Source organism: Trichocoleus desertorum AS-A10 (assembly GCF_039962155.1).
Lineage (GTDB): Bacteria > Cyanobacteriota > Cyanobacteriia > FACHB-46 > FACHB-46 > Trichocoleus.
In genome coordinates, this window is record NZ_JAMPKN010000010.1 from 115,343 (window position 1) to 173,013 (window position 57,671).

The following is a 57,671-nucleotide window of genomic DNA, read 5'->3' on the forward strand; positions in this document are numbered from 1 at the left end:
ACATATTCTTTAATAACTTGCACAGTAAACTCCCCTCACCTTATTCCCAGATAGTCTATCGTCTCTGGCATAACAGTGTATTTTCCTAGCAAAGTACCCCTCATCCAGGTCTAATACAACACCAAATGCAAGGAATCCAGAGCGTCTGGACTACTTCATGCAACCAACTTGTTTGTGACCCAAAGTCCTGGGTAGAGGCTAGAGTACAGTTCCGGATTACATCTGTTTGAGGAACGGCTGGTATAGTTGCCTTCATCCGACTGGGCTTTCTGTAGTTAGTTCGGCTGGGCTAGAAGCCATAGCCTTAGAGAAAGAAACAAGCTTGTCTGAGTTCCCACTTTCGGGATCTGGTGATTGACTAGATTTTTGCACAAATTGCTCGTACTGCCGGACAATTAATCGTTGAACTGCAATGATGGCTGGGTTTACTTCCACATAGCGACGTTGTGGATTATCCAGGTAACGACGCTGCTCACTCTCCATCATCTCAATATCTTGATTGAGAAATTTCATGAACACGTGCTGCTCCAGCAAGGGTTGTAGCACAGGCTCCAGCGATCGCAAAAACCACTTGGGCAACTTCACACGCAGAAAGAACAAGGCAAAGGAAGCGCTTTCTGTAGGGCCCATCGGCAATCGCATCAGATAGAGGCTAGAAACGCCCTCCAACGAGCTTTGATAGTGCGGATAACGATATTCTACTGAAACGGTTTTGGTCGTCACCTGCTCAGCTTCCTCGGCTAAGCCCAAAAATTTCGCCAGCTTGCCTTTGTAAGACACCCGATAGTCGGCACAGACGCTATTCTCAGTTTCTCGCAAGCTGGTCAAGATGGGGTCGAACCAACCCTGCAAATTTTCATGTAAAAACCCATGAAATACATCCATTGAGTTTTCGTTGCAGATAGAGAAATGAGATTTAAAGTGTCCGGTGACTGGCACCATGAAAAAGTCGGGGTGATCAAACTCTCGAATCTCCGGCGGAGAACAAGTAGCTGCCAGAGCTGGATCACCGGGAAAAATCCAAATGATGTTGTACTTTTCTTGAATGGGGTAGCTGCGGGCTTGAGCACAGGGTAATTTTTGTTCAGGGGGGAAATAAGGAATTTTTACGCAGTCCCCTTGGTCATCAAACTCCCAGCCGTGATAGCGACAAGCCAAATTAGTGCCATGCACTTTACCTTTGTGCAGCGCTACACCTTTATGGGGGCAGGCATCTTCTAGGGCATGGAGCTGGCTTGTGGCATCTCGATAAACCGCGATCGCTTGCTGCCAAATCTTGACGGGCATCACCTCATTCGGCTTCAGCTTATTAGCCCAGCCGACCGCATACCAATAGTCAGGGTTGATGCCAACTTCTCGCACTGCATTCCGCACTGTCTGCCCTTTTAAGGCTGTCGTCAATTCCATTCACTGTGCCCCTCTGCCTGTACTGCCTACCCTCGGAACTTGTTGAGCTTTTGCACCCTTAGTTCATCAATCTTTCGTCCATCCCTAGGTGAGTGACTGAATCTAAAGTAGCTTGCTAACGTTCCCCGATGGATTACGCCTATTTAGAGTTATAGCCGCAAAGATCGAATTATTTGTATCTTAGATTCTGCGGCTCAATAGCGCGATCCCAAGCTTCTGTGGCTTGTATGAGTAGGCTTGCTGGCATCCGTCTTTAAGGCAGGTTCTGCTCTCGTCGCCGCAACTCGCTGAGAAACTCGATCGCCACTCTCTCTAACCAACGTTGAGCGATCGGTTCGATAAATTTGTCTAAGGGATTCAAATCAACCACATACGGCCCTACTTGCACCCCTACTGGCTCTAGATGTTTGCCAGGTAACTCCTTGCACAGTAACGACAGTGGGCGCTTCTGGAGCTGCCGAAAGAACCATAAGACATCGCTGTTTTTCTGGATTTCTTCGCTTCTGTCTTTATCTCCTAGATTTCCTGCGACCGTATCGTTTTTGAAAGAAATCAGAGCCGTCAGGTTAAACAGGCTGCTAGACGCAACGCAGCATTGAGTTTGTTCGCGAGTAGGCAGTACCCCCAACTTGAGCTTGTCTAGCCAACGAGCCACAGCCCGGATGGGAATGGCGCTTTCGGTATCGCTGATGTCAGGGGCTAGTAGCAAGGAAGGCTGACCTTTAATCGAAATCTTCTCTGGTGGCACAATCTCGGCGATCGCGCGCTCAATCCGGGCCGCTTCTTTGGCGTTGACACACTGCTGCACCACTTCTTGCCAGCGATCGCCGCTCAAAAATTCCAATAGCGCCACATACTTGCAACCCAAGCTATGTCCCACCCAAGAATATTTAGAATTTTCTTGATAAATCTTGTGTTGATAGCCGTAGCGTTGGGCCAATGCAGTTAATTCTGTACGTAACGTATTTTGCTCGGCAAATAAACTAGCAGCGATCGACCAATGCCGAAAACTAAACCGAAAAGGCAAAGCCACAATCGTATAGCCTTCCTCAAATAATTTTCTTAAGAAGTAGCGATAGAAAATAGTTGGAAAAGTTCCAAAGAAAGCGCCTCCAATAAACTGAACCACACCTTTTGGCTCAGGATGCAGTGCCACCCAACTAAAAGAAATAGGTTGAAACTTAAACTCAGCTTGCATCCAAACAACCTCTCATTTCAGAAGAAATCAAAACTCAAGCATGAAAATTTGGCCCCTTAATTAAGAGGCTTTTTAAGTAGAAGGCTACTGACTAGAAAGATGATAAAATCGGTTAGTCAGTAGCCAAATTCAAGCGTTACTCTGCTATTGACGAAATTCAGGAACTCTCAGCTGCGATCGCTCTATTTCTAGGATTCTTTGGGCTTGTCTTTAGAGTCTGCATACTCGATCGAGTTAAGAGCTTTTCCACTAGCCAGAGGCAGCGCATAAGCAATTTGATCAAAGTCCAAAGGCTTGCCAGGTTCAAGCGCATTAGGCAAGAAGGTGCCGCGAATTTCTGGGCTGAGTAGCACTTTTACAGGTGCTTTGTTCTTAGAAGGTGTGACATTAACCAGAGCGGCATAACCCCGAATTTCGAGTTGCGGATCAGGATTGCCAAGAATGCCATTAGCGAGATCTGGCAGAAGTTGCACCGAGGCAGTTTGACCCGCAGGCAAATCAAACTCACCGATATACTTTCCTACCTTCTTGTTGCCTGTATCAACACGCTTAACATCCAATTTGATATTGGGGTCAAAAGCGATGTCATAAACCAAAATGGTATTCGCTTCTAGCAGTCTGGGCTTGGGATTAGGATTCGCTTTGGTTGGCAAGCTGATGTAAAACTCAATCTGGAGCTTGAGATCTTCGGTTTCTAAGTTGGTTACTGTTAGGAAATAGCCCTGAACAACTCGACGTGCAACTTCATCTGTGACAGGGTTAGAAGGCTTGCGAGGTGCGATCGCTTTGACTAATAGTTCAAAAGTCGATACTTCCATGATTACTTCTCCTGATGTAGGCTTGATTTTTGTTTGGTCGCTTACATCAGTAACCTACAAACAGGAATTAAGTTTTTCCGCCCAAGTATTTAGAAATGTGCAAAGAATTTCTATCAGCTTCACCTATGAAAGATTCATGTATTAATTATTTTTTCAACATAGGTGAGTAATTAGATTGAATAACACCCAAATGAGTGATTTCTATTCCTTAGAAGTCTCTAATGGTGGGTGCTGAGATAAGTTGATGAGTAGCATCGCATATTTACCTGCTCGTTGAGGTTGCTGATTCAACCCTCAGTTACAATCGCGATCGCAAAGCCAAAGGTTATGCCCAAGCCAACATTTTGAGGTGTCGAGCTTGTTGAGTTGAAGTGCGATCGCCCTCTCAAACTGCAATCACTACGCTGCCAAAACCTGAGCAACCGTTAGCTTCAAAGCGGGAAACGTTGGAGACTGAATGATAGATTCATCGGTAAAGACTGCCTCATCATAACGACCTTCATTCAACTGGCAGATCGTTACCTTTGCCTCTAACGGATCAACAATCCAATATTCAGGAATTTCTAAAACACTATACTCGCTGTACTTAGCCCGATAATCTGCCGACTTGTTAGAGCTTAACTCCCCTTCGACGAGGTCATAACGGGTTCCTGTACCATCGTCATAAGCGAGATAGTCTGCAAAGCTAAACTTTTGGGTAATCGTGGTCATGGCAGTTAACCTACGGTTCCCTTACCTTTTCTGAATGACTACACAGTGGGTTTAGAGAGACTGATGGGCGATACTGGATTCGAACCAGTGACCCCTTCCGTGTGAAGGAAGTGCGCTACCGTTGCGCTAATCGCCCGCGGACTGGGTTGTCGGTCTATGCAAGTTTCTTTTATGCAAGAGGTATGCAAGTTGTATGCCTGTATACCGCACCTTGCTTAACCCATAGAGAGCTATTGTATCAGGTTTTGCCTGAAGAATTGCATAGGAGACTTATTCCTTCTTTAACTCTCAGTGACGAAGCCACAAACCTCTAGCATCATTGCTGGACTAATGACTGAACTGGATCTTAGTGCTTACCGTTACCTCTCAGTTCTCTAACTAGACTCCACACTGATCTAACGAACTTGGATGTTGCTAAGACTAACTCAAGCACATCGCCTGATTTACTAGCCATCACTATTTACTCCTCATTGTTGGCAACCATCGAAAATAATAGTGAAAACCATCTTAATAAGAGTAGTACTTACTCCATAGCAACAATGATAGCTTCTGGGTGTTGGTTTCTTTAAAGATAATGTCTAGAGGAAACTAGGTAAGTATTAAAGTTTTAGAGCCTATTTATGCACCCATCAACATTTTTTCTGGATGTCAATAGTCAAACAGTATAATGATTGCATACTGCTAATATCTATGAGTTTTACTAGAAATATACTTTAAAGATATTCAAAATAGACAAACTCAATTTTTAAGATGAAGGCGTAATTGAAGACTATTATCTATTATAAATGAGCTGAGAGTGTGATTTTAAGCACATCTTAGTCTTCTAGAGTCTTATACTGAAATTGTTTCTTTACCTGAACGCTATGATGATGCACCAATTGTAGATAGCTGAGACGAAGCGCAGCACCAAGACACTATTAAATATCCTATTTTTTCCCATTCTGGTTTCAAGTTGTCACAAACCATATCGCTTATATCTCTATTACTATATGTACTCTCAACTTTCTTTATAATGCGAGTTCCCAATCCTAAAGTGACACAACATTGACATGATGAGGGTTGGGCACAGACTTGTTGCTCTAAGCAGGTTGATGATATTTGCATATTTCCACTACTAAACTCCCTTGCAAAGTTAATCCAATATTTTCTAAATTCCGTATTAGGAGGTTCCTTTAGAATCTTTTCTAGCTTTAAGTCCTTCTTGAAATCCAGGTAAATCCTGGACTCCAAAAATTGCGAGCTTTCTAAGGTATCAAGAAACAAAAGAGCGGTTTTCTTATTAGGATCATGGCTAAAAACTTTCCTATAGATTGACGTTGGAACTAAGTTTTCAACTGCTCGAACACCAATTGCAATAGCATCACATAAAGGTTGATTCTTATCATTAATTTTAAGCACACTTGCCGCAGTATCACCTACACTAGATTTCGGCGTCTCTCTATCACTATCAAGTAGGCAAAGACAAAACCTTTCCTTTGAACCTTGTATAATATTAAAGGCTTTATCAGTATTTCGACCACCACCGCTTCTAGCATCAAACTTAATAGAAACACCACTCCAGTTATTCCACTTCAAGTAAGCATTTACTATCCGATGATAGAGCAAAATATCGTCATGGTCTTCTGCAAGAAGAATCGTTTTATCAAGGATTGAGAAATCAGTGAAATATTTAAATGAAGCTCTAATTACTTTAGATTTTTCTGTCTCTAAAACTTCTAGCGTGTCCTCAAACACAATTTCTACGGATAAATTGATTCTATTTAAATACTCTTTAGTAGTCGGCAAGTCCTCATAAAGCTTCCGATAAACGCTGCGAGCTCTCATTGAAAGCTGCTCACAGTTGACTAAAAATTTAATAACCTCTCTTTGACCAAAAACCATGTGCTTACCCAATCTTCTAGCATCAGCTATGAGATCCAAGGCATCCACAACATTCAAATTTTGATTAATTCCACTAATTAAAGATGGATCAAGTACTAGAAGCATTATGGTCTTTTAGATCATGTCAGGTTCAAAAAAGCCTAGAGGCCAATTATCCAAAAATCCTTCTTCATCATATGAAGCAGTTCTTATACTTACAGGCTCGTTTGATTTTTGCTTATCAAAAAGAACAACGTTAACATTGTCTTTATCAAAATCACCGTTTGCGATGCGATGCCCCATTCTATTAATAAGAGTTTCACTATGAGTTTCAATAATTAGTCGTAGATCAAGACTTGAGCTTTTCGCTGTGTTGATAGCTGCGATAAAAGAGTCCGCTAGAAGTGCCTGAAGCTTTGGATGTAAATGCAGTTCAGGTTGTTCTATTGCAAAAGTAATTGGATATCGTGAGCGGACCCCAGACCTATTGGGTTTTCTTCCTAACCACCATAACTGAGTCAAAATCGGAAGGATTTGAGAGAAACCGAAACCTGTATCAGCTAAATTGATTCCGGAGCTCATACCCCCTTCCTGAATTCTTAGTGAAACATGATCACCAGAAGGACGAACAGATACCGAAAAACCAAAATGCTTTTCAGTCCACGTCGCAAAATCCCTTCTTTCAGCCTCTGTTAAATTTCTAATAAACATGGCAAGGTTTTTGCCTTGAGAATCAACCTCACCAACAGCTAAGTCTTGAGAGCGATAGTAACGCTCTGCTGTAGCTCGAACTGGTCCTATATAGCTTACGTTACGTGAGAAATAAGACAAATAATCATCACAAACCAGCATTATACTTAATAAAAAATTTGCAATTATTAAATCCCTTAGGCACTTAAAGTCATCACTATCTTCACTCCATTCTTCAATTTTCTTCTTCCATGTTTTTCCACCTCTATTTGTACTCTTCATACTAGCCAGCATAGCTTTTGAAGAGCCTAGACCAAAGCCTTTGATTAAAAATCCTAGCTGTTCTTGACTTGTTTTATGGTGTACTAACTTTTGGACTATCTCTTTTAAATCATTTATATGAATTGATTTATTTCTAATATAATAACTGGAGGAATAATAAGAAGCATCTATGGTTTCATCTTCATCACCCAACCTGAATATTTGCGGTAGAAACCCGTTGGCCTGATCTGCTTTTAATCGTATACCTCGATTCAAAATATTGCTTTCATTAACTTTAAACTCAGTAACTTCTCCAGACAAATCAATTTCAATTGAAATCTTATGACCTGCGGCCAATATTTCAATTCCTTTACATATTGTAGTGTTCTTACGTTTCTCCTCTGTTGTCATTTTTAATTCAATTTCTATGTCTACATCTTCTATTAATGTTACTGCTCTATAAAATAAATAACGGTTGTGACTATGGTCATCATTAGGGGAGGATTTTGGAAGTTTGAAGTGATAACCGAAGCATATTTCTCTTGCAGAACTCTTGTTGTTTAACGCTTCATTAAAACCACCGAAATCCACAAGATCTCCATACCATAGTATTGGACCTGTAGTTCTAGTGGCTACACTTTGCTTCATTAAAGGAAAAGAGCGCAGAAAAGTACTTTTACCTGAGCTATTACTTCCTAGGAGGAAGGTAACAGGCTTTACTTTTATAAAACCTGTATTTTGCAGATTCCGTAAATTTTTAATTCTGATAGCTTCCATATTTAATTTGGCTAAGAATTACAAAGATTGATCTAGTCTTGGCTTGCTTGTTTAGCAAGTAAAACATTGAGCCATTTCTGTGGAAAATTATCTGTTTGGGAATTCGAAGTTTGCCAAATTTTTTGAATCTTTAAGTGTGAATATTGGGATAGGATAATTGCTATTAGCTCTTCACTGTAAAAACTAAAAAAACGATTGTTTATAAAATGTTCTCCATCTCCCAATTTAAAGGATAGATACCATATACCTTTTTGATTCAAGGTTTCAGAAAAATGCTGAATTAGTCCATTGATTTTATCACGAGGTATGTGTAAAAGAGATGCACAAGCCCAAATACCATCAAATTGTTTATCGAAGGCTAGCTCTTGAAACCTCATGTGAAGTGTTTTTTGCCCTGTCAACTGAGAACTGAGCTTTACCATAGCCTCAGATGCATCAATCGCAGTAACCTTATACCCTCGACACAAAAACTCTTTTGTATCGCGCCCAGAACCGCAACCAGCGTCTAAGATATGCCCACCTTTAGGAATTAATTCTAAGAACGGTTCATATATATCGCTCATGTCAATGTTAACTGTTTGCTCATAGTAACTGAGCGCATTTTTGTTGTAGTACTCTATCGTTGAGTTACTAGTATCAAAAGGCTGGTGCATACTCAAAATCTGCTTGCCATCGATGAATCAATCTACTTAGTGCTTCGTGGTCACCACTTTTCAAGAATCTAGCTCTATCAGCCTCTGCCTTGCCAGTTTGACTAATTAGTGTTTCTCGTAATGGGTGATGGCTACTGATCAAAAACTCATTTCTAGTATGTAGCCTACTTAAGTAATTTAGGTGTGGTACGCATGAAGATTTACGCAAATTACAACTTTGGCAGGCAAGTACTAAGTTCCAAACCCCATCGACAATACCAATAAATTCAAATTGCTTAAGTGTATGGGGAAAGAAGTGATCTACATGGGCTAAGTTTGGTGATCTCTCATCTACAGAAATGTCAGCGAAGCAGTAAAAGCACTTGCCTTTCTGATAACCGTTTAGCGCATTTCTACATGAAGTAACTGTTGTCCTACGATGTGAGCGGTTTTGCATAAACAGTAAACCGTCTTGCTCATCGTAAGACACCACTATAAGATTACGGGAAATATTAAGCTGCCATGCGGTTTCAACTAAGCGCCATCGAGCCTCTACTTCATGAGGCAGGTTTTGATACTGATAATGTTTAATAAGGCTAAGCAACTCATCAGTTAAAGAGATTCCCTTACGAGACTGACTCCGCTCATCTATATAGAAGCGAGTAGGGATCTCAGCCTTGTTTACGTTGTGAAACGCATCAATTACGTTATTAAAGCCAAGCTTTACCGTTGCATCAAGCATTTGCTGCTTAGACACTGTTCCTGCATTAAACTTTCGGCAAGCTTCTAAAAATTGGCTGGATGAAGAAGTAGTTTGCTTATCTGAAATCTTTAAGTGCTCAGCTAGGTGGTGAGAGTAAGGAATAGCAAGTTCCTCCAACGAAACAAACGTCTTACCTGCCTGAGCAAACTCCAATAGAGATTTAGCTAGAGCAAACTTGTACGATGCAACGTTATTCCCAAAGAGAATAATTGAACGCCAGTAATTTTCTGTCGATGGATAAGTATTCTCAAAGCTAATTCTCTGCATTTGATTTTAGATAGGCCAAATAACAGGATTAGTTTTCCCCTGACAGCTAGCAAACTTTGCCATCGAATCAAAAATGGTAGGGGTTGATTCCTACCATTCTTGATCAATGAGCACTGTGATGGCTTTTGATGATAGGTGATGCATCTTGTGATGGCTGTTTTTCCCCTGTAGCAAAGCTTTCAGCCTCTTGTGATGCTTGTGATGGGCAATTCTCTACTTTAGTACTATATAGCTCTAGCTAGATTTACTTCAGTATGAGATAACCCGTCACACCCGTCACATTCGTCACTAGAAAGGGGTTGAGCTGTCACCCTTCTGTCACAGTGCCATCACTAAACAGTTGCCTTGTAATCGGAGAGAGTTCAGAATCATCAGGCTCTCTTAGTTTTAAGTTCACAAAATGAGCACCGTTTCTATCTCTAGCTTTTTCAACTCCAGCTAACTTGAGCTGATGACGGCATAAATCCTCTAGCAATGAAGAAAATCGATTTCCTGCTACTGGATTTTTTCTCATTGAATGACAGTAGGAAACATAGTTTGAGTACAAGTATTTGGACTTGTCTAGATTCTTGTCTCCTACATAGGTTTTTGTTTCTGGCTTATGGATAACGCGGTGATCTACCCAATCTGCTATTGGATTTGTGTCGCACAGCATCTTAGCTTTCATCGCAGCTAATCTAGGCACTGAGCTTTCAGCATTTACAATCAGCTTGGTTACTTGCTCCTTTGGCATTTCTAGTACCCAGTTCAGTAAACCAGGTAGATAAGGTGCAAATTCACCAGACGGATTACCGTCTGTTAGGCTTAGCAGATCCCTGGGTGTTTCAGGTACATGGGTAAAAGGTACTGAGAGACGACGGCGTTGTAAGCCAGAAGTGTAGTCGTTACTTTGGATTGCTTCATTGGCTGCTATTAGAACCATCGCTTGTGATGCAAAGCCATCACCCTGCTGCTGATTCTTACGCTCATAACGAATAAGGTCTTGACCTGTTAAAGCTTTGAGCTTAGAAACTTGCCCACCATAACGTTCAGAATCAGTTATCAGTACTAAACGTTTACCGTATATCGCTGCCGACTCAAAGCGATTTTGCTCTAGTTGCTTAAGCTCAGTAGTAAAAGTATTTCTCCTTCCTACTAACGCTACTGCTAGCCGCGTATAAGTACTCTTGCCAGTTCCACCAGGTCCAATACACTCCAAGTACCTTTGAAGATCTACTCGACTCAGAATAATTGTGTTTAAGTAGGCACGAAGTAACTCTACTATCGATTGCTCACCATTCATGGCTTCTAATAACCATGCCTGGATAGGCTCACAAGTAGCTATCGGGTCGTATTCGTAGGGTAAACACCACGTGAAAAGATAGGTAGGCGAATGCGGCAAGAGCTGTTTTTTATCAACATCTAAAACTCCATTAAGTAGAGGAATTAGTTCTGTCTGTTCATCCCATGTCCTGATAGCTAGATACGCCTTTAAGAGGTTTAGGATACTGCTTACGTAACTAGACCCATATCTGGTGGCCGTGACTGGTTTGCTATCTAATTCAGCTTGAATCATCCTTTGAATTAATTCGTGAGGTTCAATGCTCCAAACTCCTTTATGGCTAGTGCTATAGCTATACCAAGATTGACTATTAACATTCCAAGCTAGCTGCTTATTGTATTTTTCTCGTAACTCTGTTGCAATCAAGGAAGGTTGTGGTAACACCATTTTCTTTTAGTAATCCCATTCTTTTTTTTCTGATTTACATCATTTTCAGTATGAAACTTTCTTGGCTTTTGATATTACCGAAAGCCATTATTTTGTAGCTAGCTGTTTGTGCTTATACAGCTCCCCTTTTGCAAGAAGATGCCACTATTAAACTTACTTAAATAGCTTGCTTTCCATCGCTTGGTTAAAACTAGCTAAAGTAAATCAGCAAAGACTTCAGTTAAATAAAGCAGTCTACTCTGTAAGAGATCTCTGCTCAGTGCTCTGGTCAAATTTTGTTTTACAAGCAACCCATAGTTACCATGTTGAGCGCTGTATTAACCTTTATTTTCGAAGGTAACTAAAGCGTTTAAGGTAAGCTCAACTGTGTTGCTATCTAAGCAAGTTTGAAACTTCGCAACACTTAATCTTGTCTCAAGCTTTTTGCTAGCGGCTGACTGTAGTCGTGTACTCAATTAGCGATTTCTTGTTGTAGCACTACACGCCAAGATAGGTTGGCAAGCTAGATAGGTGATGTTAGGGGTGGCTAAGGGAATGATTCACAAACCCAAAAGATAAACAAACTAAACACCGTATTCGCCCACACTTATCCCATAGCAAAGTTAACAGTCTAGCTACCGTTACTTGATGCAGAAACTATCTGCCTCTCTTGAAAATTGGCTGTAACTCGCTTTCAGTCCTTGGCCTATTCTTTTGTCCCTGCTCCCTCGACAAAAACCAAGGGAATAGGGTGAAATTTATAAGACTTGGTTGCTAACCGCTCTACACGGTTGTTTGCCATCCTTACTTATCTCTGTAGATCTGACAAGTAAAAATGAGTAAAACGAACACAGCAACCCTACGCCTGTCCGATTGGCTATCTGTAATGCTTTCTCGCGGCTTGTTCAGATCCTATTATGCTTACCGAGTGGCTAGGCTTGTTCTCGGCTTGCTGTATTTATTTAAGACTTACACTGTAATACCGATAACCAGGAATAAGGCTAGACCAAACAATTTCTTAATAATTCTTGATGAGCTTTGCGACTAGTACCTCCCAATGTCTTAAGACTGCGTAACCTAAAACAATTCTGGAATCTCTACCTTATTGATCACGCCTGCGTAATGGTCAAACATTGTCTTAACGTCATGGCCTGTGACTTTTGCCACTGAAACGGGATTCATACCAGCCTCTAAGCAGTGCGAAATAAAAGTGTGTCTGGTCGTGTATGGAGTCCTATATTCAATGTCTAGCCTAGACAGGATTGCTTTCCAACAACGCTGACTAAAGTTGTGGTCGTCGATGGCTAATCCTTTAGGACTTGTAAACACCAGCTCATTAGGCTGAGTATCCACAGCTTTTCTAGCTAGCAGCATAGTTTTCAAGGTATTTTTGCAGGGGATCACCCTAGACTTGTTGGTTTTAGTAGTTTTGCGCTCCCTTTTTGAGCTAGAGCCACGACAACGCCCTAGAGACTCGTATACTGCAATTTCATCTCTAGCAAAATCAACGTCTTGCCATCGAACACCAATCGCTTCAGAAGTCCTACAGCCTGTCAGAAAGAGGAAGTAAACGTAGTCGTGATAGTGGCTGTAATAACGATTAGTCTTAAACTCTGCCAAGATAGCTGCTACCTCGTCCTTACTGAAAGGCTTAGGCATTGGCTTAGCAGGCACTTTGACGTTGATGCCGCTGAAGCACTCCTTAGCGACTGCTTTGAGCGTATTTAGGTAACGCTGAATAGAGCTAGGTGCTATTTTGCGCTCGTTTTCGAGCCAATTGATAAACTGTTGAGCCTCTTTAACGCTCTTGATTGGCTTGCTGTAATGGGTGAGCAAAGCTAGTAAAGCCTTATCTGCATCGTTATATTTAGCTTTTAGGCGTGTTTCAAGGCTTCTTGCTAAGTTAGGAGCACTTGTTAACTCTTCCCTAGCTTGAGGCTTGTACTTGACTAAGGTGGCATCAAAATTTCCACTTAAGCAATCCAGATAAATTTGCCTAGCTAGCTGTTCCGCCGCCTTGACCGCTGCTTTGTCGTAGGAATTGCCTTGCGTAATACTGTACGGCTTGCCTTGATAGCTGAAGCGAATTAGGCAACGTCCGTTGTTATCTCTGACTTTTATTTCCCTCATGCCTCTTGCGCTGCTTTATGCAGGTTTTATGCAAGATGCCGAGGTTTGAAGCTACTTTACTGAAGAATTTAATGACTAAGTGCTATGGCAAAAGCTTTGCGGCGAAGGGATTTCAGCGTTTTAGCGTAATTTTCCTTACAAATCCCCCTTCCGTGTGAAGGAAGTGCGCTACCACTGTGCTAATCGCCCGCGGACTCCTAATTTAGCACAGGCAGGGGGTAGGAACAATAAGAGCGGTAAGAATTAAATGCCTTGCGGGTATTCGTCCCAAAGCGCTGTGGTCTGTCGAAGGCTACGGTGGTCGCCATTGCCAATGATTAAGTGATCTAGCAAAGGAATCGCTAAGAACTGTGCTCCCATCAGCAGTTGGCGAGTCAAAGTAATATCCTCTGTGCTGGGTTCGGTGCTACCCGAAGGATGGTTATGAGCCACAATTACGCGAGTTGCACCTTGGCGAATCACTTCGCGAAAAATATCTCTAGGGTGGGCTAAAGTTTCGGTGGCAGTGCCTATGGTGATTACCTGTGTCCCCAGCAAGCGATGCTTCACATCGAGAAGCAACACTGCAAAGCGTTCTTGGTGCTGCCACATCAATTCGTGGCTGAGGGCAGCGGCAGCAGATTCAGGACTGTCGATCACGGTGCGCTCCGCAGGGCGAGATTGAAAGGCTCGCTTGCCTAACTCGATCGCGGCCAAAATTGTGGTTGCCTTGGCTGGACCAATGCCAGAGATTTTGGTCAGATCCAGCGCATTCACATCGCGCAGCACTTCCAGGGGGTCACGCTGATGCTGGCTGAGTTCTTGCAAAATGTATTGTCCTAAGCCGATCGCTGATAACTTTCCTGGCCCCTGCCCTGTCCCCAGCAAAATGGCTAACAATTCCGCTGTAGATAAACCCTTAGCCCCTTGGATCAGGAGTCGCTCGCGCGGGCGTTCATTCGTGGGTAAATCGGCAACCCTGAGGCAGTAGGTCATAGAAACGTTTGCACCCTCAACCATTATCTTCCCAGTTATCCCGATTCAGGCAGCTCAACTTACATAGGAGGGTGACCGAGGAGAGGTCAAAAATACGCTAAGTGTTAGCTAGTGGCTACTCAGCCCTTGGTGCCTAATTAGCCTGTCTATCAATCTTGAGACTGAAAACACTCTGGTTAGGAACTTCCGCCTAGAGACCGAAGTGCTTTCATGGCAACTAGGTTTGAGTAAAAGAAGCGCGATCGCTACTTCATCGCTATTTAGCTATCTATCGCCATTTTTATCTCTACTTGATTAAACCGACTTAGGAGCCTGTCAGTGACCACTCAATATTCGATGCCACCAGAGGAGTTAAAGTCAGCCAATCTGCACGCTCCCACAGATCTAGATGAACAGATGATCGATAAGGTCTTGGAAGAAGCCAACCGAGCGATCGATCAAGGCAAGGCAGGGGTAGGAGCCTTGATTTTATGGCGGGGTGAAATTCTGGCTTTAGGACACAACACATTTGAAGAGACCGGCGACATGACCGCTCATGGTGAGATGACGGTGCTACGCCAAGCTGCTAGACGCTTAAGCCAAATGAGCGCAGAGGAAAAAGCAGACCTGAGCATCTACGTCACCTTAGAGCCTTGTTTGATGTGCTTGTCAGCTATTTCGTTTGTGGGAATTAAGCGCGTGGTTTATTCTGCCTTAGCGGAGGATGCCAATGAGGAACAGTGGGTAGCACATGGCATCAGCATTGATAAGCTCAACTCTTCGCTGGTCAGGGGTCCCTTAGAGTTGGTGGCTGGAGTCAAGCGAGAAGCTGGCAAAGCTATATTGGCTCGAATGCACAAACGTTCTTAGACTATGTGGCTTCTACCTAAGACATAGCAACATGGACATAAAAAGAGTTTTATAACTTCCGCAATCTGACTCAGGCAACATCTGGTAAATTTGGGCATGCTAGGACAAGAAGCGATCGGGAGCTTTTAGCATGTCTATCGTGCCCAATAGTATTAGCCGCAAGGACCTACTACAGCTGTGGGTTGAGACGCTTTCTGGTTTAACTCCAGAACAGAAAACGATTGTATTGGATGCTTTTACCCAACTCCATCGAGTGGCAGCCTTTGATAGCCAGCTCAATTGATGAAAGTATGTGATGGCTTAATACCCCTGAACTGCAACCAGCATGTGATAGGCAATTAACAGTTGAGTTAGCGCTAAGGGGTTACTTCGTAACATTTCTCCTGTTGTCCCTCCAATCTTGCCCAACTTAGGGTTAACGTCTCGATTGCAGACATGCCGAAAATGAGGCATTTCGTGACACAGAATTTTTTCTAAATCATAGACCTGTGCTTGCGTGGCCTGCGACTTGAAGCACATCGACAGGTCTTCCCATATCGCGATCGAGTTCTAAGCTGATCGCAGGGGTGGGATCAGGATTCCGTTGATTCAAAATCTGGTTTGGTCTTCTGTATAGCCACGCTTGTAGGTGTCGCGGTTAATCTTCCACTGCGATCGCAATGCCTCTAGTGGTACTAGGTAAACTTTGACATTGAAGCAATCGCATAGTGGCGCAGTACCGTACTGCCGGAAGAGGCAGGTTTCTCTCACTTGATAGAGACTGAAAGGGACAAAAATTTGACACCTTAAAAACAACTCTCAAGTAATTTTTTCAAAACGATTGGTAGAAAACTATGGTTGGGGCGAATCAAATCAAGACAGCAGCTCTACTGGGGTTGCTGAGCGGACTGATTGTTTTAGGCGCTTATTATCTGGTCGGTGATGAGCAAGGACTTTATTTAGGCTTAGGCATTGCCGCCTTTACCAGTTTTAGCTCTTGGTACTATTCCGATAAAGCTGCTCTGGCTGCCTATCAAGCACAGCCTTTAGCCCGTGAGGAAGCTCCAGAACTGTTCGACATGGTAGCTTCGCTAAGCGATCGCGCCGAGATCCCCATGCCGAAGTTGTTTCTGGTGCCAACTCAATCACCCAACGCTTTTGCGACAGGCCGTGATCCAGAGCATTCGGCGATCGCGGTGACCCAGGGCATTATTGACTTGCTCTCACGCGAAGAACTCGAAGGCGTCATTGCCCACGAACTGACTCACGTGCGTAACCGAGACACCCTGACTCAAGCCGTAGCAGGGACTCTGGCTGGAGCCATTACCTTTCTGGGTCGCATTCTCACGTTTGGTGCTTTGTACGGCCCTGTGACTCGTGACACTCGCCGGGGTGGCAACCCATTTGCCATTTTGTTCTTGATTATTTTGGCTCCATTGGCCGCAGGTCTAATTCAGTTCGCTATTTCTCGAACTAGAGAATTTGCTGCCGACCAAGGTTCAGCGGAAATTACTGGGAACCCAACGGCTTTAGCTAGCGCCTTAGAAAAGCTAGAAAAGATCGGTTTACAAATTCCCATGAACGGCAATCCTGCCCTATCTCCGCTGCTTATTATTAATCCCCTTTCAGCTCAAGGGTTACAGTCGCTTTTCCGCACTCACCCTCCAACCGAGGAGCGCATCAAGCGCCTGCTAGAACTGGCCCAACAAAAACAGCAAGCTGCTCCAGCCCTGGTTTAGTTCTTTACTCTGCGATAACTTGACCTGCAATCTAGCAAGCTCCTAAAAAAGTTCCCAAGCCCCATAATTAAAGCCACCGTCTTCAGGCAAGCGGTGGCATTGTTTTTTGGTCTTTTGGCACTTTTCCAACTTGATTGAGTGGTTGATTCTATCTCTAGATAGATAGCTGCCTGATGCTGACAAAGATAAATTTTTTATTAAATTCAAAGAAAGACAATTAGAAAAGTGCCTACTAACTAGAGCGATCGCCTAGTGAAACTCTGGATGAGTCAGTGGAGTGAGTGGGAGGAGTCGCTAGGATTGACCTCTGGGGGAAAGATGAATAGCTCTTTGCCCGATGATGAGGCTCTATGATGCAGTGCGATCGCCTCTGCCAAACGACAAAACATGATTGGAATCCATCTGCCGCTATAAAAGTAGACAACAACTTGACTGGCTGTGTACTCTTCCAACGGGAGCGGACTTCGCCAAGGGGAAATCACACTAAAAACCACCTCCAAAGCGATAACGTTTTCATCTTGGACTAAAGAAATAATTTTTGTCGCCTATCCCAGGGACTACGTTGCTGGCTCCTAGAATTCAATTAGCAGTGGTTTACTGGGCATAACTACGGCAGACCACAGCCGCAGTAGGCAGCGTTCATAGAGTCATGACAATCGGGTTGATGGTTTGGGCACGAGGGAGCAACCATGACACAAACAACGACTTGGGACATTGTGGTTGTGGGGAGCGCCAACAGTGACTACTTGATTCGAGGCCCTAAACTCCCCCTACCTGGCGAAACAATTCAAGGCGAAACTTTTCTAGCTGCACCCGGCGGCAAGGGAGCCAATCAAGCTGTAGCGGTGGCACGTTTAGGCGCTCGTGTTGCTTTCGTGGCCCGCATTGGCAAAGATGAGCAGGGCCAGGCGTTGATGGCTAATCTACAAGCTCAGGGCGTTGACACAAGCTATGTGGTGCAAGATGAGCAAGCTGCTACTGGAGTAGCGCTGATTATGGTGGGGCAGGGCGGCGAAAAGCAGATTTTGACCGCGCCTGGAGCGAATCATCAGTTAGCAGTTGCGGATGTAGAAGCAGCCCAAGCCGCGATCGCCTCGACTAAGGTTGTCCTGGCCCAACTAGAAGCTCCTTTAGAGGTGGTGCAGGCAGCGTTTCGCTTAGGTCGGGAAGCAGGGGCACGGACAGTGCTTGATCCCGCTCCTGCGGTACCACTAGCCAACGAGCTGCTGCAAGCAGTTGATTTGATTCGCCCCAACTCCTCAGAGGCAGAAGTGATTACTGGCGTTAAAGTGACAGATCCAGATTCGGCACGTCAAGCGGCTGGTATCTTACTGCAACGAGGTGTGGGAGCCGTGGCAGTGCAAGCAGGCGATGCGGGGAATTTGCTGATTTGGCCCGAGGGAGAATGTTGGTTGCCCACAGTGCCTGTGCAGAGCATTGATGCGACGGGAGCAGGAGATGCTTTTGCAGCAGCGATCGCGGTTGCCCTAGCCGAGAATCAACCTTGGTCCGAGGCAGGGCGCTTTGCCAATGCCGCCGCAGCGATCGCCACGACCGGGTTTGGGGCGCAAACGGCTTTGCCGACTAGGAGCGCCATTATGAACCTGCTGGCAACCACCTAGACCGAATCTCCTTCTGGGGATAGGTGAGCCAAAACGAAAACCTCAACAAATTTGAAGTTAGCCGCATTCCGCTCCCAGGCTGGGAGCCGCCTTACAGCAGGGGCAGGGATTGGCGCGTAATCTTTGCACTGTTTCTCCAAGAACTGATGAGTAAGCTGCTGGAACATACTGAATGGCATAGGCCAATGGTCATTAACAAATTACCTATCTGGCTCATGGGTGGGGCGATCGCCCTGAACTTGATGGGCTGCGAGTCGCTGAATCAAGTACTTCCCAACTTGCCATTGCCCTCTAGTTTTCCGACTCAGTTACCTACAGCTTCCTCTGCGTCTCCGTCCCCCGATTCTCAATCTGCCACGGTTCAGTCGCCTGCGATCGCGGAGATGGAGGCAACAGTACGGCAACGCATTAATGAAATTCGGCAGGAACAGGGGTTAAAACCGCTCCAAAGCAATGACCGTTTGGCTCAGGTCGCTCGCGATTACAGTCGCCTCATGGCCGAGAAAAACTTTTTTAGCCACACTGGACCCGATGGCCGCAATGTTGGGCAACGAGTTCAAGCCGCAGGCATTATTTATTGGATCGTGGGTGAGAACTTATTTAAGAGCGTCAATATTCCCAACCCTGGACCTGTGGCTGTTAAAGGGTGGATGGAAAGCCCGAGCCACCGAGAAAACATCCTCACTGCCCCATATAGCGAGACAGGGGTGGGAGTTTGGCAGCAGGGAGACAGCTACTACTTCACGCAATTGTTTTTGCGTCCACCCAGTCTGCCTGCGCTGTTCGAGTAGGCGGTGAGTAGGCGATCGCCTAGCTATAAGTCAACTGTTCTTCTTCCACAATCGTCAGTTCTTTAGGCTGGCACCATTTCACCTGGACTGCAATGACCTTACTGCCTTCTCCCTCTAGATCTTCCACATACCCAGATTGAGCGTGATTGGCTTCTTCAACATTGCTGAAAGGACCAAAGTAATATGTGCCTTTAGGCTGGGAGGTAACAATCTCGACCCACCAAGCAGAATCTTTCTGAACTTGCTTGCGACTAAGCAGCAAGAAGAGCACCACGCAAAAAACGAAAAACACAAAGAATCCAAACATAATTTAAATAGCTCAATAAAAACTTTTCAACAATCAAACAACTGATTTGTGACCACCCCATTGATTCTGAGACAGCTCAAAATTTGGGTCTGCAATTGATTGGAATAGAAAATCTTGCTTCAGTTAATGAATTCCATGATTCATTTACAACTGTTGTAGACTGGTCTGGGTTAAAGGCATGACTGCAAGCTGAATAGCATTGATGAGCATGTAATTCAGTTTCGGTTCAGGTCCTCAGGCCAGGAGTTGTTTTAGGATAGGCCGGGCTCTTGCTGACATTAATCATTCTTGAGGATGGATTTAACTCCAAACAGTCAACAACGTTACGTATTTCTCAGGACCGAATCTTAGCAGGCTACGATCGCTATTTAGTTCAAGTTCTAAGAGCTGCCTTTGTTGAATTAAGCATCTTTTTGGGTTTAATCTTCAAAATTTTAGATTGATTTTGATCCCATCTCAGTAGCAAGCAAAACAGTGACCTGTAAAATTTGATAGTCCATAGCGCCAGCGATCGCGAACCCCCGCTCATTAGTTATGCCTCTGAGGTGGGATCGGTAGAAAAAGGCCGAGGGTGGGCGATGCCGTAACCTTGAGCGTAGTCTACTCCCAGCGCTTTAATCACCTCAAAGATGCGATCGTTTTCAACAAACTCAGCAATAGTTTGTAAGCCCATGACGTGTCCCACTTGGTTGATGGCTTCTGTCATAGCCATGTCCGTTGGGTCTTCTAGAATATCTTTAATAAAGTTGCCATCAATCTTAAGGTAGTCTACGGGCAAGCTCTTCAGGTAGGCAAATGAAGACATACCAGAACCAAAATCATCAAGCGCAAAGCGGCACCCTAACTGCTTCAGTTCGCGCATCAATTGGATTGCCTTGTTCAAGTTGGCGATCGCTACTGTTTCTGTAATTTCAAAACAGATGACTTGAGGTGGAACCTGATGCAGCGCAAATTGCTCATGAAGAAAATCGATGAATTGATCGTCATTGATACTCGCCCCTGAGAGGTTAATTGCATAAAGGCAGCGATCGGGAGCAGATTGGCAACGCTGCCAAGCGGCACGGTAATGTTGCCCTTGAGCCGCAAACAACGTGCGAATCACCCAGCGATCGATTAAGTGCATCAAGTTATAGCGTTCCGCAGCTGGCAGAAATGCCATTGGCGGCACTACTTTACCGGTCTCATCCCGGAGCCGCAGCAAAACCTCGTAGTGCTCTTCCTGAAGCTGGGCCTGCTGAGTTGCCACAATCGGCTGGTAATAAAGGCAGAAACGGTCTTCCTCTAAAGCCTGAGTAATGCGGACCGCCCACTGCATTTCTCCCTGCTGTTTTGCCAACTCCATATCGTCGGCTTGGTAAAGGTGAACGCGGTTACGACCTCGGCTTTTGGCGGCGTAGCAAGCAGCATCAGCCGCACTAAGAACGCTATTGAGATCGGCTTCTTTCTGGTCGATCATGGTCAAACCGATGCTCACCCCCAAGCTAAAGGTTTGCCCTTGCCAGAGAAACCGGAACTCTTGCAAACTCCAACGCAAGGCATTAGCAATCTTGAGCGCTTGGTCGAGTTGACAGTTATACAGGAGCAGACCAAATTCATCTCCGCCTAACCGCGCTAAGATATCGGTCGATCGCACTTGAGCTTGTAGGGTCGCTGCAATCTGGCGCAGTAACTCATCTCCAGCTCGGTGACCACAAGTATCATTAATGATTTTGAACTGATCCAAATCGAGGTAACACAGGTAATGTTGTTGGCTTTGCGTCGAGACACTGGTAATGGCTTGCTCTAGACACCGCTCAAATTCTCGGCGGTTGGCGAGTCCAGTTAAGGCATCATGGCTGGCCTGCCAAGCTAGACGTTGTTCACTCTCGCGCAAGGCATCCTCAGCCTGCTTACGCTCAGTGATATCTCGCACCACCATACAAAAAGCTTCTCTACCCGCATAGGCAATCAAGTTGGCATTCACCTCTACATGCACCAGACCGCCCCAGCGATCGCAGTACTGTTGCTGGCTAGCGAGATGGGTTTCTCCTTGCAGCAAAGGCTGCATGGCTTGGTCTAGCGCCGCGCGCTCTAGAACAGCAACATCATAAAGGGTGAGTTCTAGGAGTTGCGAAACGCTGTAGCCTAACAGTTGCAAAAAGGACGCATTAGCTTCCAAAAACTGTTTTGTCTGAGCATCAATCAGAAAAATCCCTTCTGACGCTTGAGTCACCACCGCTCGATAGCGAGCCTCCCGTTCTTGGCACTCATGCTGAAACAAAATTAGCTTTTCTAACAACAGTTGAGTAATAGCTCCGAAAACCAGACCAATCACCACCAAGAAGATAACTAAGTAAAACAGAGGCCGATGCCCCTGTTCATAAATGCTGCGAGTTAACTCAACTCGCACGAGTAAGGCAGGCTGGTCATAAATATCGTTCACCAACGCATAGCCCGCCACCTTTTCCTGGTTCAGAGGGCGCACTAGCGACGGGTTCTTAAGAGATAAAGCGGCTCGTGCCGAAGCAAAATCAGATGGGAGTTGGGCCGAGTCAATCCGATGAATCGTGATCGGATAGCCCGTGATCTGGGTGAATTGGTTCACCTTGGCTAGATCTAAATAGCGCCCAAAGATGACCGTCCCCCGTCTAGGCCCTTTTCCATTACTAGGCAAAATTGGTTGAGCCGTCACTAGCATTGGTCCATTGGGCAATAAGACCAGCCCTTGACGATACTCACCTGGTGGCAAAGCTTGTAGGAGTGCACTTCCAGGAAATAGCTGTTGCTGTAGTGCGAGGGGTAGCAAGGTTTTTTGCTGCTTGCCTATATCAAAGCCTGTCGCGTAAACAATGTGATTGGCTGTGTTGACGAAAGCAACTGCATTGACTTTCAAAGCTGAGAGCTGCTCTGCAATTAGATTGGCTTTGATGTATTGCGGATTAGCATCTTCTACAAACCTATAGGTGTCATCCCAAGCAGACCAATCTGTAAACCGACCGCTAAAGTCATTTTCAGTCCCAGCAATGGTATCGAGGACACCATGCAAAGCTAAGCGAGTATCTTGTTCTTCTGCTTTACGCAAGCTACTCATCAAGACAGTGGATGAGGCGGCATACAAGACAGTTAGCAAACTAGTGAGCGTCAAGCTAACCGCCAACAGAGTTTTTCGCCGCAAAGCCGCTGTTTGTTGCTTGGAAGCAGAAAGCTGGTGGCTCTCCTTCCACCATTTGGGCTGCATGTTTGACCAAAGGCTGGGCTTACCAGAGGAAGTTGGCAGGGCCATTTTAATACTTGAGGTTTTCGGAGATTGATTATCAAGAGCTTGACTTACCAAGGTTGCCCACCTTCTGCCACTGCTAAGTTTTGTCGCTCAGCCAGTCTGGATTACAGATCTCGCTTGCTTTAGCTCTAGTCTCATCTGAAAGATCGATGGCTGAGACGGTGAAATTAGCTGAATTTCGATCGGCTGTTTGACGGTTTTTCGATTAGATATTCCGGTAAATACGGAGAAGAGGGGCATCTAACCTATAGATACCCCTCTTCGATTCAAGAGAAACAATAGACTGCTAGCAGCATCAAAAAATCTAAAAAATTTGATTTGCCAGAAGTTTAACTAGATTTAGACTACGCCGCCACTAAACCACTATGACGGAGGAGTGGCTCGGTGTTGGGTTCCCGACCCCGGAAGGCTTTGAAGACTTCCATCGGGTGTTGGCTGCCACCCAGGGCTAGGACAGTTTCCCGGAAGCGCTTGCCTGTATCTGCGATCGCCTCTGAGTTCTCTAATCCTGCTTCTTCAAAAGCTGCAAAAGCATCGGCGCTAAGGACTTCCGCCCACTTGTAGCTGTAGTATCCAGCCGCATATCCGCCTGCAAAGATGTGACCAAACGCGCAGAGGAAGTCATCTTCGGGGAGCGGTGGCATCACGGTTGTAGTCTCAGCGAGACGTTGACGCACATCTTGCACCGTTTCGCTGCCACCCGGTTGATAGTGGGCGTGGAGGACAAGGTCGAGCAAGCTGAAGTGGAGTTGCCGCAACATGCTGCTACCGCTCATGTAGTTACGCGCTGACACAAGCTTGTCGTAGTAATGCTCTGGCAGGGTTTCGCCCGTTTCGTAGTGCTTCGCCATGCTGAATAAAGTGGCGCGATCGTAGCACCAATTCTCCATGAACTGGCTGGGCAACTCCACAGCATCCCATTCGATGTTGCGAATGCCAGCGGCTCCAGAGTGATCGACTTTGGTCAGCATGTGCTGGAGACCGTGACCGAACTCATGGAACAGCGTTTCCACTTCGCGGAAGTTCATCAGGCTAGGCTTGCCATCAATGGGAGGCGTTTGGTTGCACACCAAGTAAGCCACAGGCAGACGAGTGCTGGCTTTCCCTTCCACACTCAGCTTGGCCCGATTGACGCAATCATCCATCCAGGCACCGCCACGCTTCTCAGCAGGACGGCTGTAGGCATCGAGGTAGAAGTACGCGATCGCCTCTCCCGACTCATCCGAAATTTGGAAGTAACGCACGTCTTCGTGCCACACCGGAGCCTGACCATCGGCAGCGGTGATGGTGACGCCGAATAGACGCTTGGCGAGACCAAACAAACCATCTAGAACTTGGGGCAAAGGGAAGTAAGGGCGCAGTTCTTCGTCGTTGAAGGCAAATTTTTCTTCCCGCTGACGCTCAGCCCAATAGCTCACATCCCAATGCTTCAGCTCGCCGGATTCTCCTTTGGAGGCAGCATAAGCTTTCAGGTCAGCCAAATCTTTAACCGCGGCATCGTAGCTCACTTGACGCAGTTCTTCCATCAACTGCTCCACCGCCGCCACGTTGGGAGCCATCTTGCTGGCTAAGCTGAGTTCAGCATAGTTATCAAAGCCGAGCAGTTGGGCTTGCTCTTTCCGTAAGGTCAGGATGCGATCGATCAGTGGTTTATTGTCGAGGTCACCCTCTGAAGCGCGGCTGACGAAGGCTTTATAGAGTTTTTCACGCAAATCGGAGCGAGTGCTGTGTTGCATGAAGGGGCCGTAGCTGGGGAAGTCGAGGGTGATCCGCCAAGGGCCATTTTCTGCGGTGGCATTTTCTTCTCCAGCGGCACGGGCAGCTTGGGCAGCCAGACTCAGCGAGCTAGGAGGTAACCCGTCCACTTCTTCCGGGGTGGTCAGCGTCATGCTGAAGGCTTTGGTGGCGTCCAACACGTGGTTAGAGAACTGAGTAGATAGCTCTGCCATTTCCATTTGAATGGCATTGAAGCGCTCTTTGGCTGCGCCTTCTAACCCGACACCAGACAGCTCCGCCTCCCGAATTGCAGCTTCGACGATCCGTTTTTGAGCAGGTTCTAAGTTAGTCCAAGCATCACTATCGCGCAGCGCTTTGAAGCCTTCATAGACAGGTTTGCTTTGACCAAGTTTGGTCCAAAACTGCACCACATGAGGCTGCATGGTTTCATGGGCTTCCCGCATCTCTGGGCTGTTTCTCACCCCCATCAGGTGCCCAACGATCCCCCAACTCCAACCCATGCGATCGCTCAAACGGTCGAGAGGTTCGACCAAGCTGCTCCAAGTCGGCTGCACATTCGCTTCTAGAGTCACCAGTTCTTGCTCTAGCTCTTGCAGCAGTTGGGTGATGGCTGGAACCACATGCTCTGGCTTGATGGCATCAAAGGGGGGAAGTCCTTTACCAATCAGCAAGGGGTTTTGGGTGAGGGTGGCACTTGCACTCATAGGTTGTCTTTTATTTCTTTGGCATTATCTATATACCCCTCACTGTAACGAATGCCTGACATAGACAACCAGTGCGGAAATCCCATCTGCGATCGCCCCTCCTCCAGTTAGAAAAGCGATCGCCTTCCAATCAGCAATCAAACTTTATGCTTGAAACGTGCTTAGAAGCTTTTATACTTGTCCGAAATCACAGAAGTCAGTATAGAAGTTGTTTAGGGTTGAGATCGCCTTGCTCAGCCCTTACTAAGGGGGAAGTTTAGGTATTCACCTCTCCACCCATTCCAGAAATTCACTCATGCAATCTACTGTTACAAAAAACACCTTAACGGCATTGTTGTGTCGCCCCATTATTCCGAGTATCAAAACCCTAGTAGGTGCATTGATACTAGTTGCAGCAACTGCCTTGCCCGTTTTAGCTTGTGGAGGTGGTTCTGAAGGTGCTGTGATTTTACTTGCATTTCCTCTAGGTGTTGCAGCGATTTTTTACGGGTTGCCTCTGCTGCTGAGCCTTCTGATTGAATCAGCAATCTTGCACTATCAGGAGTCAGTGGGGTGGCTCAAATCTTTTGGGTTATCTTTACTAGTCAATATTGGCGGGTTGATTGCCGTTGTATTTGGAACAGTAATATCCTTTGGGCCAGTGCCTTCGGTTTTATAACTTTGGCATTCCAAGGTGTCATATTAGGGCTAATGCTGACCACGTTTTGCCGCCGAACAGGATACTTTCTAGGGCTAACCAAAGGTTTGGGGCAAATAGGCGTTTATATCTTATTGCTTGGGATGAGCTACGGTAGTTTGGCTCTAGACCGCATTGTTGAGACTTCTAAAGAACCAGATGTGCTCTTACCACCCATTGCAGGTTTATTGCTAATTGGATTTTTGTTTAATCTGATTGTTGAAGGCTGGATTCTTTCGCTATTAATGCCAAAACTTCGTCCTCAACTCGCCTCTACGGTTGTTTCAATGAATGTCTGGTCCTACGGGATATTGCCTGCGTCAATGCTGCTCTCAAAATACCTTCAAGGAATGCCTCTGTTTAGCTAATTCCTTGATCCAAATCCCCACACATTTGATCATTGGGTGAGCCGAGCGCAGTTGATGACACTTCGATCGCCCGATCGCCCTGTTTATTCCCCTGTCACCAATTGTTCGATCGCATCTGCTTTTGTGGGAAGCGCTGCCGTTAACACCTCAGAAGCTGATTCCGTCACCAATACATCATCTTCAATTCGGATGCCGCGCACATCAGCGAACTGCGCCAAGCGATCCCAGTTCACCACATCTTTGTAGCGCGATCGCCGTTCGGGGTCATTGAGAATTGCAGGCACTTGATAGAAACCGGGTTCAATTGTCACCAGCATTCCCGGACGCAAGGGGCGATCGAGCCTGAGGTAACAGAGACCAAAGCGATCGCTGCGTGTTCTCCCTGCCTCATATCCTGCCAAGTCACCCAAATCTTCCATATCATGCACATCCAAGCCCAAGATGTGGCCCACACCGTGGGGGAAGAACAGTGCATGAGCATCCATCGCGACGAGATCTTCAGGTTTGCCGCGCAAAATACCTAAATCTAGTAGACCTGCAGCAATGATCAAGGCGGCGCTGAGGTGGATGTCGCGATACTCTACTCCGGGTTCTAGCTTGGCAATGCAAATATCGTGAGCTGCCAGAACCACCTCATAGAGGACTCGTTGCGTGGGTGAAAACTTACCGGAAACAGGCCAAGTGCGGGTGACATCTGCGGCCCAGCCGCTCGTCGTTTCTGCCCCCACATCTGCCAAGAGCAAATCTCCTGGCTTCAGAGCATGGTGATATTGCTCATTGTGCAGCACCTCACCCTGGACCGTGACAATGCTGTTGTAAGCACAGGTCATATTCTGCGCCACAAACACGCTTTCCATTGAAGCTCGGACTGCCGCTTCGGTTTTAGCACCGGGGGTGACTGCCATCCCCACACGATGGGCATTCACTGTTGCCACCGCTGCTTTCTTCAACTCCGCGATCGCCTCAGGATCATGAGTGAGGCGCAGAATTGCGATCGCCTGAGCTAGCGCCAAATCAATCCCCATGAGCTGATTGGCAGGAGGAAGCGATCGCTCCAGAATTTGCGCCTGTTGCTGGCGAGTGGCTGCATCTTGCACCGGAATTGTCGCCGCGCCAGTTGATCGCATCCCTAAATCGGCTAAGGGAACCGCAGCATCCGCACCAATGGCTGTAGCAATCTCGTCACGAGTCAGGGTGGAGCCGTGCCAGAGCGCGCTCGCAGGCGTACCTTCATCGATGAATAGTTCCAGCTTCCCTGCTTCTAGCCGAATCGCTGCGTTTTCCAGCGGTAAGCCTGCAAAGTAGAGAAAGTGGCTACTGGCCCGAAATGGGTACACGTTGGCGGGAAAGTTACGAGAACTGCGGCCACCAGACCACAGGACCACAGGGCCATCCAACAAAGCGGCTAAGCGCTGACGGCGATCGCGCAAGGCATTGGCAAGCGCTTCAGAATTGCTAGGAATTTGCATAACTAGACCGTAGCAGCTCTACTCTTTAACCAAAACCCCGTTGAGGAAAATATCGGCTAAACCTTCGGCCATTTCCTGCATAGCTTTGGGTGAAGCCTTCTCACCCATCACAGTATCTTGACTAAAACCCGCGATCGTAAACATGCCCAAGAAGATACGAGCTACTATTCTGGGATTCATGGGGCGATAAACACCGCGATCCATTGCAGTCTGGAAAAAGGCTTCCGCCACATCCGTCATCTTATCGACCACTTCTAACTGAATACGATCGCGCAAATCGGGGTGGAACTGCGCTTCCATAAAGCAAACCCGCAGCATGTCCATATTCTGGTGCAGGTTCAGCATCCGTCGTCGCATCACTTGGGCCACGGCCTTATAGCTGCCCATTTCGCTCAGCTCGGTCAGCAAATCCGTCAGGATCTCTATCCATCCCTGCGTGGCAACTTCAATCAAGATTGCCTTCTTATTGGAAAAGTGCCGAAACAGCGTCCCCTCTGCTACCCCCGCCGCTTGAGCTAGATCTCGCGTGGTCGTACCGTCGTAACCTTGGCGCGAGAATAATCGCTGAGCAGCTTGCAGAATCCGAGTTCGCGTTTCTGCTTCCGATTGGGGCGGTCGATTGCCAATTCGCATAAAGCTTAAAAAATGGGGATCATGCTGTTAAAGCAAGTATCGTTATTTTCTATCAAGTGAGCAATCAATCCGCAAAAGTTTCACATAACCTTACATAAGTTGTAACTTCGTGATTTATTGCTTGAACATTAACTCAGGATCACTACTAAATCTTAGTAAGGAAATCCTAAAAACCAGCGATCGCGAGTCATTCAAACACCTGCTTTTTTAAACATTTTCATTCGCCACAATACCCTTCGATTGACTACCAACAAAGTTGAAAGAATCTGCCTCTTGCAGTGCGGTAATTGCGATCACTTCTTGGGAAAGAACCGAACGACCTAAACTTTTTAACTCGCTATTTTGATACTTAGAGAGAGTTAGATGAACTAGCTAGAACCTCTACAGAGCAGAGCTTAACAAGGTTGAATCAATGAGCTAGTTGCAGTCTCGCTCCCCTGCATCAAGTATTGGAGGTAAGACATATGGCACTCGTACGTTGGGAACCCTTCCGCGAAGTTAATAGCTTACAACGAGAAATGAATCGGCTCTTCGATCGCCTAGCTAATGGAGATGAAGGAGATTTAACTAATATTAGAACTCCTTTTATCCCAGCCGCAGAAATCTATGAAACAGGTGACGCAATTCAACTCAAAGTTGAAATACCTGGGCTAGAAGCCCAAGATCTAGACGTACAAGTTTCTGCTGAGGCTGTTTCTATCCGAGGTGAGCGGAAATCTGAAACTAAAACGGAAGAAAAAGGCATGATTCGCTCGGAATTTCGTTATGGTCAATTCCAGCGTGTCATCCCCCTCCCCAACCGGGTTAAGAACGAGCAAGTAGAAGCAGAATTCAAGAATGGTGTTCTGACTTTAACCTTGCCCAAAGTTGATGGAGAGAAAAACAAAGTCGTTAAAGTCAACCTAGGCTAAACCTAGTATGTCAGGGCGAGAGGTCATCAAGTCCTCCATAGGCTACGGCATGACTTCACTCAGGCTCAATGCGATCGCCCTGACAACTCGATAAATTCACCTCAATCTCAAGGCCCAAAAATTTAATTTGTCAAGCCCGTAACAGTGGGCTTTTTTGTTGTGGATACAGAATAAGCAGGGCTATTGCTCTATCAAGCAGTCTATCAAGAGCAGGTTTTGCGATCGCTCCCTCACAGGATATAAAGCTTGTAATCTAGGTAAACTCTGGCTGGCAGCGGATGACAACAACCGAAGTGTCTTTCACCATAGGAGCATCAGTTACAAACTTGTTCACCTAGAAGGGCTATGATAAGTAATATTAAGAACAGTAAATAAATTTTACCGTACTTCGTAAGGGGACTGATTCCGGTGGCACCACTTCTACAGTTTGCAAAAACGACAGAGGAATCTTTGATCGCTGAGTTTTTCCGCAAATCGGAGGGTCAGTGGCGATCGGAACGGCGCTACTACACGCTTCCCGAAGGAGAGACGCAAGAAATGGTAAGCTTTATCACCATTCGCTTCTTAGAAGCAGGTTGCGATGAACTGGCACGCTTGGCAGCCTTGCATGAATTGAGTGATGCAGTCAGCCTTAGTTGCGGAGCCCACGTTACTTGGGAGAGCCGAGAGTCCGTCTCAGGCCGCAAGAAATCTAAAGGTTCAACGCTGTTTGGGGCCGCTGGCAATATTCTGTATCGCGATCGCGGTTTCGCCACAGTCAAACCTGTGAAAGCGGAATACCACTTCTCAACCCCTCAAACTCTTTGCCTCAAGACTGAATACGACGGTTCGATGTTTGAGGAAGAACTGAAGCTGGTGGGTGACAACTATCGCACTCGCCAAACCATCATTTCCCGTGCGGGCGAGCAGCAGATGATTGGTCAATATTTAGAAAAACGGATGTAGAATTTGCCGCTGAGCGTAAAAACCACGGCATAGAACAGTTAATCAACTCTTCTGCCACTTTGTATCTAGAGATAGAAGTAGGGGTACCTCTTTTTGCATAGAGGTACCTCTTTTTGTATAGAAACAGACTCTTAACTTGCAGTTAAACTTGGTTTAATCAGAGCTTAATCACTGTCGAGCTAGCTAATTCCCTTTGGAGCTGTATGGCAGGCTCAATCCAACGTCAAGGTGCCTCAACTGATTGACTGTTGAATTTACTCATGGACTCTAGGGCAGTTGTTTAGCCATTTTCTGACCTCACTGGTGGCTGAGTCGGGAAATTTGCCTGCGATCGCCTTCTGCAAGTTGTAGATCACACTATTAATTACTCATGTTCATTATTTCTCCCAAACGAGTTGCACTCCTTCTCACTGGTGTGATTGGGGTGTTGCTTTTAGCAAGTTTAGCGGGTAGCTTCTCTACTCACGTTTTAGGACATGGCAATTTATTTGGAATTGTCCGACTATTTAATGTTGATAAAGAGGGAAATATTCCTACTTGGTATGCCTCAATTTCTCTTCTGGCCTGCTCAGTTTTGTTAGCAATTATTGCTCAAGCCCAACCTAAAGAAACAACTCCTAATTCTAAAGATTGGAGCGCTCTATCTGCGGTTTTCTTATTTCTATCAATAGATGAAGCAGCGAGGCTGCATGAACTTTTAATTCTTCCCCTACGTACGAGTCTAGGCACAAGAGGGATTCTTTATTTTGCCTGGGTGATTCCCTATGGACTGCTCGTTGCTTTTTTAGGGCTAAGATTTTTGAAGTTTTTGATCCAACTTCCTACTAAAACACGACGCTCTTTTTTCTTAGCAGCATTTCTCTATTTGAGCGGTGCATTAGGTATGGAAATGATTGCTGGCCAATACACTACTTTTCACGGGCAAGATAACTTTACTTATGCACTACTAACAACGATTGAAGAGGCTTTAGAAATGTCAGGTGTACTCGTCTTTATCTATGCGCTCTTAGTTTATTTAAGACGTTATATTCAAGCGATAGAAATTAATATTAGAAACACGCCTTTGGAGCCTGTAATAGATACTTCTCCACAAGAACCACACAGTATTTAGCATGAGAGCGATCGCTAATTACCAACATTTTAGAATCTGTTTGGCGATCGCTCAAATTCAATACTTTCTTTCAAACAAAATAAGGTGTGTGAATCACGCACCTTACGGTTCACCAGCAAACGCGTTTAATAATGGGTGCCAGTTTTGCGGTGGTGGACGGCGGTGAGGGCATTAGACTGTTGCAGGACTTTGCCGTTATCTGCGATCGCGTACAGCAACCAATGATCGCCACATTCCATCCGGTTTTCGATGCGGCATTCTATATAAGCCAGTGCATCTTTGAGGATAGGGGCACCATCGCTAGCGGTTTCTGTTTCTACCCCCAGAAAGCGATCTTCCGCAGGACCGAACGGCTTCAGAAATTGCTTCATTAAACCGATGTGGTTGCCTTCCGCCAGAACGTTGAGTACAAAGCGGCTACCGGGATACATCAAGGATTCGATCGCCCGCTCTTTTGCCACAGCCACAGTCAAACCTGGCGGGCTAAAGGTGGCTTGAGATACCCAGGAAGCCAACATCGCACTCGCCACCTCTTCTTGCTTGGAAGTAACGATGCAAAGCGAACCGACAATTCGGCCTACCGCTTGCTCCAATGAGGTCGCAGGTTGTCTCGGCTCTCGTACCTTTTTGGCTTTCTTCAGCGCTTGGGCAAAGTCAGTGCCCGCCTCTTCGCACATTTTGATTGTGACTTCCGTGGGTTTGAACTTGACCCGAATCGTCTCAAAACCCAAGGTAAATCCAGCATCCTTAAACTTACCTTCGATCAGGTCGATCGCCTCCCCGCTCCAACCAAAAGAACCAAACACTCCAGCGAGTTTGTTCTTAGCTGCCGTAGAGAGCACAATTCCTAGTGCGGTTTGAATCGGGGTAGGAGCATGACCACCCAAGGTGGGCGAACCCATGATGAATCCGGCGCACTTCTCCACCGCTGCTTGGATTTCACCCGGTTCAGCAATTTCGCAGTTGATGGATTCTACGGCAACACCTGCTTTGGTAATGCCTCGCGCGATCGCCTGAGCCAGAGTTGCAGTGTTGCCATAGGCCGAGGCGTACAGCAGTGCCACTGAAAGTTCTTGCGACTTCTGCTGTTGGCTCCACTGCTGGTAGTTATGGGTTAGTTCTGTGAGGCCATAGCGTACCAAAGGCCCATGTCCCGGCGCGTAGAACTTCACTGTTAGATCAGCTAGCTTATCCAGCGCTGTCTCAACTTGACGGGCATGAGGAGCCATCAAACAGTCGTAGTAGTAGCGGCGATCGTCACTGAAGACGGTCCAGCCTTCATCAAACACTTGGTCACCACAGACATGCGCCCCAAAGAATTTATCGGTGTAGAGAATCTGGGTTTTGGGGTCGTAGGTGCAGAGACTATCGGGCCAGCGGGGGCTAGGCGTGGGGATAAATTGTAAACGGTGCCCCTGACCCAGATCTAAGGTTTCTTCTCCACGCACCACCAGAATATTGAGGTCTTGTTCACCTAGCGCCTTGCGGAGAGCGATCGCCCCTGGATTGGAACAAACAAAGGTAATTTGGGGCGCAATGTCGAGCAAGGCTTGCAACGTGATCGCTCGGTTAGGGTTGACGTGCCCCAGAATTACATAATCCAGTTGCTTCAGATTCAGCCGCTTCTTTAACTCGGTGAGATAGGTTTCTGCGAATGACTCACCCGGTGGATCAATCAGAGCAGTTTGGTCCCCACGAACCAGGAAAGAGTTGGCTGTGGTGCCTCGCTGTCGGGCGTACTCAATCTCAAAGCGGAGACGAGTCCAACTGCGCGATCGCAAAGCGGTTGTATCCAGGGCGATCGGTAAGATTTGTACGTCTCTGGGTTTAGTTTCCACCATAGATTCTCGCTTTGGGAAAATGTTGCTTGAGAAAATTGGGACTACAGCCAAAGCGCAGCAGCATGTTTGGCAAATCTGCGCGTCTAACATCCATCAGCGCCAGAATAGCTTCGGCTTGCGCCGCGCGGGAATTTTTCTTTAAAACCGCATCTAATTTTTCTTGGCGATTTGTCTTTTGCTCTGCGGTCAGTGACACATCATTTCTAAAGTAATTTTCTAAAAAATCAACTCCATCAGTGAGGTCAGGGCAAAGATTTAAGATCCGTTCCACATCGGTCCAAAAGGCGGCGGTGCGACCTGTTTCTTTGGAAGCAATCAAGGCGTAGGCGACGCGAATCAACCGGGCGTAGATAATCTTGATGTCTAACGTAAAAAAGCCCGTGTCAGTCCGAGCATTCATCAATGTGACAAATCCCACACCAAAACCTAGCGCTTGGCTCACCAAGGCCCAGTCGATTGTGGGTCGAGTTGACATCGAAGTGGTCATCCAAAACAGGAAACAAGGAACCAAAAACTGGGCGGCTGCCCACACCCAAACTCCCCCAGTTTTGAAAGGCTCAAAAAAAGGGAGGAATTTGCAGTCATCTGCTAGCTGTTTAAATGCCACTGCAATATTGATCACCCCTGGAATTGCTAACACTGAGAGCCAGGGCAACCAATCCATCAATTCACTCACGCTTCCTGATTCAGAGACAAGATAGGGTGTAAATGTAAATGTCCTTTCGAGGTCAGGATGAAGTAGGTTTTAGAGTTGGAGTGAATTGCCACTGGAGCTTGCGGGTGTCCCCAAGGCAGCAACTGACTCATGAGCCACTGACCATGACCGTGATGGTTTTCAGCGGTCGCTCGGCTGGTGTCAATGTAACCTTTCTGCCAGAGCTGCTGCACAACTTCGTGCATTTCGCTGATCGGGCAACCCAAGGCATGAGCTAAGTTTTCTACGGTGAGCGGTCTCCGTTCTAGCGCGCTCAAAACCCGCGTTTCATCGACGTTCATAGTCCACCTGTCCGAGTGCTCTTATCGTAGCATCACTCTCTTTGCCTCACTTTAATGTCTTTGTCAACCTGGCGAAACCTCCTTTCGGGTCATTCAAGTTGACCTCTCCCCAACCCTCTCCTACAGGCAAGGGGCTTTAAGTCGTTCTATCTTTCTCCCCTTCCCTGCCAGGGAAGTAGTTGGGGTTAGGTCTAGTAATGGTTGCCCACTTTGCGATGGTGCACAGCTGTGAGGGCATCAGGATTAGAAACTCGTCCCTCTTGCACCGTGCTGTAAACGATCCAGTGGTCGTTGCACTCCATACGGCTGCTGACCTCGCACTCTAGGTAAGCCAGCGCTTCAGTAAGAATGGGTGAACCGTTCTGAGCAGGTTGTGTTTTCACTCCAGCAAAGCGATCGGCCCCTGGTGGAAATCGCTTCAGGAAGTGTTTCATTAATCCCAGGTGATTGCCTTCTTCCAATACATTGAGGACAAAGCGATCGCCCACTTGCATTAGAGATTCGATCGCCCGATCTTTCGCAACTGCGATCGTGAAGCCAAGCGGAGTAAAGCTGGCCTGGGCTACCCAGGAGGCTAACATCGCCCCGCCGACATTGCCTTTTTTCGCAGTGATGATGTACAGACCGCCACTGATCCGTCCCAAAGCTTTGTCAAGGTCGCTGTTGAGCGACTTCATCTGTTGGATAGCGCGATCGCGAGTCAGCCACTGGCCTAAGTCAGTCCCTGCTTCTTCGCAGAGCTGGTAAACCGACTCGTTGGGCGTGTCTTTTATCCGCACCGCTGGGAAGGCTACGGTCAAGCCCGACTCTCTGAACCGTGTCAAGAGGGGATCAACAGGTTCATCTTCGCCGCCGTAGGATTCAAAAATCCCCACGGCTTGCTTGTCTTTCGCAGCGGCTAAGACTGTACCAAGAGCGGCTTGAGCGGTGGCTGCGGCTGGCCCCGATACAGGGGGAGTAGCGATCGCTAAACCTGCCGAGCGACTCACCAGTTCTTGTACTTCTTGCGGATCTGCCGATTTCAAATCCATCATTTCGACAGCGACACCCGTTTTGGTAATACCCCGTGCCAACGCTTGCGAGAGGCGATCGCTGTAGCCGTAGTCAGATACGTAGAACACCGCCACAGTTTTTTCTGACTTGGCTTTGGCTTGGCTCCAGTTGCGGTAGCGATCGACCCACTCCGCCACGTTGTAGTACAGCAGCGGCCCGTGTCCAGTGGCAATCTGCTTCACTTCTGGTAGTTCACCCATGCGCTTCAGGGCAGACAGCACCGAGCGGGCATTGGGAGCCATCAAGCATTCGTAATAGAACCGAAAATCGGCTTCGATCTCGCTCAAGTCTTCGTCAAAGGTGCGATCGTCGCAGAAGTGCATGCCGAAAGCATCGCAGGTGAAGAGAATCTGCGTTTTGGTGTCGTAACTGAAGATGGTGTCAGGCCAGTGCAGATTGGGCGCGATCACAAACTCCAATTCGTGACCATTGCCCAAATCCAAGCGATCGCCATTTTTAACAATCTGCCGCTTAAACGGTTGGTGTACCAAATCTTCGAGAAACTGAATCGCTACCTTGGAACCCACTACCGTCGCTTGGGGAGCTAAGGCCAAGACATCCCGTACTAAGCCGCTGTGGTCGGGTTCCGTATGGCTAATCACCAAATAATCGATTTTGGCTGGGTCTACGACCTGAGTCAGCGTCTCTAAGTAGAGTTGGCGAAACTTCTCATGAGACGTATCGACCAGCGCAATCTTTTCGCCTTTAATGACAAAGGAGTTGTAGGTCGTGCCATTCTTCAGACCAAACTCGATGTCAAAGCGATCGCGGTCCCAATCTAATGAGCGAATCGTGGTGGTTTCCGCAGCAATTTCGCTCGTTTGTATTGTCAATCTACGTTGAGCCCGGTCAGTCAGCACTACCATGTAAAATCTCCTCGTCAAACCTGGCTGAGGCGATCGCCTTTCCCTATTGTCACACGTTGATTTAAAAAGCTGGGTTGAAAGACCTGATAGGTAAGTTAAGCAATTCTATATGTATTTATACCTAATCGCTTGTGGATAAGAGCTGGCTCGCTTTGATGATTGGCAATTCTCGGTTGCATTGGGCTTGGTTCGATGGAGACCAATTGCAATCAACCTGGGATAGTGAGCATTTGGTAAACTCTGACCCCCCTAGCCCCCCAAATTTGGAGGGGATTTTAGAAAGAGCTTCACTTAGTAGTAGGGAGAGGGCAGTTAGGCGATCGAGAGAAGAGAACCTTGATGAATTACCGATTGTCTTAGCCTCTGTCGTTCCAGACCAAATCGCCATTTGGCAAGGTTATCCTCATCTACAAATCCTCACGCTCGAACAGATTCTGCTAGAGCACAGCTATCCCACTCTAGGAATCGATCGCGCCTTGGCTTTATGGGGAGCGGGAGAAGTGTACGGTTGGCCTACTTTGGTGATTGATGCGGGCACAGCACTCACCTTTACAGGCGGCAATGCACAACGACAGCTAGTAGGCGGTGCGATTCTGCCAGGACTGAGTTTACAAGTGCGATCGCTGGCTCAGAAAACCGCTGCTCTACCTGCGATCGCCTTACCCGAAACGTTACCAAAGCGCTGGGCCAATGATACGGAAGACGCGATCGCTAGCGGGATTATCTACACGGTTTTGGCGGGAGTGGTGGATTTTGTCCAAGCTTGGCGGCAGGAGTTTCCTGCTAGCGCTGTGGTGATCACGGGGGGCGATCGCGCACTGCTACACCATTATTTGCAAAGCCAACATCCTCAACTAGCCGCTCAAGTTACCGTTGACCCCAACCTCATTTTTTGGGGCATGAGGGCTTGTCGCGCTGAATCAGCTTCAGCTTGAAGAGGATGAGATGAAATCTCGAATTTCCTGAGCGACGGCTGCTGGGGCTGTGAGTGGTAGTTCTACGCCACCTTGCGGCACAATTCGCCAGTTCGCAGTGGGTGTTAGCTCGGTATAAGTTTGGCTGAGTAGTTTGGCTGCAAACGTATCTTGTTCACTTTGCAATACTATGACCGGAACCTTGAGCCAATCAAGCCTCCCCTGCAACTGCTCTGCTTGGATTTCACCTCGTCGGCGTTGAAATAGTAAGCGACAAGCAACAGGAGATTTCAGCAGTTGTTTTCGCCATTGGAGAGCACGTTCAACCCGTTTTTGCAGACCTAATAGAGGTGCGATGGGATACAGCGATCGCAGCAACCAAAATGGCAGGGGGGGTTGAGAGATTAACCACCTAGCCCACCACCAACGCCGCCCCAGCTTCTGCACCTGAATTCCTTCCGGAGCCAACAGTACCAAGCCACGTACCTGCTCTAGATACTTCAGGGCATAACTCGCCGCCACCCAAGCCCCCAGAGAATGACCGACTAGATACACTTGCCGCAAACGCAAACTTTCTAGATACTCTGCCAGCATCTCGACTTGCAACTCAATCGAATAATGGACTTTTGGTCGCTCCGAATCACCAAATCCCAATAAGTCAGGTACAAAACAGTGGTACTCCTTTCCCAACTGCTCAATTACTGGCACCCATTGACTGCTATCACTCCAAGAGCCATGCAGAAATACCAGCGCTGCTCCCTGACCAATTTCACGCCAGAAAATTTGCCCTTGAGACAGCTTCAATCGAGAATTACGCAGCGGTAGAGACATCTTAATCAAGGAGGAAGGATGAGGGAAGAAGGATGAAACAGGAAGGGTGAGGGATGAATGGGCCTAACTTTCATCCTTAGATTACGGCAGTGTCGTAAGTCAATTCAATTTCATTCTTCATGGCAATTGAGAGGAATAACAAAGGCGTTGCAAACAATTTCATCCTTCCTCCTTCCTCCCTCATCCTTAGTATTAGGCCAGTGTTGTTAGCCCATTCAAATAATCTTGAAGTTGGCGATCGTGATCGTGGGATAGGTTACCTAAGGGCAGAGCGTCGGTGGCAAAAGCCTGTACTTCCATCACTTCTAGAGTGTCTTGTGCCTGCATTGTTCCTTGCACTTCAGCTTCCACAACTACGCAGACTGAGTGGATTCTGGGATCGCGATCGGGTGCAGAATAAACTCCCACTAACCGTCGAATTTTGACTAGTTCCAGACCTGTTTCTTCCGCCAACTCCCGCTCAACTGTAGTAGGGATATCTTCTCCCCAGTCCACCATGCCACCAGGTAATCCCCATTTCCCATTGTCCTGCCGTCGAATCAGGACAATTCGACCGTCAGGCAGGAGCGGGATAATACTCGTACCAATAATGGGGTGTCGGAAGATCAATCCCAGTATGGTTTGAATCAAATGCCAGAACCGACGCATAAAGCAGGGCTGTCATACGAGCAGAACAATGGAAGCCGAAAGTCGATGCAATTAAACCACGCACCCATTCTTACAGTCTTCACCCAAGCAAGTGAGCCAGAATTTCTGTGGCATGAGATTCCGGTTTCACCTTGCGGTAAATTTTCTCAATCGTACCATCTGAGCCGATCACAAACGTGTGACGATGTACGCCCACGAATTCTTTGCCCATAAACTTTTTCAACCCATAGCTGCCGTACACTTGGGCTACTGTGGCATCTTCATCGCACAGTAAGGGAAAGGGCAACTGATATTTCGTCGTGAATTTGGCGTGTGCCTTCGCATGATCGGTACTAATGCCCAAAATCACTACATCTTGGGACTCATAATCCGAGTAGGCATCCCGAAAGCCGCAAGCTTCTTTGGTGCAGCCGGGAGTGTTGTCTCGCGGGTAAAAGTACAACACAACTCGCTGGCCTCTCAAGTCTGACAAGCGGACTAAATTGCCGTGCGTATCCAGCAAACTGAAGTCTGGTGCAAGATCACCAACCTGGAGAGACATAGACACTATTTACGAGGTGAAACTGTATGAGGGGAGGGCATTAATCCTGACGCAGCCGTTGTCGGGCATTTTCGATCGCTTGTCTCACTTGCTCAAACCCAGTGCCGCCATAGCTGTTGCGGGCTGCGACGACTTGACGAGGTGCGATCGCCTGATATATATCTGCTTCAAAGGCAGGATGCAGAGTTTGCCACTCGTCTAAACTCAAGTCCTTGAGCAGCTTGTTGGCGGCTAAGCAAGTCCGCACCACTTTGCCGACTAAGTTGTAAGCTTCGCGGAAAGGCACGCCTTTGGTCGCCAGATAATCGGCGACATCTGTGGCATTGGAGAAATCTTCTGCTACTGCTTCGGCTAAGCGAGAAGTGCGGAATTCTATCCCTTCTTGCAGCAAAATGGTCATAGCTTCTAGACAGCCTCGGACAGTCTTGACCGCATCAAACAAAGCTTCTTTATCTTCTTGCAAGTCTTTGTTGTAAGCCAAAGGTAAGCCTTTCATCAGCACCAGCATGGCTTGTAAATGCCCAAAGACTCGCCCAGTTTTGCCCCGCACCAGTTCTGGTACGTCGGGGTTCTTTTTCTGGGGCATGATGCTGGAGCCTGTGGCACAGCTATCTTTGAGGGTGACGAAGCTAAACTCTTGCGAAGCCCAGAGAATCACTTCTTCCGACAGACGGCTGAGGTGCATCATGATCAAGCTGGCAGTCGAGAGAAATTCGATCGCAAAGTCGCGATCGCTGACGCCATCCAAACTATTCGCATAAACGCCATCGAAGTTGAGTAGTTCAGCGGTGTAGTGGCGATCGATCGGGAAGGTGGTTCCTGCTAATGCCCCACATCCTAAGGGCGACACATTCACCCGGCGATACACTTCTCCGAGCCGCTCCCAATCGCGCTGTGCCATTTCGAAGTACGCCATCAGGTGATGCGCCAAACTAATCGGTTGAGCCCGCTGCAAATGGGTGTAACCAGGAATCAAAGTTTCTACATGCTGCTCGGCTAGGTGAAACAAAGCCGTTTGGAACTCCCGCACTTGAGCGCGAATCTCCTGCATTTGGTCTCGTAAGTAAAGCCGAGTGTCAGTGCCAACCTGGTCGTTCCGCGATCGCGCAGTGTGCAGCTTTTTGCCCAAATCCCCCAAAATTTGCGTTAGGCGACGTTCAACCGCAAAATGTACATCTTCGGCATCAATACCTGGGCTGAAGAAACCTTGGCGATATTCTTGCCGAATTTGATCCAGCCCCTTTACAAGTTGATCCCCTTCGTCTGGGGTAATAATGCCTGTGTGAGCCAGCATTTGGGCGTGAGCCTGCGACCCAGTCAAGTCATACTCTACTAACTCGATATCAAAGCCAATGCTGGCATTGAATTGAGCGATCGCTGGGTGTAGCGCAGTTTCAAATCGCTGACTCCAAGTTTGGGAGCTAGCAGCAGGTTGGGGCGGCAGTTCCGTATCCAAGGTTGTTTTCCTGAATTCAATCAACAGCGTCGAAAACTCATCTTGATATGAGCGATGCCTCCTAAAATGCAGTCCGAGCTACCAGCATCGAAGGCCAATCTAGGAGGCAAAAATTTATCTAAATCACGGCTTAGAGGTGAGTTTAATAGGAAGTCATACTGCGAATCATGTAGCCCAAAATAACTCCGATTAATAAAGCCCACACTTGGCCTGTTTTTACAAAGTTGTTAAATCCCTTCTGCATATCTGCCAAAATGTCTTGGTTATATTGTTTGGCCAATATTGTCCAGTCATGAGGGACATGCCAAGCTAAGCCTTGCTGGAGCCAGTCACCCCAATGTGTGGTGTGATTCAACCAAGTTGTCATGTCCTGCATTACGTGGATGACCATTGCTACCATCTCCTCATCAAATGTTGGGACTACTAAAAGGTTTAAGACTAAAAGGCTAATCCGTAGCAAGCGATCGCAGTCTTTTGGTGCATCCCAGCAGCTTTACTACTGCAATTAGCACGTAACAATAGAGTCGCAGATTTTTGGCACTTGTAAAGTAAAAATCGCGATTAATCTGGCGAGTTGATTTGCATGACAATCAAAGTCATGTCATCACCGTTGCGATTGCCTGCTCCAATAAACTGCTGCACTTGGGCAAACAAATGCTCCAGAATCTCTTGGGGGCTTTCGCAATGACCACAAGCCCAGTGGAAGGCACGAGTTAGATTGTCTTCATCAAAGCGATCGCCACTACGGTTAGCTGCGTCGGTAAAACCATCGGTGTAGTAAATCAGCGTATCCCCCGGCTGTAGCTGGATTTGACCATCTTGGTAATGGGTATCTGCATCTAAGCCGATCAGCATGCCCAGAGTGTCTAAGCGCTTAATCGAGTCGGTTGAGGCTTGCCAAAGCAACGGCGGGTTGTGCGCGGCATTACTGTAGGACAGCATCTGCGTCTGCGGATCATACTCCGAGTAAAACAGAGTCACGAACCGATTGGAATTTTCCAAATCTGCATACATGACTTGATTCAGGTGTTGCAGAATCCGCGCGGGAGAGTGCCCATTCAATACTTCTGCCCGCAGCATGCCCCGTAGCATGGTCATGATCAGACCAGCGGGCACGCCCTTCCCCATGACGTCACCAATAGAGACGCTCCAACGGCCCGCTTCGCCACTACCTGTTTTGACCGAGCGCAAACGAGCGTGAGGAATGGGGATGAAATCGTAATAATCACCTCCAACTCGATTCGCCGTTTGACAACGAGCGGCCAGTTCTGCGCCTCGAATTTTGGGACACTGGCGTGGCAAGAGCTGTAATTGAATTTCTGCCCCAATTTCTAGTTCGCGATCGAGCCTTTCTTTTTTGCGTAGCTCTACCGTGAGTTCGTCATTTTCGATCGCCACAGCGGTTTGGTCAGCCACCAAGCGTACCAATTTTTGCCGCGTTTCTGTCCAGGCATAATCCACAGCTCGGCTAAAAACGTAAAGTCTACCCCGCTCAGCATTTTTGACCAGAATCGCGGTGCCAAACAAATGCACATCTGGCCCTAAGTAATGACTGACCTGATGGTCGAGAGCCGCAGTCATTTTAGCAGGGGCGATCGCGCCTCCGGGTGTGGCAGCGGCAGCGGCTAACTGACGGGTCGCGGTTTCTAGCGCTTTACGAATATCGTGGCACTGGCGGCTGTCCTGACAATGCAGCCGCTCTAGCCGCATCTGTCCATTGGGTTTGAACAGTACTAAGGCTCCACCATCCGCATCAGTCACCCGACTCGCCATCAGCGGAATCAGCTCTAGAAACTGGTTTAAGTTATTGAAGCTCCGTAGAGCAAAGCTGAGCGAGCTTAACAAGTCTTGGATTTTGTGCTGTTCCCGATGCAACCGCGCCACCAGTTCCTTCAGAGCGAAAACTGGCGTCATATCGGGGGAGGTGCCGCCACTGGTGCGGTCAGAGGGTTGGGAGGGCTGTCGAGGAACAGGCACAGCAGTCATTAGCGCAATGTTAAGTTGTCATTGAGAACCGAAAAGTTGAACGTCAACAGGTGAAAGAAGATAAATTCTCTACCTGCAATTTGAACAAATTACTGGAGAGACAGCTTATCACTATTTACAGAATTTGCGCTCTAGTTTTACTGGTTTAAAGTCAGCAAACTGATGAGAATTTGTAAAGCATCTAGTTCACTACAAATCTAGTTTGCTAAAAAATAGTGTGATGTTTAACCAAGGTTAAGTGCTTGGTACAAGAATCAACTCAATACCAGTAAGTTCCGCCAACAGGATTAAAGTTGGCGCAGAGTTGGCATAAATTCTAACGAATCTGTTGATACTAGCAGAATTGTTCCTGAGCAGCGCCAATCTCTTTGAGGTGACTTGCGAGTGAATCAACCTGCTAGAAGCGCTTCCACAAACTCATAGCTAGAGAACGGTCTGAGATCTTCAATCCCCTCACCCGCCCCAATAAAGCGAATGGGTAGGCCTAACTGCTGCACCACCGCCAGAGCGATTCCACCTTTAGCGGTGCCATCCAACTTGGTCAGAACAACCCCACTCAGTTGTGCAGCTTCTAGAAATACTTCGGCTTGGCGTAGCCCATTTTGGCCCAACGTAGCATCCAAGACCAACAAAGATTCAATCTTGGCATCGCCTGCTTTCTTGTCAATAATGCGCCGAACCTTGCTCAATTCGTCCATCAAGTTTTTCTTGTTTTGCAAGCGCCCAGCCGTATCCACTAATAACAGCTCGGTCCCTCTAGATTGAGCCGAACCGATGGCATCGAAAACGACCGCTGCTGGGTCTGTATTTTGTCCAGGGTTGGAAATGACTTCAACACCACTACGCTGTCCCCAAACCTTGACTTGTTCGACAGCGGCGGCTCGGAAAGTGTCGGCAGCGGCAATTAAGCAGTTGTACTCCGATTTCTGAGCTAAATGGGCTAGCTTGCCAATGGTGGTCGTTTTACCGGCACCATTCACGCCTGTAATCAACCAAATGTTTAAGGTATCTTTTTCGGGCGCAAAAGTAGGGTTGTAGGACTTGCCCAATGGCCGATCCAGCATATCGCGGAGGATCGACTTCAGGTAAGCGATCGCCTGATCCGGAGGCAGTGCTTCTTCCCGCAGTTTCTTCTGGAGGGAGTCAATAATGCGGTCTGTGGCAGCTACGCCCACGTCGGCTTGGAGCAACAGCGCCTCAATTTCTTCGACAGCGTCTTGGTTAAGCGGCCCTTGTCCGACGATCGCCTTGAGTTGGTTGACCAAGCTGCGGCGAGTCTTGTCTAGCCCTTGGCGTAATCGCTTCAGCCAAGTGATTTCTTCAATCGAAATTTGGTCTGGGCGGCGACCTTGAGCGGCTAACACCTCAGCAGACCACAAGAAGCCTTCATCAAAGGCAATTTCAGGCACAGCCTCTTGAACTGTGGCAGTTGGCTGAGCAACTTCTGGTTCGGGTGCTTCGATGGCGGTGGCTTTGAGACGCTCTAATCTCGCTTGCCGATCCGTTTCCGCCTGTGCCCAGAAGGGCAACGGTGCTGCTTCGGTAGATTCTGATGCTTCTGTAGTTACTTCTAATGTTTCTACTGCTAGAGGTTCTACAGGGATGGTTTCTGGGGCGATCGCAGGGGCTTCTATTTCTTCCGATGCTAATGCTGCGATTGGCTCGGCGATCGCTTCCTCAGGAGCTTCAGGCTGCTCAGGAGTTTCAGGTTGTTCAGTTGGTGTAGATTCGCTGACTTCGGCGGTAAGTTCAGCAGCAGTTGGAGCGATCGCGGGTTCAGCTATAGGATCTTCAGCAGTGGCTTCCTCTAAGGTCTCTGCGACTTCTGGCACTTCTAGCTCTTCAGCTACAGGCTCTTCAGTAGCGAGTTCCTCGGGTGCTTCTGCTACAAATTCTTCAGCTGCTGCAGGTTCCTCAGTGGCGGGTTCTTCGATAGCGACTTCGTCGGGTGCTGCTTCTGGCTCAACCTGCTGTCGCTTTTGAATATTTTGGTAAGCTGCTTTGGCCCAGTTGAGATAATCTTCCGCCACTTCTTCGGTGGCAGTTGCGGCTGCTTCTGGCTCACTCTGCTCTGGCTCAACCTGCTCCGCTTCAGATGGCTCTGATATTGTTTCTGTCTGGTCAACCTGAGAATTTTCCGAGCGATCGTCAAACTGCCGACGGAACCAATTGAAAACCATTGCAATTTACCTAAAACTGCTACCTAAGGAAATATCGAGATCTCGATAGATCTACTCAATACATCTAACTGTAAAGAAAAATGTTTGTGCTTAAAACTAATCTGAACGCTCAGTTGAGTTCGCAGCAACTCAATCTGACCAAGTTTTTGCTTTGGAGTTTAGACAGATTTGGTTTTGATTTGCTCTGTCACGCGCCGTAGCACACCATTGATGAAGCGGTGTCCTTCGCTTCCACTGTAGCGTTTTGCTAATTCTACAGCTTCGTTAATCGCAACTTTGTCTGGCACGCCCAAATACATGATTTCGGTGACAGCGATGCGAAGAATATCGCGATCGATCCGCGCTAAGCGATTGAGTTGCCAATCAACTAAAGACTGAGTTAGCAATTCATCAACTGCTGCCGTATTGGCATTTAAGGTGCTAATCACTTGCAGAGCATAAGCTCGAACTTCTTTCTGATTCGTCAACTGAATCAGTTCTGGTAACTCAACTGCCATTCCGACGCGATTAATTGCAGTTTGAGCTAAATACAGCGCTTCTTGGACCATGGCTCTGGCACTCTGGACATCGCTCGCTCGCGTTTCGCTACTCAGCAGGCGATCGCTGCCCCGCTTCACTTCTGCTGCTGCGGTTTCTAGGGTTTCCTGAACTTCAGTAGTTAGCGTACGAACAGCGGCCAGCATGATGTTTTGGAGTTGCTGGTCGTCCAGTCGGCTCTGGTTAGCAGGCAACTGGCTAATGCTGAGCAGGGAAAGTTCACGAGCGATTCGGCGAGCTTGCATGGAGAGTTAATTGTCCAGGTTCAGAAGCAGCTTGACTATCTTAACGCTTTAACGCTTGCTTCACTCCTCTTCGAGCGGCAGCGTTAAGGCTTGCCATTGGGGTTCGGGCAGAGGCGTTTCTAGTTGGCGATCGCTGGTGGGTTTCAAGGCCAATGTCGCTTGGGAGGTAGGACTAACAATGCCACCCGACACAATCACCTTAAAGGCATCTTCTACCGACATCGACAGGTTGACTACTTCGTTTTCTGGTACTACGGCATACCAACCCGTCGTCGGATTGGGAGTGGTGGGAATAAATACCCCTAGCATCGACCCAGGCAAGTGCGCCTGAATGTCGCCACTGATCACTCCGGTGACAAAGGCGATCGCCCAGACTCCTCGACGGGGATACTCCACCAACACGACTCGGCGGAAGCGGTTGTTAGAATCTTTCAGCAACGTTTCTAGCAGTTGCTTCAGCGTTTTGTAAACGGCCCCCGCTAACGGAATCGCCTGCAACAACCGCTCCCCAAAATCTAGCAGCCACCGTCCTGCAATATTTCGAGCCATTAAGCCAATTACCAAAATCAAGAGCAATGGCACCGTTAGGCCCACAGCAAAATTGAGGAAGTTGACTAGGATGGGGTGAAAGCCGTCAAAAGGGTTGAGTTGCTTCGGGACGCGCGTCAAAAAGTTAATCACCCAATTAGCAACAGTAATCGTCAACCAGATGGTCGTGGCTAAGGGAATGACAACGAGCAGCCCCGCAATCAGATCATTTTTTAAGTCCTGCTTTAGGCGTTGGAACACAGACAACCCACTCTCCTTCAATCGGCTGGAAAATTTGGCTGCTATCACTAAAGTTGTGAATGAGACTGAGCGGTAAGGAGTTTAGACGGAAACCGTCTATTGAGCTTGGTTTCTCAGGAAGGATTACTTCCATTGTGCCCTGTCTATTTGAATCCCTGATTAGCTGCCTCAAGGGAACGGTGACAACTTAGCGTCTTCTCTTATTTGTCAACCTTGTAAAGATTTATTTCAATTTTAATGTTTATTCCAAAAATTACCGGAGCAGCAGGACTGCATCCGATAACCAAAGGCATATCTTAGAGCAATTATTACCTGTTTGCGGCCTGCTATGTATCCGAGAATACTGCTTTTCTGGATTTGATATTTATGGAATCAAGAATACAGTTGTCAATTGACCGTCACAGAATCTATCTCAGTAGGTTCAGCGATCGCCAAAACATCATCTTCTGACACCACGGGCGGCGGCAAGTGCTTGATTTCCCAAGCTTTGAGCAGAATTAGGTATTCATAAAAAGCTTGCAAGGTACACCAAGCAAACCCCGCTCGGCCATCCAGAATGCCGCCCAGCAAGAAATACATGTAGAAAAAGCGAATCAGCGGCCTGAAGGGCAACCGTAAAGACAAATCTTTGAGTGCGCGCCGTCGTTTTACTTCGGATGAGCCAAAAAATAGATCCTGCCACTTGACGGTGCCCGTTTCTAGCTGCTTTAGGGTTTCCTGGGCTTCGTCGCTGGAGTAGCGGTTGTGCTTATCAATCCACCGACTCAAGCCTTTCCCGCAGGTGTAGTGGGGATAGGTTTCTTTCAGAAATCCGGTGGGGCCATTACACACCTCGCGCTCGGTGTGGCCGTAGTCATCGAACCAAACCTGATCGCGGCGGAAGAGCCGCATTTGATAGCGGGGGTACTGTGTGCTGCGCCGAATCCACTGCCCTAGAAACATCACTCGCTCAGCCACGTAGTAGCCGATGTAGTCCTGGCTTTGCATTGCTGTGAGGCATTCTTGAAACAGTTCTGGCGTCATCCGCTCATCTGCTTCTAGGATGTAAACCCACTCATGCTTGACCGGAACTGATTGGAGCATCCAAGTTCGTTGCCGTCCGTGGCTTTCGAACTGATGCTGCACAACTCGGACAGGATAGCGCTGGGCCACCTCTACTGTGCGATCGCTGCTCAAGGAATCAACCACAACCACATCATCTGAGAGCAAAGCTGACTCAATACAAGCCGCAATCTCAGTTTCTTCGTTGTAGGTGAGGATGTAAATCGAGAACATAGCTCAGCTTTTTGGGTGAGGGGAGGTTAGTGCAGCAGAGGCATTGCGTTGGTAGAGAGGCACCCCCCAGCCTTAGGCATGTCAGTGCTTATAGGCTCGTGCAGCCAGAGATACTCTTGAAGTTATAACTAGCGAGTCGCTTTCCGAGACCCTGCTCCCAATTGCCGCAATCCAGTCCAACCAACCGTAATGTACCCAATTGCTAGGAGCAAACTGCTGAGTCCTACCCGCAATCCAGACTTGAGAAACTCAGCATTGGCACGTTTTTCTAAATCGAGGCGGCGAGTGCGGATCTGAGTTTGAGCATCTTTCGCTTTTTTATCGAGTGCTTGTGGATCAGATTGGAGTTGTTGCTGAATCTGGCTCTTTAGAGCTTGGACTTGGGCTAACTGTTCCCCTTTGATCTGTCCACTCTCGATCGCTTGATTTAGTTGTGAGTCGCTTTTGACCAAACTGTTAATTTGTTGCAGTTGTTGATTGAGTTGTCCCTCTGCTTGTCCCGCCTCTTGAGAAATCTGCGTCCGGGTTTGCTGGTTCGCTCGGTAGGTGTTGCTGAAATGTAGAGGCGACAATACTAAGAAGACAAAACCCAGCAGGCTGGCTAGCAAGAGAGAAGCAAAGCTGATGTTTTGCCAAGCTTTTTGTCGCTCTGGAGGTGCACCCGAAACACTATCAACCCAAACTCCAGTGAATAGGAGGACAAAACCCAGCAGTGGCACAACTCCGCGATCGACAAATTGGCTAAATAGGGCGATTTGCCATTTCAGTCCTTCTAAGCTGCTGAGTTTGGCGGGTACATCGGAGGGTACCAGCAACACGGCATAGTCAATCAGAGCAGCCAGAATCAAAATGATTCCCACGTATTTGAGCGTTTGGGAGGCGATCGCAGAGAGTTGACGGCTATCAGTTGCTTTCATTGGGCTTCAGAGTGGTTTAGTGATTGTCTGCTTCAAGCTGAGCTAGATTCAGCATACTCGTTTGTTATCCCTGTTCACTTGCGAGCAAACAGGACAATGTGTCAAGTACAACCGCTAGTAAATTCTTTCAGTCTAGACAAGTCAAGGTTAGCGGGTCAGAGGAAATTATAAATACGTAACAGGTTAAATTCCAAATCAATTTACTTCTTTCAGGTAACTTTTAATTCCTCTTAAAATTGCCTTTAAGCAATCATTAATAATTCATTTTTTAATTTATCTAAGTATTGACAGGGACGCGATCGTTGTTATAAATGCAGCTAGGAAGTTTCTGGCTACAGTATTTTCCTCCTGCGATCGCGCCATAACTGGCAACCATTTATCTAAATTCAACCTAACTAGTCAGTGATAGATAGTGCCATATCACTGAAAGCTAGATTGATCTAAAGCGGTCAATATGTTAGTTACACAAAAAATTAACTAGCAGTTTTTAAGTTAGGTAGATTTGGGAGCTGTTTAAAGAGTGATGCTTAATACTCGGATGGTCCCTAGCCTGCAAACCTGGAAAAACAGTTATGCAACTCTAAGCTGTGTATCTACCCAACAAGGCTGATTTAGGTTAAAGCTCAGTTATTTATACATAAGGAATATTTGAGAAATCCTTGATGCCAGCATGATAGAACTGCATCACCTCTACCATGCCTATAGACCTGCCTCATCAAAAACCAATGAACAAAATTGTAGAAGTTTTGCCAGACACCACAGCTCTGATTCAGCGATCGCTGGAAGTGGTTGTAGAAAAAATTCAAGCGGCGATCGCAGACCGAGGACAATGCAGCATCGCCCTGTCCGGTGGGAGTACGCCTAAGCCACTATACGAAGCTCTCGCGACTCAAGATTTGCCTTGGGGCCAAATCCATGTGTTTTGGGGCGATGAGCGCTACGTTCCTGCCGATCACCCAGACAGCAACCAGGGGATGGCTCGTAAAGCTTGGCTCGATCGCGTCCAGATTCCTGCCGAGAATATTCACCCAATGCCAACTGCGGCTGCTGATCCGGCGATCGCGGCTCAAGACTACGAATCTCATCTACGAGAAGTGTTACAGGTACAGGGTCAAGCCTTGCCTGCTTTGGATGTGATTCTCTTGGGCTTAGGGGATGATGGGCATACGGCATCTTTGTTTCCGCATACAGCAGCCCTACAAGTGCAAGATCGGCTGATTACTGTGGGAAATAAAGATGGTCAGCCACGCCTCACCTTTACTGCGCCCCTGATTAATGCCGCCAGATACGTTGTATTTGTAGTGGCTGGTGCCAACAAGCAAGCCGCTCTCAAAGAAATTTTTGCCCCTACAGCCGATGCCATGACCTATCCAGCTCGCTTAGTCCAACCGCAAGGAGAACTCTGGTGGTTATTTGACGCTGCCGCTGGACAAGCCATAAATGGTTAAGATTGAGTACTAGACTAGCTGTCTGGTTATCCCCTGGCATGATTTCGGCAGAAGAGAAACTTTCATGATTGTCTGTCCCAATTGCAACCACCAAAATCCTGAAGGCGCAGTGCAGTGCGAGGCTTGCTACACCCCGTTACCTGCCACTACCAACTGCTCCAACTGTGGTGCAACTGTACAGACAGATGCTAATTTCTGCGGTCAGTGTGGCTTTAACCTACGCACTAATACCCCACTACCGGGTGTTGAGGAAACCTCCATGCCCTCCTTTGTAGAATTTGTAGGAGCAGCGACACCCGGTAATTCTAGTTCAGCCAGTCAGTCAGATCTATTTACCACTAATTCTTTGGGGCCAGAAGGCAATGAATTAGGCAACAGTCTGCCTGATGTTGCGCCTCTCTCTGGATCACTAGGCCAGGAATTGCTCCCACCACCCCTCGCAAGTGACTTTCCCGTGCCATCTCCGGTCGTCTCTAGCGACTCCCACACGCGGCTGCAACAACAGACAGCCAAACTACTGCATTTACGCACCGATACGCCTCTGGAATTGCCCCCCCAGTTGTCTCTCATCCACATCGGCAAGTGGAACGATCGCATTCCTCCAGATATTGATGTGTCTGGGTTTCCTGACTCAGAGATCGTCTCTCGTATCCATGCGGATATTCGGGTGGAGGGAGATGCGTTTTACATTGAGGATGTGGGTAGCTCTAATGGCACCTACATCAACAACATGTTGATCCCCTTGGGCAATCGCCATCGATTGCGCTCAGGCGATCGCATTTCTTTAGGAAAGGGCGATCGAGTCACCTTTTTATTCCAGATTTCTTAATAACTTCTTAACAATTTTATCGAATTAAAACTACTAGAGAGCTAGCGACGTAAGCCCTCTAGCCTCTGGGCTGCGTTTGCAAATAAAAAACAAATAATTGCTCACTTTGCCAACTCTGAACTACCATCAATTGATGGAAAATTGCTCAACGAAATTAAGTTGAAGCCGCCTAGGATTAGGATATAGAAAAGCTCTAAAGTTATTGCTGCCTCGGCTGCGATACTTCTGTTATTTCAGACTTAGCATCGCCAGTGTGATTACTCTGACTCTCCTCCATCCTCTCCAGCATATTCCGGTGCAAACCTGGGTCTTCGATCAAGAGCCAGTGATTCGAATTGGGCGGTCAACGGACAATCATGTCGTGCTCTACAGTGCAGTAGTGTCGCGTCACCATGTTGAAGTGCGGCGTAATGGTTCTAGTTGGGAAATTGTCAGCATCGGAACCAATGGTACTTACTTAGAGGGCAAGCGCATCACGCACGCGCCTGTCATTGATGGGGTAATTATTCGGCTTGCCCGCTCTGGGCCGAATATTCAGATTCGCATTGGGGCTGAGGCAATGAAAGAACTGCCTAAAACGCTCTCTGGAGAGCGTACCTTGGCTCAACAAGCACGAACCAAACTAGACGAAGACGCTAGCGATGTTTTAGAGGAGACTAGCGCTCAAGTCAGCACGATTCCTGTGCCTCCGCATTTGCGGTTACCCGCTCCGTTGGAGGAGCCTGATTCTACTCAAACCACGGGCGCAAGAAAGGTTGTCACCGTTGCTGGAGAACGGCAACTTGAACCTACTAAAATCTCTCCAGTTCCAGCCACCAAGGTAAGTTGTCAGCATCAGCGGGCTAGCCCGGAACTACGCTTTTGCCTAGATTGTGGCGAACCGCTCCAAATTCAGCAGCTTTTGGGCAAGTACCAGGTCTTGCAGACGCTGAATCACGGCGAGATGGGCATTACTTACTGGGCTTGGCGAGACGGGCAGAGCGTCGTGCTCAAAACCTTAAATTCAGAATGGTCGGACCATCCGCAAGCTAAAGACTTATTGGCGCAGGAAGTCAATTTACTCAAGCAATTTAATCATCCTGGCTTGCCACGGTTAATCAATACTTTTGCCGTATCGGGGCAGCCGTATTTGGCGATGGAGTTGATCTACGGGCACAGCTTAGCCCAAGATGTCGCCGCGAGCGGTCCCATATCTCTGGTTCAGGCGATCGCTTGGATGACAGAAATTTGTGAAGCGCTCGACTATCTCCACAACCTCACGCCTCCAGTTCTGCATCGAGACTTACAGCCACAGCACTTAATTAGACGAGCCATCCCAGTCAGCGGACATGAAATTGCTTTAATTGGGTTTGGATCAGTTAAGGTTGCGGCAGTCGAACCTGGTAACCCCATTGGCACACCGGGGTATATGGCTCCTGAGCAAGAAGTGGGTGAAACCTCGATCTCATCTGATTTATATGCTCTCGGCCCACTCCTGATTTATTTACTCACTGGGGAAGACCCTAACTTGTTTTACGGCCATCGCGACCAAGGCGCGAGGCTCTACGCTGAGTATGTCCCTGACTTGCCGCCTGCTTTAATTCCCGTCATTCGCACGCTCACCCATCCTCAGCCAGAACAGCGCTACACAACTGCGCGTGAGGTAGCAACGGCGATCGCAGAAATTGCAGTCTAGGATCGAGTTGGCAGATCAGCAGTTCTAGACAGGATATTTATTTCATGGCACGAGGAGATCAGATCTACGTGATGCGCGAGTTTATGGGGCTACCAGGTCTCTATGAGCATCACGGCATCGACTGTGGCGACGGTACAGTAATTCACTACCGCAAAACCGAAGTGGCCAGGATTTCGCGCACCTCAATGGCGGAGTTTGCGATGGGGCAACCCGTCTATGTGAAACGCTACACCACTTCCTATCTTCCCGATGTGGTAATACAACGAGCCGAGAGCCGCATTGGGGAATCAGCTTACAATCTCACGACCAACAATTGTGAGCACTTTACCACTTGGTGCAAAACCGGAGTGAATGAAAGTGCTCAACTTCGCAATTTTGGCTTAGATGCTGTCAGAATTAGCTTGCCTGGAACTGACAAGTTGATCAATGAGGCGATCGACAATTCATCTCCTGCTAAGTCTATGGAGTTGTACCGCCAAGCGCTAGACAACATTGCTTCGGCAGAAAGTACCCTCCGACCGCAGTATCAACACGCCCAAAAAGAAGAGAACACTTGGCACCGTGTGGCTATGGCTGCTCTGAAACAAGGCCGAGAGGAGTTAGCCCGCGCTGCGCTCCACCGCAAAGTCCAATGGAAGAAAACTGCCGCCGACTACAAATCCCAGCTCGATTACCTAGAAACTCTCAAGGCTCAACTCAATCGCGATAGTTTGCCTTTGCGACAGACAATTAGTAGCAACTAGGTGTTTGGGGGCGGTCGCCCTTCCTAGAAACTGGTGAATGCATATGCTCAGTATTCAACTTCATAAGTTGAGCAACCGCAAGAGTAATGATTGCGGTATTGTTCTTTTACATACCGAGTTTAGCTAATCAATAAGCTTCTATAAAACATTATTTTTTTATCATCTATATAAACACCAAAAATTTAATTGGTGGAACTCTCAAGAATACTATTAAAGCTGGCTTTCAACTTCTCTAACTCCTGGCGTTGATGATCGATCCAAGCTTTCTCAGCTAATCGTTGCTCTGGTGTTTCTTGTTGGTAACACTCTTGCTCCTCTAAAAACTCATTGTAGAAAGCGATCGCCTGTTCTAAAGCTTTTTTCATCAAGTCCACTCTACTATCAATCATAAATTTGATCCTTTGATCACTCTTTCCCGTAACTTCCTCTTCGAGCCTGGCAACTTCAGTCCATGGAATGTCTCCCCATTGACTCTTCCAAGCATTGAAAGTTGGAGAAAAAACGCCTTTGAGATAGCTACTAGAAAGGCTAGGCAATAAATTGGTGCAACTTAATTGCATTTCTTTTAGTCTTTTGTCGATCTCTATTACTAATTTATTTTTGCTTTTCAAGTCAAAAAGACTCGCATAGGATTTGATAATAATTGAATACTGGTTGTCAACTTCTTTAACTAGTAAGTTAAGGTCTTTCTTAATGTGACTATCCACTTGTTGAAAGTGTGAAGTCATTTTTGAAAGCATATATTTACTAAAATCCTCTTTTCTGGGCCAGCCAATCCCTGCTTTAAGTTGCTTTTTTCCGTCCAAAAACCATGTTTTTCTTGATTCTTCGATGCGTTCTTTCCACAAGCTTCTTGATTCTTCTATTAATTTAGCTTTTTGATGGGTTGCTAGTTTTTGAATTCTGAAGTGATAGGCACTAATTTCTCCAATCTCCTGCCAGATCTTGTCCCTAGAAGTTTCAGTTATTCTTAGCTTGCTATTCCAAACATCTTCAGCTTCAATTAAATTCTGAAAACAAGGTTTAATTAATTCTTTTAACTTGAGGGCAGATAGCCTTATTTCTTGAATGCAGGGTTGAATCGACGCATTAAGGTTTGTAGCAGTCCCCTTCATCTCTCTGGATTCTATGGAGCTATATTCATTTTTTAATAGCTGGTCAACAGATTGTTCAATACTTTGAAAAATTCTTAAGTGTTCATTCATCCGTGGAATCTCCGGTGCCTGTATATAGAATTAGAAACTAGAATATATCTCAGTTTTCCCAAATTCAACATTAGCTGGATAGCCACATGATGACTTTTATTTTTCCTCCTCATATTCAAGCTGGTATTGCTGCTGGCATTTACAAGCAAGTGATTTCTAAATCTGGCGTACCACTGAGTATGGTAATGGACTTAAATGGTCGCTTTGCTGGTCATGCAGTTGGTAGCGTTCTTAATGACCAGGCTTTGCCCGAACTAGTTTCTGATATTGGTGGTGCTGTCCTTAAAGGTGTAATAAATGGTAGTCCTGTATCACCTTTGATAGGGGGATTTCAAATTATTCAGACCCATAGAGGATTTCAAAAAACTTATGCAATGCTAGACACCCTTCAAACTAGCGTAGGAGTTTTGCAAGCAACTACGGCACTAATTGGAGTTGGCACAGTAGTAGGGGTAGCTCTCACAGCAGTAAATCTTTATCAGACCATGAAGTTACGAGAAGACGTTAAGCAGTTAAGGTTAGAAGTCGTTAACGGCTTCATTGATTTAAAGCAGGCGCTAAAAGATCAAAACAAAATGGTTTTGCAGCGAATTGACGAAGTTGCTGAAGATATTGAATTTAAGCAGCATAGTATAGTTTTAGCTCAAGCTTATGGTCATTTTGTCCAAGGAATAAACTGTCTTAGGGATGCAGCTAAGTTACAAAATCTAGGCCAGCGAAGCGCTCAAATCGATTTAGCGAAGGGGATGTTGTTCAATGCTTTAGCTGCTTACGATAATCCTCAACTTTTAGAGGATGCTAGCTCGGCAGGAATTCTTCGTAGACGCGAATGTTCTTGGGCGATCGAGCAAGCAATTGCACTAGCCTATCAATCACAAGATGCTCATGAGCTAGTCAGCGATCGCATCTCTCAGCTTCAACAAAAAATTCGCAAAGATATTCTGACGGTTGCAGAACGCTGCGAATCTGAGGAAGAACTAGATTTTATATTTCCAGAAATTGTTCGGATTTACATGCATGATTTGGCAGCATTGCAGTCTTGGCAAGGCCATGCTGAGTGGAGGCAATCTCTATCTCCTGAGGAATATAAGGATTTATCAAATACAGAACTTCCAACTTCTGAAGAGAGCGCTACCTTTCAAGAAGCGCCTGTGGTAGACCAACCCGTAGAACAATTGTTGTACAACACTGCAAAATCAAAATCTCATTTCTTGGCTTTGCGAGATCAGCTCAAGTTCCTAATCAAACCAGATTTACGACAAGCTCATGAAGCTTACATCAGCCAACAAGCCCTAGCCTCGGGTCAAAAAGCCCTCTCACCATCCAATTGGCAAGAAGTCCCAGATTTGACGGTTGCCAACCTCTACTGGTATTTCAAATCTCGAAGCGCACAAGCATAAAAAACGAGGATGCTTGGTGTAAACATCCTCATCAAAAGATTTTAGGACTGTGGCTTAAGCACCAACCGCTTCTTTGGCTGCATAGAGTACTTCAGCGGTAATTTCGCCGATGCCACGTTCGCGAGCAAATTTCTCGGTGTTACGCTTCACCTTGCCACGGACAAAACCAGGAATTTTGTTGAGTTCAGCTAGGCCATCGCGGCTCCAACCGAGGTCAGAGTCGGCAGAGATGCCCTTGGTAATCACTTCCTTGGTGTCGTGGCCGCCGAAGATTTCTAGCAAGTGGTCTTCCATGCCGAGGGTGAAGGAGTTGTAGACCAAATCGACGACTTGGTTGGTGCCTTCGTAACCGAGGAATGGCTTGTAGCCGATGGGGAAGTTTTGGATGTGGATGGGGGCCGCAATGACACCGCAGGGAATATCGAGGCGTTTGCCGACGTGGCGCTCCATTTGGGTGCCGAAGATGGCAGAAGGCTCCAAGCGGGCGATCGCATCTCCAATTGCGCCATTGTCATCACTAATCAAGATTTCGTCGCAATACTCGCTGACCTGCTCGCGGAACCAATCAGCATCGTACTTGCAATAGGTGCCTGCTAAGACTACCTGAATCCCCATCTCACGGGCCAGAATCTTGGTCATGGCGGCGGCGTGGGTGTTGTCGCCAAAGACTACGGCCTTTTTACCTGTGAGGTTTTGGCAGTCGATCGAGCGAGAGAACCAGGCAGCTTGCGAGACATGCAGGGTTTGCTCGTTGATAAAGTTTTCGTAGTCAACGTTTGCACCTTGGGCGTTGATGACTTGTTGAATCTTGCGAATACAACGAGCCGTCTCTACTACACCCATCGGCGTGATGTCTACATAAGGAGTGCCAAACTCTTTTTCGAGGTAGCGAGCTGTCATCAAGCCGAGTTCGCGATAAGGCACCAAGTTAAACCAAGCTTTAGGCAGGTTCTTGAGATTGAGAACAGATGCTCCTTCTGGAATGATCTCGTTGATCTCAATGCCCAAGTCAGCCATCAACCGCTTCAGCTCGGTGCAGTCGTGGTGGCTGTGGAACGCCAGGGTAGAGATGCCAATGATGTTGACCGAGGGCTTGGCGGTTTTGCCTTCCGGGAGGTCGCCTTTTTTGCGGGCCTTCGCGATGTAGTACTGCACGATTTGCTCTAAGGTGCGATCGGCAGCCTGCATTTCGTTGAAGCGGTAATGGTTCACGTCAGCTAGTAGAACATCCGCGACGGAGGCTTCTTGGGCGCGATCGACGAAGTTTTGCAGATCTTCTTGCAGAATGCTGGAGGTGCAGGTGGGAGTCAGCACGATCAGGTCAGGATGCTCTTCTGCGTCTTTGCGAGTGATATTATCTACTACTTTTTCTTGAGAGCCACGGGCCAAGACGTTGCGGTCTACGATGCTGGCGGTTACTGGGGTAAAGTCTCGCTCCCGCTCTAGCATCGATCGCATGACGTTGAAGTAGTCATCTCCTAGGGGAGCATGCATGATGCCATGCACATTTTTGAAAGAGCTGGCAATGCGGAGGGTGCCAATGTGGGCGGGGCCTGCATACATCCAGTAAGCCAATTTCATATCCGGTGTCCCTTAATCTCGGTTGTCATCGACCACTCCGCTGAGGGAAATTGCAGAAGTCAAAACCTTTGGCAAAAAGTTCTTACACCTTCTGGCACTAAGGAAGTAACGGCTCAGCGATCGCAATCGTGGGGTGTGATGGGTTTATAGTGTGAGTCGCTTTTGATTGTCTCAAAGATGTTGGGGAGGTGAGTGTAGGCACATTGGGCTTAGGGAGAGGGGGCGATCGCGTCAAACTCATGCCTATCTTGGGATATAGCAGTTTGTTGTGTAGCTTAATGGCTGGGGAACCCGCAATGATTTTTAACTGTTTGTGATTTGGCTTAAAACGACTAACAGGCAGGGTTTCTAGATTTGGCATTGTGAAATCCGAGCCTTGGGGGCACTCGCCCCCAAACCCCCGCTGAAGGACGGCTGCGTCCTCCACACCTCCTCCAGA

The 57,671-nt window shown here is 47.2% G+C and carries 54 protein-coding genes and 1 tRNA gene (1 of these 55 cut by a window edge); 16 read left to right on the forward strand and 39 right to left on the reverse strand.

The annotated features are described in order from the left end of the window. From NDA01_RS15175 to radC, 13 genes are all read right to left on the reverse strand, one after another. Positions 1 to 23: the beginning of an aminotransferase class I/II-fold pyridoxal phosphate-dependent enzyme gene (locus NDA01_RS15175; RefSeq protein WP_348228584.1), read on the reverse strand. The gene continues 1,258 nt to the left of window position 1, outside the view; only the first 23 of its 1,281 coding nucleotides appear in the window; the start codon lies at positions 21 to 23; the stop codon falls past the left edge of the window. Positions 24 to 252: 229 nt separating this feature from the next. Then, the gene (locus tag NDA01_RS15180; protein ID WP_348228585.1) at positions 253 to 1,407 is read right to left on the reverse strand and encodes an aromatic ring-hydroxylating dioxygenase subunit alpha; all 1,155 of its coding nucleotides are present in this window, start codon (positions 1,405 to 1,407) and stop codon (positions 253 to 255) included. 253 nt (positions 1,408 to 1,660) lie between these two features. Then, on the reverse strand, positions 1,661 to 2,605 hold the full coding sequence (locus tag NDA01_RS15185; RefSeq protein ID WP_348228586.1) for a DUF1350 family protein: 945 nt from the start codon (positions 2,603 to 2,605) through the stop codon (positions 1,661 to 1,663). Positions 2,606 to 2,793: 188 nt separating this feature from the next. Then, a complete protein-coding gene (locus NDA01_RS15190) occupies positions 2,794 to 3,423 on the reverse strand; it encodes a hypothetical protein (RefSeq protein ID WP_348228587.1) in 630 nt (209 codons plus the stop codon). A gap of 399 nt (positions 3,424 to 3,822) precedes the next feature. Then, complete coding sequence (locus NDA01_RS15195; protein ID WP_348228588.1) at positions 3,823 to 4,134, reverse strand: Uma2 family endonuclease; 312 nt, start codon at positions 4,132 to 4,134, stop codon at positions 3,823 to 3,825. Positions 4,135 to 4,198: 64 nt separating this feature from the next. Next, positions 4,199 to 4,270 (reverse strand) — tRNA-Val (locus tag NDA01_RS15200). 725 nt (positions 4,271 to 4,995) lie between these two features. Then, positions 4,996 to 6,120 carry a hypothetical protein gene (locus NDA01_RS15205; RefSeq protein WP_348228589.1) on the reverse strand — a complete coding sequence of 375 codons (1,125 nt, stop codon included), beginning with the start codon at positions 6,118 to 6,120 and terminating at the stop codon, positions 4,996 to 4,998. 9 nt (positions 6,121 to 6,129) lie between these two features. Continuing rightward, a complete protein-coding gene (locus tag NDA01_RS15210) occupies positions 6,130 to 7,722 on the reverse strand; it encodes an AAA family ATPase (RefSeq protein WP_348228590.1) in 1,593 nt (530 codons plus the stop codon). Positions 7,723 to 7,754: 32 nt separating this feature from the next. Next, a complete protein-coding gene (locus tag NDA01_RS15215) occupies positions 7,755 to 8,375 on the reverse strand; it encodes a class I SAM-dependent methyltransferase (RefSeq protein WP_348228591.1) in 621 nt (206 codons plus the stop codon). Next, positions 8,359 to 9,384 (reverse strand): HNH endonuclease family protein, encoded by a 1,026-nt coding sequence (locus tag NDA01_RS15220; protein ID WP_348228592.1) that lies wholly within the window; start codon positions 9,382 to 9,384, stop codon positions 8,359 to 8,361. The genes NDA01_RS15215 and NDA01_RS15220 overlap by 17 nt, the downstream gene beginning before the upstream one ends. Before the next feature lie 307 nt (positions 9,385 to 9,691). Beyond that, on the reverse strand, positions 9,692 to 11,092 hold the full coding sequence (locus NDA01_RS15225; protein ID WP_348228593.1) for a DNA primase family protein: 1,401 nt from the start codon (positions 11,090 to 11,092) through the stop codon (positions 9,692 to 9,694). Positions 11,093 to 12,148: 1,056 nt separating this feature from the next. Further along, on the reverse strand, positions 12,149 to 13,201 hold the full coding sequence (locus NDA01_RS15230) for a tyrosine-type recombinase/integrase (RefSeq protein WP_348228594.1): 1,053 nt from the start codon (positions 13,199 to 13,201) through the stop codon (positions 12,149 to 12,151). Between the two features lie 243 nt (positions 13,202 to 13,444). Then, a complete protein-coding gene (gene radC / locus NDA01_RS15235) occupies positions 13,445 to 14,176 on the reverse strand; it encodes a RadC family protein (protein WP_190432456.1) in 732 nt (243 codons plus the stop codon). A gap of 318 nt (positions 14,177 to 14,494) precedes the next feature. On the opposite strand from radC, the gene NDA01_RS15240 reads away from it, so the two are divergent. Then, positions 14,495 to 15,025 (forward strand): deaminase, encoded by a 531-nt coding sequence (locus NDA01_RS15240; RefSeq protein ID WP_199295892.1) that lies wholly within the window; start codon positions 14,495 to 14,497, stop codon positions 15,023 to 15,025. Positions 15,026 to 15,155: 130 nt separating this feature from the next. Next, positions 15,156 to 15,308 (forward strand): hypothetical protein, encoded by a 153-nt coding sequence (locus NDA01_RS15245; protein ID WP_190432454.1) that lies wholly within the window; start codon positions 15,156 to 15,158, stop codon positions 15,306 to 15,308. 17 nt (positions 15,309 to 15,325) lie between these two features. Here the strand turns inward: NDA01_RS15245 and NDA01_RS31925 are convergent, their stop codons facing one another. Together NDA01_RS31925 and NDA01_RS31930 are read right to left on the reverse strand one after the other, a co-directional pair. Then, positions 15,326 to 15,544: a hypothetical protein gene (locus NDA01_RS31925; RefSeq protein WP_431193415.1), complete on the reverse strand. Its 219-nt coding sequence runs from the start codon at positions 15,542 to 15,544 to the stop codon at positions 15,326 to 15,328. Between the two features lie 69 nt (positions 15,545 to 15,613). Beyond that, complete coding sequence (locus NDA01_RS31930; protein WP_431193416.1) at positions 15,614 to 15,775, reverse strand: hypothetical protein; 162 nt, start codon at positions 15,773 to 15,775, stop codon at positions 15,614 to 15,616. Positions 15,776 to 15,858: 83 nt separating this feature from the next. Between NDA01_RS31930 and NDA01_RS15255 the strand changes: the two genes are divergently transcribed. Further along, positions 15,859 to 16,743: a M48 family metalloprotease gene (locus tag NDA01_RS15255; RefSeq protein WP_190432449.1), complete on the forward strand. Its 885-nt coding sequence runs from the start codon at positions 15,859 to 15,861 to the stop codon at positions 16,741 to 16,743. Positions 16,744 to 17,012: 269 nt separating this feature from the next. Here the strand turns inward: NDA01_RS15255 and NDA01_RS15260 are convergent, their stop codons facing one another. Continuing rightward, the gene (locus NDA01_RS15260; protein ID WP_190557375.1) at positions 17,013 to 17,225 is read right to left on the reverse strand and encodes a hypothetical protein; all 213 of its coding nucleotides are present in this window, start codon (positions 17,223 to 17,225) and stop codon (positions 17,013 to 17,015) included. Between the two features lie 207 nt (positions 17,226 to 17,432). On the opposite strand from NDA01_RS15260, the gene rbsK reads away from it, so the two are divergent. Continuing rightward, a complete protein-coding gene (gene rbsK, locus NDA01_RS15265; RefSeq protein ID WP_348228595.1) occupies positions 17,433 to 18,365 on the forward strand; it encodes a ribokinase in 933 nt (310 codons plus the stop codon). A gap of 185 nt (positions 18,366 to 18,550) precedes the next feature. After that, the gene (locus NDA01_RS15270; protein WP_348228596.1) at positions 18,551 to 19,156 is read left to right on the forward strand and encodes a CAP domain-containing protein; all 606 of its coding nucleotides are present in this window, start codon (positions 18,551 to 18,553) and stop codon (positions 19,154 to 19,156) included. Positions 19,157 to 19,175: 19 nt separating this feature from the next. On the opposite strand, the gene NDA01_RS15275 is transcribed toward NDA01_RS15270, so the two are convergent. The 3 genes from NDA01_RS15275 to NDA01_RS15285 all read right to left on the reverse strand — a co-directional run bounded on the left by NDA01_RS15275 (position 19,176) and on the right by NDA01_RS15285 (position 25,163). Then, a complete protein-coding gene (locus NDA01_RS15275; protein ID WP_190557371.1) occupies positions 19,176 to 19,463 on the reverse strand; it encodes a DUF1816 domain-containing protein in 288 nt (95 codons plus the stop codon). A 532-nt stretch (positions 19,464 to 19,995) separates the two neighbouring features. Further along, positions 19,996 to 22,680: a bifunctional diguanylate cyclase/phosphodiesterase gene (locus NDA01_RS15280; protein WP_348228597.1), complete on the reverse strand. Its 2,685-nt coding sequence runs from the start codon at positions 22,678 to 22,680 to the stop codon at positions 19,996 to 19,998. 386 nt (positions 22,681 to 23,066) lie between these two features. Beyond that, positions 23,067 to 25,163 carry a M3 family metallopeptidase gene (locus NDA01_RS15285; protein ID WP_348228598.1) on the reverse strand — a complete coding sequence of 699 codons (2,097 nt, stop codon included), beginning with the start codon at positions 25,161 to 25,163 and terminating at the stop codon, positions 23,067 to 23,069. Positions 25,164 to 25,458: 295 nt separating this feature from the next. Here NDA01_RS15285 and NDA01_RS15290 point away from each other — a divergent pair, with 295 nt between their 5' ends. Next, the gene (locus NDA01_RS15290; RefSeq protein ID WP_348228599.1) at positions 25,459 to 25,821 is read left to right on the forward strand and encodes a hypothetical protein; all 363 of its coding nucleotides are present in this window, start codon (positions 25,459 to 25,461) and stop codon (positions 25,819 to 25,821) included. Positions 25,822 to 25,853: 32 nt separating this feature from the next. Further along, positions 25,854 to 26,207 (forward strand): hypothetical protein, encoded by a 354-nt coding sequence (locus NDA01_RS15295; RefSeq protein WP_348228600.1) that lies wholly within the window; start codon positions 25,854 to 25,856, stop codon positions 26,205 to 26,207. 83 nt (positions 26,208 to 26,290) lie between these two features. Here NDA01_RS15295 and NDA01_RS15300 read toward each other — a convergent pair whose 3' ends face one another. Together NDA01_RS15300 and NDA01_RS15305 are read right to left on the reverse strand one after the other, a co-directional pair. After that, positions 26,291 to 27,676 carry an aminopeptidase P family protein gene (locus NDA01_RS15300; RefSeq protein ID WP_348228601.1) on the reverse strand — a complete coding sequence of 462 codons (1,386 nt, stop codon included), beginning with the start codon at positions 27,674 to 27,676 and terminating at the stop codon, positions 26,291 to 26,293. Between the two features lie 18 nt (positions 27,677 to 27,694). Continuing rightward, positions 27,695 to 28,309 carry a TetR/AcrR family transcriptional regulator gene (locus tag NDA01_RS15305; protein ID WP_190432438.1) on the reverse strand — a complete coding sequence of 205 codons (615 nt, stop codon included), beginning with the start codon at positions 28,307 to 28,309 and terminating at the stop codon, positions 27,695 to 27,697. A gap of 464 nt (positions 28,310 to 28,773) precedes the next feature. Here NDA01_RS15305 and NDA01_RS15310 point away from each other — a divergent pair, with 464 nt between their 5' ends. From NDA01_RS15310 to NDA01_RS15320, 3 genes are all read left to right on the forward strand, one after another. After that, positions 28,774 to 29,220, forward strand: coding sequence for an Hsp20/alpha crystallin family protein (locus NDA01_RS15310; RefSeq protein ID WP_348228602.1), 447 nt, complete (start codon positions 28,774 to 28,776; stop codon positions 29,218 to 29,220). A 408-nt stretch (positions 29,221 to 29,628) separates the two neighbouring features. Continuing rightward, the gene (locus NDA01_RS15315; protein WP_348228603.1) at positions 29,629 to 30,165 is read left to right on the forward strand and encodes a phycobiliprotein lyase; all 537 of its coding nucleotides are present in this window, start codon (positions 29,629 to 29,631) and stop codon (positions 30,163 to 30,165) included. 370 nt (positions 30,166 to 30,535) lie between these two features. Next, positions 30,536 to 31,276: a DUF8692 domain-containing protein gene (locus NDA01_RS15320; RefSeq protein WP_348228604.1), complete on the forward strand. Its 741-nt coding sequence runs from the start codon at positions 30,536 to 30,538 to the stop codon at positions 31,274 to 31,276. A gap of 125 nt (positions 31,277 to 31,401) precedes the next feature. Here NDA01_RS15320 and NDA01_RS15325 read toward each other — a convergent pair whose 3' ends face one another. The 4 genes from NDA01_RS15325 to NDA01_RS15340 all read right to left on the reverse strand — a co-directional run bounded on the left by NDA01_RS15325 (position 31,402) and on the right by NDA01_RS15340 (position 36,032). Continuing rightward, positions 31,402 to 33,117 carry a diflavin flavoprotein gene (locus tag NDA01_RS15325; protein ID WP_348228605.1) on the reverse strand — a complete coding sequence of 572 codons (1,716 nt, stop codon included), beginning with the start codon at positions 33,115 to 33,117 and terminating at the stop codon, positions 31,402 to 31,404. After that, positions 33,104 to 33,781 carry a hypothetical protein gene (locus NDA01_RS15330; protein ID WP_348228606.1) on the reverse strand — a complete coding sequence of 226 codons (678 nt, stop codon included), beginning with the start codon at positions 33,779 to 33,781 and terminating at the stop codon, positions 33,104 to 33,106. The genes NDA01_RS15325 and NDA01_RS15330 overlap by 14 nt, the downstream gene beginning before the upstream one ends. 8 nt (positions 33,782 to 33,789) lie before the next feature. Next, the gene (locus NDA01_RS15335; protein ID WP_190432428.1) at positions 33,790 to 34,113 is read right to left on the reverse strand and encodes a helix-turn-helix domain-containing protein; all 324 of its coding nucleotides are present in this window, start codon (positions 34,111 to 34,113) and stop codon (positions 33,790 to 33,792) included. A gap of 191 nt (positions 34,114 to 34,304) precedes the next feature. Beyond that, positions 34,305 to 36,032 (reverse strand): diflavin flavoprotein, encoded by a 1,728-nt coding sequence (locus tag NDA01_RS15340; RefSeq protein WP_348228607.1) that lies wholly within the window; start codon positions 36,030 to 36,032, stop codon positions 34,305 to 34,307. A gap of 131 nt (positions 36,033 to 36,163) precedes the next feature. On the opposite strand from NDA01_RS15340, the gene NDA01_RS15345 reads away from it, so the two are divergent. Further along, on the forward strand, positions 36,164 to 36,967 hold the full coding sequence (locus tag NDA01_RS15345; protein ID WP_348228608.1) for a pantothenate kinase: 804 nt from the start codon (positions 36,164 to 36,166) through the stop codon (positions 36,965 to 36,967). Here NDA01_RS15345 and NDA01_RS15350 read toward each other — a convergent pair. The 11 genes from NDA01_RS15350 to NDA01_RS15400 all read right to left on the reverse strand — a co-directional run bounded on the left by NDA01_RS15350 (position 36,959) and on the right by NDA01_RS15400 (position 48,351). Beyond that, complete coding sequence (locus NDA01_RS15350; protein WP_348228609.1) at positions 36,959 to 37,777, reverse strand: alpha/beta fold hydrolase; 819 nt, start codon at positions 37,775 to 37,777, stop codon at positions 36,959 to 36,961. The genes NDA01_RS15345 and NDA01_RS15350 overlap by 9 nt on opposite strands. A gap of 192 nt (positions 37,778 to 37,969) precedes the next feature. Continuing rightward, positions 37,970 to 38,425: an NUDIX hydrolase gene (locus NDA01_RS15355; protein ID WP_348228610.1), complete on the reverse strand. Its 456-nt coding sequence runs from the start codon at positions 38,423 to 38,425 to the stop codon at positions 37,970 to 37,972. A 79-nt stretch (positions 38,426 to 38,504) separates the two neighbouring features. Next, a complete protein-coding gene (gene bcp / locus NDA01_RS15360) occupies positions 38,505 to 38,966 on the reverse strand; it encodes a thioredoxin-dependent thiol peroxidase (protein ID WP_348228611.1) in 462 nt (153 codons plus the stop codon). Between the two features lie 40 nt (positions 38,967 to 39,006). After that, the gene (gene argH / locus NDA01_RS15365; RefSeq protein ID WP_431193417.1) at positions 39,007 to 40,422 is read right to left on the reverse strand and encodes an argininosuccinate lyase; all 1,416 of its coding nucleotides are present in this window, start codon (positions 40,420 to 40,422) and stop codon (positions 39,007 to 39,009) included. A gap of 142 nt (positions 40,423 to 40,564) precedes the next feature. Continuing rightward, the gene (locus tag NDA01_RS15370; RefSeq protein WP_348228612.1) at positions 40,565 to 40,813 is read right to left on the reverse strand and encodes a hypothetical protein; all 249 of its coding nucleotides are present in this window, start codon (positions 40,811 to 40,813) and stop codon (positions 40,565 to 40,567) included. 170 nt (positions 40,814 to 40,983) lie between these two features. Further along, positions 40,984 to 42,408, reverse strand: coding sequence for a GAF domain-containing SpoIIE family protein phosphatase (locus tag NDA01_RS15375; protein ID WP_348228613.1), 1,425 nt, complete (start codon positions 42,406 to 42,408; stop codon positions 40,984 to 40,986). 389 nt (positions 42,409 to 42,797) lie between these two features. Beyond that, positions 42,798 to 44,588, reverse strand: coding sequence for a signal recognition particle-docking protein FtsY (ftsY, locus tag NDA01_RS15380; protein WP_348228614.1), 1,791 nt, complete (start codon positions 44,586 to 44,588; stop codon positions 42,798 to 42,800). Positions 44,589 to 44,746: 158 nt separating this feature from the next. After that, positions 44,747 to 45,370 carry a transcription antitermination factor NusB gene (gene nusB, locus NDA01_RS15385; RefSeq protein WP_348228615.1) on the reverse strand — a complete coding sequence of 208 codons (624 nt, stop codon included), beginning with the start codon at positions 45,368 to 45,370 and terminating at the stop codon, positions 44,747 to 44,749. Positions 45,371 to 45,430: 60 nt separating this feature from the next. Next, positions 45,431 to 46,159 (reverse strand): DUF502 domain-containing protein, encoded by a 729-nt coding sequence (locus NDA01_RS15390; RefSeq protein WP_190432413.1) that lies wholly within the window; start codon positions 46,157 to 46,159, stop codon positions 45,431 to 45,433. Positions 46,160 to 46,546: 387 nt separating this feature from the next. After that, positions 46,547 to 47,434 (reverse strand): glycosyltransferase family 2 protein, encoded by an 888-nt coding sequence (locus NDA01_RS15395; protein ID WP_348228616.1) that lies wholly within the window; start codon positions 47,432 to 47,434, stop codon positions 46,547 to 46,549. A 128-nt stretch (positions 47,435 to 47,562) separates the two neighbouring features. Next, a complete protein-coding gene (locus NDA01_RS15400) occupies positions 47,563 to 48,351 on the reverse strand; it encodes an HpsJ family protein (RefSeq protein WP_348228617.1) in 789 nt (262 codons plus the stop codon). Between the two features lie 725 nt (positions 48,352 to 49,076). On the opposite strand from NDA01_RS15400, the gene pgl reads away from it, so the two are divergent. The 4 genes from pgl (at position 49,077) to NDA01_RS15420 (ending at position 53,046) form a co-directional block, all read left to right on the forward strand. Continuing rightward, positions 49,077 to 49,799, forward strand: a complete 723-nt coding sequence (gene pgl, locus NDA01_RS15405; protein ID WP_348228618.1) for a 6-phosphogluconolactonase — start codon at positions 49,077 to 49,079, stop codon at positions 49,797 to 49,799. Between the two features lie 64 nt (positions 49,800 to 49,863). Further along, entirely contained in the window at positions 49,864 to 50,628 is a 765-nt protein-coding gene (locus NDA01_RS15410) for a double zinc ribbon and FHA domain-containing protein (RefSeq protein WP_348228619.1), read from the forward strand. Between the two features lie 253 nt (positions 50,629 to 50,881). Then, positions 50,882 to 52,303 (forward strand): protein kinase domain-containing protein, encoded by a 1,422-nt coding sequence (locus NDA01_RS15415; protein WP_348228620.1) that lies wholly within the window; start codon positions 50,882 to 50,884, stop codon positions 52,301 to 52,303. A 44-nt stretch (positions 52,304 to 52,347) separates the two neighbouring features. After that, positions 52,348 to 53,046, forward strand: a complete 699-nt coding sequence (locus NDA01_RS15420) for a lecithin retinol acyltransferase family protein (RefSeq protein ID WP_348228621.1) — start codon at positions 52,348 to 52,350, stop codon at positions 53,044 to 53,046. Positions 53,047 to 53,228: 182 nt separating this feature from the next. On the opposite strand, the gene NDA01_RS15425 is transcribed toward NDA01_RS15420, so the two are convergent. After that, on the reverse strand, positions 53,229 to 54,251 hold the full coding sequence (locus NDA01_RS15425; protein WP_348228622.1) for a hypothetical protein: 1,023 nt from the start codon (positions 54,249 to 54,251) through the stop codon (positions 53,229 to 53,231). Between the two features lie 86 nt (positions 54,252 to 54,337). Between NDA01_RS15425 and NDA01_RS15430 the strand changes: the two genes are divergently transcribed. Beyond that, positions 54,338 to 55,651, forward strand: coding sequence for a hypothetical protein (locus NDA01_RS15430; protein WP_348228623.1), 1,314 nt, complete (start codon positions 54,338 to 54,340; stop codon positions 55,649 to 55,651). A 54-nt stretch (positions 55,652 to 55,705) separates the two neighbouring features. Here NDA01_RS15430 and bchB read toward each other — a convergent pair whose 3' ends face one another. Next, positions 55,706 to 57,232: a ferredoxin:protochlorophyllide reductase (ATP-dependent) subunit B gene (bchB, locus tag NDA01_RS15435; protein ID WP_190432398.1), complete on the reverse strand. Its 1,527-nt coding sequence runs from the start codon at positions 57,230 to 57,232 to the stop codon at positions 55,706 to 55,708. 97 nt (positions 57,233 to 57,329) lie between these two features. Further along, positions 57,330 to 57,659, reverse strand: coding sequence for a hypothetical protein (locus tag NDA01_RS15440; RefSeq protein WP_348228624.1), 330 nt, complete (start codon positions 57,657 to 57,659; stop codon positions 57,330 to 57,332). Positions 57,660 to 57,671: the final 12 nt, after the last annotated feature.

Excerpts from the sequence above, each read along its gene's own strand:
- NDA01_RS15180 (WP_348228585.1), bottom strand. The coding sequence starts at position 1,407 with ATGGAATTGACGACAGCCTTAAAAGGGCAGACAGTGCGGAATGCAGTG.
- NDA01_RS15185 (WP_348228586.1), bottom strand. The coding sequence starts at position 2,605 with ATGCAAGCTGAGTTTAAGTTTCAACCTATTTCTTTTAGTTGGGTGGCA.
- NDA01_RS15190 (WP_348228587.1), bottom strand. The coding sequence starts at position 3,423 with ATGGAAGTATCGACTTTTGAACTATTAGTCAAAGCGATCGCACCTCGC.
- NDA01_RS15195 (WP_348228588.1), bottom strand. The coding sequence starts at position 4,134 with ATGACCACGATTACCCAAAAGTTTAGCTTTGCAGACTATCTCGCTTAT.
- NDA01_RS15205 (WP_348228589.1), bottom strand. The coding sequence starts at position 6,120 with ATGCTTCTAGTACTTGATCCATCTTTAATTAGTGGAATTAATCAAAAT.
- NDA01_RS15210 (WP_348228590.1), bottom strand. The coding sequence starts at position 7,722 with ATGGAAGCTATCAGAATTAAAAATTTACGGAATCTGCAAAATACAGGT.
- NDA01_RS15215 (WP_348228591.1), bottom strand. The coding sequence starts at position 8,375 with ATGCACCAGCCTTTTGATACTAGTAACTCAACGATAGAGTACTACAAC.
- NDA01_RS15220 (WP_348228592.1), bottom strand. The coding sequence starts at position 9,384 with ATGCAGAGAATTAGCTTTGAGAATACTTATCCATCGACAGAAAATTAC.
- NDA01_RS15225 (WP_348228593.1), bottom strand. The coding sequence starts at position 11,092 with ATGGTGTTACCACAACCTTCCTTGATTGCAACAGAGTTACGAGAAAAA.
- NDA01_RS15230 (WP_348228594.1), bottom strand. The coding sequence starts at position 13,201 with ATGAGGGAAATAAAAGTCAGAGATAACAACGGACGTTGCCTAATTCGC.
- radC (WP_190432456.1), bottom strand. The coding sequence starts at position 14,176 with ATGACCTACTGCCTCAGGGTTGCCGATTTACCCACGAATGAACGCCCG.
- NDA01_RS15245 (WP_190432454.1), top strand. The coding sequence starts at position 15,156 with ATGTCTATCGTGCCCAATAGTATTAGCCGCAAGGACCTACTACAGCTG.
- NDA01_RS31925 (WP_431193415.1), bottom strand. The coding sequence starts at position 15,544 with ATGTGCTTCAAGTCGCAGGCCACGCAAGCACAGGTCTATGATTTAGAA.
- NDA01_RS15255 (WP_190432449.1), top strand. The coding sequence starts at position 15,859 with ATGGTTGGGGCGAATCAAATCAAGACAGCAGCTCTACTGGGGTTGCTG.
- rbsK (WP_348228595.1), top strand. The coding sequence starts at position 17,433 with ATGACACAAACAACGACTTGGGACATTGTGGTTGTGGGGAGCGCCAAC.
- NDA01_RS15270 (WP_348228596.1), top strand. The coding sequence starts at position 18,551 with ATGGTCATTAACAAATTACCTATCTGGCTCATGGGTGGGGCGATCGCC.
- NDA01_RS15275 (WP_190557371.1), bottom strand. The coding sequence starts at position 19,463 with ATGTTTGGATTCTTTGTGTTTTTCGTTTTTTGCGTGGTGCTCTTCTTG.
- NDA01_RS15280 (WP_348228597.1), bottom strand. The coding sequence starts at position 22,680 with ATGCAGCCCAAATGGTGGAAGGAGAGCCACCAGCTTTCTGCTTCCAAG.
- NDA01_RS15285 (WP_348228598.1), bottom strand. The coding sequence starts at position 25,163 with ATGAGTGCAAGTGCCACCCTCACCCAAAACCCCTTGCTGATTGGTAAA.
- NDA01_RS15290 (WP_348228599.1), top strand. The coding sequence starts at position 25,459 with ATGCAATCTACTGTTACAAAAAACACCTTAACGGCATTGTTGTGTCGC.
- NDA01_RS15295 (WP_348228600.1), top strand. The coding sequence starts at position 25,854 with ATGCTGACCACGTTTTGCCGCCGAACAGGATACTTTCTAGGGCTAACC.
- NDA01_RS15300 (WP_348228601.1), bottom strand. The coding sequence starts at position 27,676 with ATGCAAATTCCTAGCAATTCTGAAGCGCTTGCCAATGCCTTGCGCGAT.
- NDA01_RS15305 (WP_190432438.1), bottom strand. The coding sequence starts at position 28,309 with ATGCGAATTGGCAATCGACCGCCCCAATCGGAAGCAGAAACGCGAACT.
- NDA01_RS15310 (WP_348228602.1), top strand. The coding sequence starts at position 28,774 with ATGGCACTCGTACGTTGGGAACCCTTCCGCGAAGTTAATAGCTTACAA.
- NDA01_RS15320 (WP_348228604.1), top strand. The coding sequence starts at position 30,536 with ATGTTCATTATTTCTCCCAAACGAGTTGCACTCCTTCTCACTGGTGTG.
- NDA01_RS15325 (WP_348228605.1), bottom strand. The coding sequence starts at position 33,117 with ATGGTGGAAACTAAACCCAGAGACGTACAAATCTTACCGATCGCCCTG.
- NDA01_RS15330 (WP_348228606.1), bottom strand. The coding sequence starts at position 33,781 with ATGGATTGGTTGCCCTGGCTCTCAGTGTTAGCAATTCCAGGGGTGATC.
- NDA01_RS15335 (WP_190432428.1), bottom strand. The coding sequence starts at position 34,113 with ATGAACGTCGATGAAACGCGGGTTTTGAGCGCGCTAGAACGGAGACCG.
- NDA01_RS15340 (WP_348228607.1), bottom strand. The coding sequence starts at position 36,032 with ATGGTAGTGCTGACTGACCGGGCTCAACGTAGATTGACAATACAAACG.
- NDA01_RS15350 (WP_348228609.1), bottom strand. The coding sequence starts at position 37,777 with ATGTCTCTACCGCTGCGTAATTCTCGATTGAAGCTGTCTCAAGGGCAA.
- NDA01_RS15355 (WP_348228610.1), bottom strand. The coding sequence starts at position 38,425 with ATGCGTCGGTTCTGGCATTTGATTCAAACCATACTGGGATTGATCTTC.
- bcp (WP_348228611.1), bottom strand. The coding sequence starts at position 38,966 with ATGTCTCTCCAGGTTGGTGATCTTGCACCAGACTTCAGTTTGCTGGAT.
- NDA01_RS15370 (WP_348228612.1), bottom strand. The coding sequence starts at position 40,813 with ATGGTCATCCACGTAATGCAGGACATGACAACTTGGTTGAATCACACC.
- NDA01_RS15375 (WP_348228613.1), bottom strand. The coding sequence starts at position 42,408 with ATGACTGCTGTGCCTGTTCCTCGACAGCCCTCCCAACCCTCTGACCGC.
- ftsY (WP_348228614.1), bottom strand. The coding sequence starts at position 44,588 with ATGGTTTTCAATTGGTTCCGTCGGCAGTTTGACGATCGCTCGGAAAAT.
- nusB (WP_348228615.1), bottom strand. The coding sequence starts at position 45,370 with ATGCAAGCTCGCCGAATCGCTCGTGAACTTTCCCTGCTCAGCATTAGC.
- NDA01_RS15395 (WP_348228616.1), bottom strand. The coding sequence starts at position 47,434 with ATGTTCTCGATTTACATCCTCACCTACAACGAAGAAACTGAGATTGCG.
- NDA01_RS15400 (WP_348228617.1), bottom strand. The coding sequence starts at position 48,351 with ATGAAAGCAACTGATAGCCGTCAACTCTCTGCGATCGCCTCCCAAACG.
- pgl (WP_348228618.1), top strand. The coding sequence starts at position 49,077 with ATGAACAAAATTGTAGAAGTTTTGCCAGACACCACAGCTCTGATTCAG.
- NDA01_RS15410 (WP_348228619.1), top strand. The coding sequence starts at position 49,864 with ATGATTGTCTGTCCCAATTGCAACCACCAAAATCCTGAAGGCGCAGTG.
- NDA01_RS15420 (WP_348228621.1), top strand. The coding sequence starts at position 52,348 with ATGGCACGAGGAGATCAGATCTACGTGATGCGCGAGTTTATGGGGCTA.
- NDA01_RS15425 (WP_348228622.1), bottom strand. The coding sequence starts at position 54,251 with ATGAATGAACACTTAAGAATTTTTCAAAGTATTGAACAATCTGTTGAC.
- NDA01_RS15430 (WP_348228623.1), top strand. The coding sequence starts at position 54,338 with ATGATGACTTTTATTTTTCCTCCTCATATTCAAGCTGGTATTGCTGCT.
- bchB (WP_190432398.1), bottom strand. The coding sequence starts at position 57,232 with ATGAAATTGGCTTACTGGATGTATGCAGGCCCCGCCCACATTGGCACC.